General features: G+C 72.6%; 18 protein-coding genes (1 of these 18 running past the window's edge). 14 read left to right on the forward strand and 4 right to left on the reverse strand.

All coding sequences use genetic code 11. The features are described 5' to 3' along the window. Positions 1–390: DNA-directed RNA polymerase subunit alpha C-terminal domain-containing protein (locus tag ACZ4S3_RS35610; protein ID WP_467942123.1), on the forward strand; the 390-nt coding region annotated here is incomplete at its 5' end. A gap of 358 nt (positions 391–748) precedes the next feature. On the opposite strand, the gene ACZ4S3_RS35615 is transcribed toward ACZ4S3_RS35610, so the two are convergent. Beyond that, positions 749–1,234, reverse strand: coding sequence for a MarR family transcriptional regulator (locus ACZ4S3_RS35615; protein ID WP_467942127.1), 486 nt, complete (start codon positions 1,232–1,234; stop codon positions 749–751). Positions 1,235–1,314: 80 nt separating this feature from the next. On the opposite strand from ACZ4S3_RS35615, the gene ACZ4S3_RS35620 reads away from it, so the two are divergent. From ACZ4S3_RS35620 to ACZ4S3_RS35630, 3 genes are read left to right on the forward strand one after another with little or no spacing between them, the layout of a single operon-like run. Continuing rightward, the gene (locus ACZ4S3_RS35620; RefSeq protein WP_467942130.1) at positions 1,315–2,172 is read left to right on the forward strand and encodes an NAD(P)H-binding protein; all 858 of its coding nucleotides are present in this window, start codon (positions 1,315–1,317) and stop codon (positions 2,170–2,172) included. Positions 2,173–2,198: 26 nt separating this feature from the next. Then, positions 2,199–2,756 (forward strand): anthrone oxygenase family protein, encoded by a 558-nt coding sequence (locus ACZ4S3_RS35625; protein ID WP_467942134.1) that lies wholly within the window; start codon positions 2,199–2,201, stop codon positions 2,754–2,756. Positions 2,757–2,767: 11 nt separating this feature from the next. Next, on the forward strand, positions 2,768–3,616 hold the full coding sequence (locus tag ACZ4S3_RS35630) for an alpha/beta fold hydrolase (RefSeq protein WP_467942138.1): 849 nt from the start codon (positions 2,768–2,770) through the stop codon (positions 3,614–3,616). A gap of 82 nt (positions 3,617–3,698) precedes the next feature. On the opposite strand, the gene ACZ4S3_RS35635 is transcribed toward ACZ4S3_RS35630, so the two are convergent. Further along, positions 3,699–7,355: a BTAD domain-containing putative transcriptional regulator gene (locus tag ACZ4S3_RS35635; protein WP_467942143.1), complete on the reverse strand. Its 3,657-nt coding sequence runs from the start codon at positions 7,353–7,355 to the stop codon at positions 3,699–3,701. A gap of 338 nt (positions 7,356–7,693) precedes the next feature. Here ACZ4S3_RS35635 and fabD (ACZ4S3_RS35640) point away from each other — a divergent pair, with 338 nt between their 5' ends. The 10 genes from fabD (ACZ4S3_RS35640) (at position 7,694) to ACZ4S3_RS35685 (ending at position 57,089) form a co-directional block, all read left to right on the forward strand. Continuing rightward, positions 7,694–9,271, forward strand: coding sequence for an ACP S-malonyltransferase (gene fabD, locus ACZ4S3_RS35640; protein WP_467942148.1), 1,578 nt, complete (start codon positions 7,694–7,696; stop codon positions 9,269–9,271). A 94-nt stretch (positions 9,272–9,365) separates the two neighbouring features. Next, positions 9,366–9,617, forward strand: coding sequence for an acyl carrier protein (locus ACZ4S3_RS35645; protein WP_467942153.1), 252 nt, complete (start codon positions 9,366–9,368; stop codon positions 9,615–9,617). Between the two features lie 4 nt (positions 9,618–9,621). Continuing rightward, entirely contained in the window at positions 9,622–11,592 is a 1,971-nt protein-coding gene (gene asnB / locus ACZ4S3_RS35650) for an asparagine synthase (glutamine-hydrolyzing) (protein ID WP_467942157.1), read from the forward strand. A gap of 15 nt (positions 11,593–11,607) precedes the next feature. Then, positions 11,608–21,156, forward strand: coding sequence for an SDR family NAD(P)-dependent oxidoreductase (locus tag ACZ4S3_RS35655; RefSeq protein ID WP_467942161.1), 9,549 nt, complete (start codon positions 11,608–11,610; stop codon positions 21,154–21,156). Positions 21,157–21,222: 66 nt separating this feature from the next. Further along, positions 21,223–45,321 (forward strand): SDR family NAD(P)-dependent oxidoreductase, encoded by a 24,099-nt coding sequence (locus tag ACZ4S3_RS35660; RefSeq protein ID WP_467942164.1) that lies wholly within the window; start codon positions 21,223–21,225, stop codon positions 45,319–45,321. Beyond that, entirely contained in the window at positions 45,318–51,299 is a 5,982-nt protein-coding gene (locus ACZ4S3_RS35665; RefSeq protein WP_467942168.1) for an SDR family NAD(P)-dependent oxidoreductase, read from the forward strand. The genes ACZ4S3_RS35660 and ACZ4S3_RS35665 overlap by 4 nt, the downstream gene beginning before the upstream one ends. A 1-nt stretch (position 51,300) precedes the next feature. Continuing rightward, a complete protein-coding gene (fabD, locus tag ACZ4S3_RS35670) occupies positions 51,301–53,577 on the forward strand; it encodes an ACP S-malonyltransferase (RefSeq protein WP_467942170.1) in 2,277 nt (758 codons plus the stop codon). A 31-nt stretch (positions 53,578–53,608) separates the two neighbouring features. After that, positions 53,609–54,625: an NADP-dependent oxidoreductase gene (locus ACZ4S3_RS35675; RefSeq protein WP_467942174.1), complete on the forward strand. Its 1,017-nt coding sequence runs from the start codon at positions 53,609–53,611 to the stop codon at positions 54,623–54,625. 287 nt (positions 54,626–54,912) lie between these two features. Beyond that, on the forward strand, positions 54,913–55,752 hold the full coding sequence (locus ACZ4S3_RS35680) for an SAM-dependent methyltransferase (protein WP_467942177.1): 840 nt from the start codon (positions 54,913–54,915) through the stop codon (positions 55,750–55,752). A 116-nt stretch (positions 55,753–55,868) separates the two neighbouring features. Further along, entirely contained in the window at positions 55,869–57,089 is a 1,221-nt protein-coding gene (locus tag ACZ4S3_RS35685; RefSeq protein WP_467942181.1) for a cytochrome P450, read from the forward strand. Between the two features lie 96 nt (positions 57,090–57,185). On the opposite strand, the gene ACZ4S3_RS35690 is transcribed toward ACZ4S3_RS35685, so the two are convergent. After that, positions 57,186–57,395 carry a hypothetical protein gene (locus ACZ4S3_RS35690; RefSeq protein ID WP_467942185.1) on the reverse strand — a complete coding sequence of 70 codons (210 nt, stop codon included), beginning with the start codon at positions 57,393–57,395 and terminating at the stop codon, positions 57,186–57,188. Between the two features lie 195 nt (positions 57,396–57,590). After that, positions 57,591–57,671: the final stretch of a hypothetical protein gene (locus ACZ4S3_RS35695; protein WP_467942188.1), read on the reverse strand. It continues 111 nt past the right edge of the window; the window shows 81 of its 192 coding nt (coding positions 112–192); its start codon lies beyond the right edge, outside the window — the gene reads right to left on this strand; the stop codon is at positions 57,591–57,593.

Genomic DNA, 57,671 nt, shown 5'->3' on the forward strand with positions numbered 1-57,671 from the left:
GGTAAGACCCTGGTCGAGCTGTTCGGTCTGGCGCGTGAGCTCAACATCGACGCCGAGGGCATCGACATGGGCCCGTCCCCGACGGACGCCGCCCTCGCGGCCGACCTGGTACTGCCGATCGAGGAGCTGGAGCTCACGGTCCGCTCGTACAACTGCCTCAAGCGTGAGGGCGTCCACTCCGTGGGTGAGCTCGTGGCGCGCTCCGAGGCCGACCTCCTGGACATTCGCAACTTCGGTGCGAAGTCGATCGACGAGGTCAAGGCGAAGCTGGCCGGCATGGGCCTGGCGCTCAAGGACAGCCCGCCCGGATTCGACCCCACCGCCGCCGCCGACGCCTTCGGCGCGGACAGTGACGCGGACGCCGGGTTCGTGGAGACCGAGCAGTACTGAACGCTGCGCCGAGCCGGGTCGCGGGGAGCCGGGAAGGCAGAGGAGCCGGCGATGAGGAGGCGGCGCACCGGACGACCACGCCCCCTTTCCTCGAGAGGGGGCGTTTCGTCGGGTCAAGTACCTTGTCCGGGCCCAACCGACCTTCCCGGCGACCCGGGTCTGCAGGGCGAGTGGTGCGGCGGTCTCCGTGGGCCCGGCACGTTGGGACATCGCGCGCTGCGCGATCGGTTGGGCATCCGGGTGATCTCGGCCTCGACCTTCTGAGCTCGGCCACCTCGCATTGCCGACACTCGGACGTCGGCTTCCCCCTCTCCCCGTCGAACAGCGCAGTGAGGCGACCCGGCCTCTGTGGATGCCGTCAGTTGCCGGCCAGCCCCTCGGCCGCGTTTCGCCCGGCGTCGGCGGTACGGCGGAGGAAGTCGGCGAGCCGTTCGAGCTCGGCGTCGTCGTAATCGGCGCAGATCCGCTCCACCGAGGAGTTCATCCCGGCGAAGAGCTCCAGCAGTTCGGCGTTGCGGTCGCGCAGGGCTCGGACCAGGAAGGCTCGGCGGTCCGCCGGGTCGCGGTCGCGGGTCACCCAGCCGGCGCGTTCGAGCCGGTCGAGAACCCCGGTCGTCGTGGCGGCGTGCAGCCCGGCTCGTCGTGCCAGGGCGGTTGGGCTCAGCGGGCCGTGGGTGTTGATGAGGTCGAGGCAGTCCAGGTCGATGTCTTTGAGTCCGAGGCGGGTGCCGACCTGGCGGTTGAGCAGAGTCAGCTCGGCGCCCAGCTCGCGCAGTCCCTGCTTGACCTCGACCGTGGCCCGCCGTCGACGGCGGGCCGCATCCCCAGATGTTACGGAATCCATAATGTACGCCTCTCAAATCAATATGCTACGGTTCTCGTATATTACGGCATCCGAACAACCGGGTGCCGCGGCAAGGGGGCATGGACATGTTCGTAGTGATCGGAGCGACCGGGAGCGTCGGACGCGAAGCGGTGAACCTGTTGCTGAAGACGGGCGAGAAGGTGGCGGCGGTCACCCGGGATCCAGCCGCCGCCCTGCCCGGTGGTGCGCAGGTAGTGAACGGGGATCCGTCCAGGCCGGACAGCCTCACAGCATTGCCGGACGGCGTCGAGGCGGTCCTGCTCAGCCCGCGCGCTGTTAGTGGAGCCGCCGCTGAGCTGCTGTCGCTGGCCGCGGCTCGGGGCGCGCGGCGGGTGGTGGTGCTGTCGGCCGCGACCGTGGAACACCCGGCCGGCCACCGGCGGTTCGCCGACGAGTTCAGGGCGGTCGAGGAAGCCGTCAGGGGCTCCGGCCTGCAGTGGACGTTCCTGCGGTGCGCCGACTTCGCCTCCAATGCGCTGGCCTGGGCTCCGCAGATCCGCACGACCGGCGTTGTGCGTGGCGCCTACGGCGGCGCGGCGACCTCGCCGATCCACCAGCGCGACATCGCAGAGGTGGCCGTACGGGCACTGGTGGACCCCGAGCACGCTGGGCGCGCCTACCTGCTCACCGGCCCACGGTCACTCGACCAGCGGGACAAGGTCCGCCTCATCGGCGAAGCCATAGGCCGGGACCTGTCCTTCCAGGAGCTCGCCCCCGAACAGGTCCGCCAGGCCATGCTCGCCCAGGACCTGGCCGAGGACGTCCCCGACCGGCTCCTCGGCTCCCTGGCCGACTACGCGAACACGCCGGGCCCGTCCACAGACACAGTGGAGCAGCTCCTGGGCCGCCCCGCACTCACCTTCGCCGCGTGGGCAGCCGACAACGCCTCCGCCTTCGTGGCCCCGGCCGGCTCATGAGCCGGCCACAGCAGGGAGGAACGAACGTGCCGAACAGTCCGGTTGCCAAGGTCGTGCGGTGGGCGAGCCTGTTTTTCTCGGGCGCCTTCGCGGGTTTCCTCGTCGCCGTGCTCGTCCTCGAACTGTCCCTGCGGGGCTTCGACCGTCACGTGTACACCCAGGTCCGCCAGGTCGAACTCGATTCGCTGGACAAGCTCGCGGTTGTCACGCTCCTGCCGGCACTGATCACCACGGCATTGCTCGTCGCCTTCACGTTCAAGGCGGGAAGACCCACCCCCTGGTTGATGCTGATGGCCCTTACCCTCCTGGTCGGGATCCTCGCCCTGACGCTCGTGATCAACATGCCCATCAACGCCGACCAGCTCGACTGGAATGTGCAGGCGCCGCCCGCGGACTGGGCGACCGTACGTGATCGCTGGCAGATCGCCCACGGCGTGCGGACGGGAGCGGCCGTGCTCGCGTTCGGAGCCTTGATCGCCAATGCGACGGGAACGTCGCACGGCACCCACCAGGCGACACCGACGTCGCCGCGCCACGGACTCCCCACCGCACCAGAAGATTCCCCGCTGCACCAACGGACATGAGGGAGACCGACATGAGGGAGATCGAACTGTCCGCCGGGACAATCGAATACGAGGACACCGGCGGCGACGGCCCTACGGTTGTGCTCCTGCACGGGCTGATGATGGACGCCTCGCTGTGGGACGGACCGATCGCCGATCTGTCCGCCGACCACCGGTGCGTGGCACCGACGCTGCCGTTCGGCGCGCACCGTCGCGCGATGTCCGCCGACGCCGACCTCGCGCTGCCTGGGGTGGCACGGCTGGTCACGGAGTTTCTCGACCGCCTCGATCTCCACGACGTCACCCTCGTCGGCAACGACACCGGCGGAGCACTCGTCCAACTGCTCATGTGCGACGGCGCCGCACGTGTGGGACGGGCTGTGCTCGTCTCATGCGATGCCTTCGACAACTTCCCGCCAGGACTGACAGGCAAGACGCTCGTGCTCACCGGCAAGCTCCCGCCCCGGATGTTCGGGCTGTTCATGCAGCAGATGAGGCTGCGGCCGCTCCGGCGCCTCCCGATCGCGTTCGGGTGGCTGACCCTGCGCGGAGACGCCGCCACCGCCCGGTGGACGAAGCCGGTCATGAAGCAGCCCGACATCCGCCGCGACGCCGTACGAACACTGCGAGCCGCAGCGGCAGACACCAACCTCCTGCTTGCCGCGGCCGAACGCCTGCCGGGCTTCAAGCACCCCGCCCTCGTGGTCTGGGCAAGCGGAGACCGCGTGATGCCACCCGAGCACGGCCGACGCCTCGCCGAACTCCTCCCCCACGGACGGCTGGTCGAGATAGCAGACAGCTACACCCTCGTCCCCCTGGACCAGCCGACAAAACTCGCACAACTCATCCGGGAGTTCACCCAGGCATCCGACGCAACCTAGGACGAAAACAGCTTGGTATGGCCCGTCGTCCTCCCGGCTCAGTCCTGCTCCCCGGCACGCGCACCGGAACGGTCGCCGCCCCTCACCCAGCCGCTACCGCCTCCGCCGCCCCCCGGCCCAGGAGGTCGTGGAGGAGGCGGGTGGCGGGGAGATCCGGGTGGAGGTAGACGTGTTCGCCGCGCTGGCCGACGGCTGCGAGGAGGGCGTGGAAGGTGGTCTTCGCGTCCTCCGTCCGTCCGGCCCGGTGCTGGGCCTGGCCGAGGAGGCCCAGGTGGAGGGGGCGGCGCAGGTGCGTTCTGGAATTGCGGAGTTCGGCGAGGGAGGAGTGCATCAGGGTGAGGCCGTCCTCCCGTCCGGAGTGGGCGAGGCCCCAGCCCTCCAGCGTGCCCAGCATCGCCTTCCAGTAAAGGAGCCCGTGTTCGTCCGCCAGGCGGGCTCCCTCGGCGCCGGAGGAGTGGGCCGTGCGGGCGTCGCCTTCCCAGGCCGCCACGACCGCGTCCACGTAGAGGGCGAAGGAGCGGTCGGAGGGCCTGCTGTCGTACTCGGTGAGGCGCAGCAGTTCGCGGCGGCGTGCCGTGGCGGTCTTCCGGTCGCCCATGAGCCAGTGGGTGAAGGTGTCGTAGGAGCGGCAGGAGACGCGCGGGTCGTGTTGGAAGGTGCGGGCCAAGGAGTGGTCCTCGCGGGCGTAGCCGTCCGCCATGGCGACGCCGTGCTCCAGCTCGGCGAGCGCCTGCCGCAACTGGCCGCGGATGTGGAGGACGATGCCCTCGCCGTAGGCCGCGCCGAGCACCGCCACGGGCCGGCCGTCCTGGTCGGCGAGGTCCCGGAGCAGGCCGGAGAAGCGGCGCGAGGCGTCGTAGCGGCCGGTCACGAGGTACGACGCGCACAGGGCCCAGAGCACCGACGGGTCTTCGGAGGAGTGGGTGGCCGTGTTGAGGGCCCGTCCGCGGGCGAGTGCCGTCTCGGCCTCGGCGTGGCCGTAGCCCCGGGTGGTGGCCAGCACCTGGCCGAGCTGGACGTGCAGCCGCTGGTCCAGGGAGGCGGCCGAGGGGTCGCCGGGCGACAGCAGGCCGACCAGGTGCACCGCGCGGCGCAGCCAGGTCTCCACCTGTTCGTAGGCGAGTTGCTGCTCGGCCTGCTCGGCGGCGCGTAGCAGCAGGGGAAGCGTTTCGGCAGCCGGCAGGGCGCTCTTGGCGTGCCAGGCGTGGTGGGCGACCTGCTCGATCTCCTCGTCCTCCACCTGCCCGAGCCTGCGGGCGGATATCCCCTCGGCGACCCTCGCGTGCAGCCGCTGCCGGTCCTCGCGGGTGAGCTCGTCGATGAGCGTCTCCTGGACCAGGGCATGGGTGAAGTGGAGCCGTTCCGGGTGGTGGGGGTCCTCGCCGAGCAGCCCGGCGCGGATCGCCGACTCCAGTGCCGCGGCGACCGGTTCGTCCTCGGTGGCGGTGCGATCCAGGAGATCGGTGTCGACCTCGGTGCCGATGACGGCGCACAGCCGCAACACGCGCAGCACCGTCTCGGGCAGCGCCGCGAACCGCTGGTGCAGCGCCTCGCGGACGCCCGTCGGGACACGGGTCAGGAGCACGTCCACCGCGTCGGGCCGGCGCAGGCTACGCGCGTCACCCAGGAGGGAGAGGAGCTGCATGACGAAGTACGGGTTGCCCTCGCTGCGCCGGTGCAGCACCTCGACGACCTCCGCGTCGACGCCGGGTCCGGCCTGGGCGACGACGAGGGCGGCGACGGCGTGCCGGGACAGGCCGCCGAGCCGCAGGGTCTCGGTCCTGGGGCCGCGCAGGACCTCGGAGAGCATGCGGCGCAGCGTCGCGTCGGACTCGACTTCGTACTCGCGGGCGGTCAGGACGATGCCGAGCGGGTGGCCCTGGCTGCGGGTGCTCAGCAGCCTGAGGAGGTCCAGGGAGGCGCTGTCGGCCCAGTGCAGGTCCTCCATGAGCAGGACGAGCGGGCGCTGGGCGGCGAGGGCGAGCAGGACTTCGCAGACCGCGTCGTGGGTGAGGAACCGGGCCTGGCCCCAGTCGGATTCGGGGACCGGTCCACCGGGTCGGACCGCGCGCTCGGGCATCAGCGGGGCGAGCAGGGCGCCGAACGGTTTCGCCGCCTCACGGAAGGCGTCCGGGCGGGTCGTGGACAGCCGCCTGAGGATCTGGGTCCACAGCCAGTAGGGCGGTACGCCCTCGCCCAGGAAGCAGTGGCTCCAGATCACCTCCAGGCCGGCACCGTCCTGGCCGGCGTCACCCTGGCCGGCGCACGCGGCTTCCAGCCGGGGGACGAGTTCGAGGAGCAGACGGGTCTTGCCGACGCCGGCGGGTCCGAGGACGCCCGCCACGTGCCCGTGGCCGGCCAGCGCACTCGCCGCCGCGGCCGTCAGGCGCTGCAACTCCTGGCTGCGGCCGGTGAACGGCGACTGGGCGCCCGGCCCGCCGGGCATCGGCCGTACGGCCTCCAGGCTCGTGCCGTTCTCCGGGGCCTTGTCGTCCGGCGCGGGACGCGCGCTCGGGCATGAATCCGCGGTGGCCGACCGTGAGTCCGTGCCGGTCGGCGCCGGTCGGCACGTGTGCCCCGGCCCGGTGGTGACGCGCGGCGCTCCCGCCCCGCCTGCGGCAGCGCTCCCCGCCCCTCCCCGTCCCACGGGCATGGCGTCGTCCTGGAGACCGTCGTTACAGCCGGCTGCGGCGAAAGGCCCGCCCGGAGCCGCTCCTGCCCTGCCGACCCCATCGGACGGCTCGGCCGCTGCGGGCCGCCCAGGCTCCCGCGCCGCGCGGACGGGCGGGCGCGCCTCGGCCGTTCGCGCCCCTTCGCCGTCGTGGGCCTTCGCGCTCCCGATCACCGGAGCCTCCACCGCGGGCCCGGCAGGTTCGGGGCGACCGGGGCGCGGTCCCGCGGCGGGCCCGCCCGTCCCCGGCTCCTGGCGCAGGATCGCGGTCCTGACCCGCCGGAGTTCGGCGGCCGTGCCCACGCCGAACTCCTCGTTCAGGTGGACGCGGGTCCGTTCGTACACTTCGAGCGCCTCGGCTTGCCGCCCGAGCCGGGACAGGGCCGTCATCAGATGGCCGACCAGGCGTTCCCGCGCCGGGTGGCGACGTGCCTCGCGGTCGAGGCCCGCGGCGACTTCCTGGGCCTCTCCGAGGGCGAGCCGGGCTTCCGCGCAGGACTCCACGGCGGTGAGCCGGACGTGTTCGAGCCGCGAACTCTCGTCGCTGAGCGGGGCGTGGCCGTCGAACTCCGCGTAGGGCGCGCCCCGCCACAGTGACAGGGCCGCCGCGAACCGGTCCCGCGCGGCGAGCGGGTCGCGTCGTTCCAGCAACTGTCGCCCTTCGGCGACCAGGTGCTCGAAGCGGCAGCTGTCGATCAGTTCGGGGGCGAGTTCCAGGACGTAGCCGGGCGCGCGGTGGCGCAGCACGGTGGGGCGGTCCGGCCCGGACGCCGGCTGCAGTGCGCGGCGCAGGTGGGATACGTGGCTCTGGAGCGTGGCGACGGCCTGACGCGGGGGCTCCTCGCCCCACAGCTCCTCGACGAGCAGTTCCGTGGGCACCACGCGTCCCAGGCGTATGAGGAGCAGGGCGAGCAGGGCTCTGCGGCGTGGTGGGCCGAGGGGGAGGTCGTGGCCGTCGTGGCGCGCCGACATGGAGCCCAGAACGTTCAGCAGGAAGGGGGTCTCGTGCGATCCGGCCGCGGGGGCCGGGGTGGTCGGGGCCGGGTTCGGTGTGGGGGATGAAGGCATATCGGTCCCAATCGTTCTCGCACGCGCGATCGTGCTACGGGCGGGTGGCGCGGTGCGGCCGGTGCTCTTCCAAACCGGAGCTTTGCATAGACAACGGGGCGTTCCAAGATCATCTTGGCCGTCCGTAAGCGAACGGCAAGGTCTCTACAGGGGTTTCGGCCAGGTTGGCGGAAACCTCTGCAGAGGATGGCAAGAATCCGCCAGCGTCCCGACCAGGTTGCGGCAAGGAGGGTGCCGCAGGATGCCCGTCATCGGAAACCACCGCTGAACGGGGAGGCCATGAACGCGCCGGACGACTGCCTTGCCATCACCCGAGAACACTGCGCTGCGGGCTCGACGTGAGGGCTTCCGCAGCGGGAACGCCCGCCGTGCTCTTCCCCGGCCAGGGGTCCCAGACCCGCGGCATGGGGGCCGGCCTCTTCGACCGGTTCCCCGAACTGACCGCGCTGGCCGGCGACATCCTCGGCTACGACCTCCCACGGCTGTGCCTGGAGGACCCGGACGGGCGGCTCGACGACACGCGCTGTACCCAGCCCGCGCTCTACGTCGTCAACGCCCTCTCCTACCAAGACTCGTTGGAGCGCGGTGAACCCGAAGGCGCATACCTGCTGGGCCACAGCCTCGGGGAGTACAACGCCCTGCATGCTGCCGGGGCCTTCGACTTCGAGACCGGCCTGAAACTCGTCGTCAAGCGGGGCGAGCTCATGGCCCGCGCCTCGGACGGGGCCATGCTCGCCGTCGTGGGGCCGGACGCGGGTGAGGTGCGGGCGTTCCTCGCCGAGGAGGGTCTGTCGCAGCTCGACGTCGCCAACATCAACACCCCCGTCCAGACCGTGCTGTCCGGGGCCCGTGACGAGATCGAGCGCGCGCACAAGACGTTCGACGCGCGCGGGACCCGGGTCGCCCGGCTGAAGGTCTCGGCCGCCTTCCACTCGCGGTTCATGGCCTCCGCCCGCGACGAGTTCGCCGCGTTTCTCAAGGGCTTCCGGTTCGCACCCTTGCGGGCCACGGTGATCGCCAACCTCACCGCGCGGCCGTACGCGGACCAGGACGTCGCCGCGACGCTGAGCGAGCAGATCTGCGGATCGGTGCAGTGGCTGGACAGCGTCCGCTACCTGCTGGAGCGCACGACCGCTGACCACTGCCGTGAGGTGGGCGGGGGAGGAGTCCTGACCCGTATGGTCCGGCAGATCGACGCGTCCTCCGCCCGCCGGACGCCGCAGCCGCGGCCACGCCTGTTCTGCATCGCCTACGCCGGAGGCGACGAGCGCGCCTACGCAGGACTCGCCGAACACTGCCCGGACGTCGACGTCGTGACGCTGGAACGCCCCGGACGCGGCCGGCGCGCCTCCGAGCCGCTGCTGCGGGAACCCGCCGCGATCGTCGACGACCTGCTCCGTCAGCTGCAAGGCCGGCTCGACGCCCCGTACGCGCTCTACGGCCACAGCCTCGGAGCCCGGCTGGCGTTCCTGCTCTGCCGCCGGCTGCGCGCCGAGCGGCTGCCCGCACCGGCCCATCTGTTCGTCTCCGGGGAGAGCGGACCGGCGATCCCGAGCCGGGAGCGTCACACCTGGGAGCTGCCGACCGACGCGTTCTGGGACCACCTCAAAGAGCTCGGCGGAATCCCGGCGGAGCTATGGGAGCACCCCGACCTGATGGCGTTTTACGAGCCCATCCTGCGGGCTGACTTCGCCGCGCTGGGCGCCTACCGGCACGAGGATGCCCCGCTGCTGGACGTGCCGGTCACCGCCATGGCCGGTGAGGACGAGTGGTTCACCCGGGCCGACCTGGAGGCCTGGCAACGGGAGAGCACCCGGCCCCTGACCACACACCGGTTCCCCGGTGACCACTTCTTCATCCGGGCCCAGTGGCCCGCGCTGGGCCGGATCGTCACTGCCGGGCTCGCGGCCCCCTGACGCCCCGCCGGAACAGCGAAGAGTTCACGCGCGCCGGGCACCGGCACGCGTCCCGAATCGACCGAATCGATCGTCCCGAGGGTGACTGACAGCTATGAAGCAGGAACTCAAGAAGCACATGGAAGAGCGGTTCATGTTCGAGTTCGACTCGGAAATCACCGAGGACACCGACCTGTTCAAGGCGGGCATCCTCGACTCGTTCGGCTACATCTCGCTGATGGCGCACATCGAGGAGGAGTACGGTGTGCCGCTCGGCGACGAGATCCTCGGCAACGTCATGGTCTCGCTGTCCGGCATCGTCGGGTTCGTCGACACCGCCCGCTCGCGGGCCGCCGGGAGCCGGTGACCCGATGTGCGGCATCGCCGGCTTCTACGGAAGCTCCCTGCCCCCGCAGGAATACGAGACCCTGATCCACGGCATGCTCGCCCAGATCGAGCACCGCGGCCCGGACGAGGCGGGCTGCTTCCTCGACGACCGGCTGGCCATGGGCACGGTACGGCTGAGCATCATCGACCTGTCCACCGGCTCGCAGCCGGTCGGCAGCGCCGACGGCCGCTACTGGCTCTGCTACAACGGCGAGCTGTACAACTACCGGGAGCTGCGCGAGCAGCTGACCGCCCGCGGCTTAGCCTTCCGCACCGAGTCCGACACCGAGGTCGTGCTCAACGCCTGGGTCGCCTGGGGCCTCGACTGCCTGCCCCGCTTCAACGGCGCCTTCGCGTTCGCCCTTTACGACACCGTCACCGGCGAACTGCACCTGGTGCGCGACCGGTTCGGCAAGCGGCCCCTGTTCGTGGCGCGCCACCGCGGCGCCTGGCTGTTCGCCTCCGAGATGAAAGCGTTCCTGGCCTACCCGGACTTCAGGTTCGCCTTTGACGAGGCGCAGCTGGCATCGGTCTTCGCCACCTGGACCCCGCTGCCCGGCCAGAGCGGATACCGCGGGATCGAGCAGATCCCCATGGGCGAGTACCTGTCCGTGCGCGGCGACGAGGTCCGGCGCGGCCGCTGGGCCACGCTCGACCTGGCCGCAGGCCCTGCCCCGGAGAGCGAGCAGGAGGCCGTCGAGCTTGTCCGCGCGGACCTCGAAGCCGCGGTCGACGTGCGCCTGCGCAGCGATGTCGAGGTCGGCGTCTACGCATCCGGCGGCCTGGACTCCTCGATCATCGCGCACCTTGCCGCGCAGCGGACGAGCCGCCCGCTGCGGACGTTCTCGATCGAGTTCGAGGACGCGGAGTTCGACGAATCGGCCGAACAGGCCGAGCTGGCCGCACACCTGGGCACGCGCCACTCCACCGTGCGCGTGACCGACGAGGACGTCGTCGACGCCTTCCCCGACGCCGTCCGGCACGCCGAGGTGCCCGTCTTCCGCACCGCCTTCGTCCCCATGTACCTGCTGGCAGGCCACGTCCGGAGCGAAGGGATCAAGGTGGTGCTCAGCGGCGAGGGCGCCGACGAGGCTTTCCTCGGCTACGGCATCTTCAAGGACACGCTGCTGCTCTCGACCTGGCACGAGCTGGACGACGACACCCGCCTGCGCCGTATGAGCAAGCTCTACCCGTACCTGCGCCACTTCAGCGGCGAGGACGGCCACCGCCGGATGCTCGGCCTCTACCGGCAGTTCACCGAGGAGACCCTGCCCGGCCTCTTCTCCCACCAGATGCGCTTCCAGAACGGCCGCTTCGCCGCACGCCTGCTCAAGAACGCGGGCGACCCCTTCGCGGCCCTCGGGGAACTCGTGGCCGGCGAGCCCGGCTACGCACAGCTCACCCCCGTGCAGAAGGCCCAGTGGCTGGAGTTCCGCACGCTCCTGAGCGGCTACCTGCTCTCGACCCAGGGCGAGCGCATGGCGCTGGCCCACGGCGTGGAGAACCGCTGTCCCTTCCTCGACCCCGCCGTGGTCCGCCGCGCCGCATCGGTCAACCTGCGGTTCGGCGACCCCTACGACGAGAAGTACCTGCTCAAGCGCGCCTATGCCGACGTGCTGCCGGAACGGATCGTCAAGAAGGGGAAGTTCCCCTACCGCGCCCCGGACAGCGCCGCGTTCGTCCGCTCCCGCCCGGACTACCGCGAGCTGCTGACCGACCCCGGCACCCTCGACGAGATCGGCGTCCTCGACGCTCGCTTCGTGCAGCGGTTCACCGACCGCGTCTTCGACAGCCCGCCCGAGGAGATCGGCACGAAGGAGAACCAGGCCTTTGTCTCCTTGGCGTCGACGGTCTGGCTGCACCACTGGTACGTGCGCGGCAACGCCCGCCGCCGGGCCCCGCTCGGGGTCCCCCTGTACGTCGTCGACCGGCGCAGCGGCGCCCTGTCGGCCTAGGACGGAGAACGCGCCATGAAGAAGGAGAACGGCGTCCTCGCCGACGACCGGGACATCGCCGTCATCGGCCTGTCCCTGCGGTTGCCCGGCTCGCGCACGCCCGAGGAGTTCTGGAGCCACCTGGCCGAGGGCCGCTCGCTCATCAGCGAGGTCCCGGAGCGCCGCTGGCGCAAGGAGGACCACCTCGGCCACCCGCGCCGCGAATTCAACAAGACCAACAGCGTCTGGGGCGGCTTCGTCGACGACGCCGACTGCTTCGACGCCGATTTCTTCCAGATCTCCCCGCGCGAGGCGCAGTCCATGGACCCGCAGCAGCGGATGGCCCTGGAGCTGAGCTGGCACGCCCTGGAGGACGCCGGTTACCGGGCCGACCGCGTCGCGGGCTCCCGCACCGGTGTCTTCATGGGCGTCTGCCACTGGGACTACGCCGAGCTGATCGAGCAGGAAGTCGAGGAGATCGACGCCTACTACCCGACCGGCGCCGCGTACGCGATCATCGCCAACCGGGTCTCCCACCACTTCGACTTCCGCGGCCCGAGCGTCGTCAACGACACGGCCTGCGCCGGCTCGCTCGTGGCCGTGCAGCAGGCGGTACAGGCGCTCCAGGCCGGCGACTGCGACCTCGCGCTCGCCGGCGGCGTCAACCTGACCTGGTCGCCACGGCACTTCATCGCCTTCGCCAAGGCGGGCATGCTCTCGCCCGACGGCCTGTGCAGGGCGTTCGACGCGAACGCCAACGGCTACGTGCGCGGCGAGGGCGGCGGCATCGTGCTGCTGAAGCGGGCCGCGGACGCCCGCCGCGACGGCGACGCCGTCCACGCCGTGATCAAGGGCATCGGCAGCAACCACGGCGGGCGCACCAGCTCGCTGACCGTCACCAACCCGGCCGCACAGGCCGAACTGATCGCCGGCGTCTACCGCAAGGCCGGCATCGCACCCGAGACCGTCACCTACGTGGAGACCCACGGCCCCGGCACACCGGTCGGGGACCCCATCGAGATCCGCGGCCTCAAGCAGGCCTTCGCCGATCTGGGCGCGGACCGGCCCGGGGAGGCTCCGGCCCACCGGTGCGGCATCGGCTCCGTGAAGACCAACATCGGCCACCTGGAAGGGGCCGCCGGCATCGCGGGCATGCTCAAGGTCATCCTCGCCATGCGCCACCGCAAGCTGCCCGCGACGGTCAACTTCCGCAAGCTCAACCCCCTCATCAACCTGGACGGCAGCCCGCTGTACGTCCTCGACCGCCTCACCGACTGGAACGCCGAAGGGTCCGCACCGCTGCGCGCGGGCGTCAGCTCCTTCGGATTCGGCGGGACCAACGCCCACGTCCTGCTGGAAGCCGCGGACCTGGTGGCCGCCACCGAGGACGCCGGCGAGCAGTGGCTTCCGGTGTCCGCCAAAGACGAGGACCGGCTCCGCGAGACGTGCGCCCGGCTCGCCCGCTGGGTCCGGACCCGGATCGAGCAGAACGACACCCCGTCCCTGACCGATGTCGCCCGCACGCTGCGCGAAGGCCGGGTGCCCCTGCGCGAGCGCGTGGTGTTCCGCGCAAGCGGCATCGCGGAGTGGGCGGCACAGCTGGAGAGCGTCGCCGCGGGGGACGAGTCGCCCGCGGACTGCCCGCATGGCCGGGCCGGAACCCAAACCCCCGACGGCCTGGACGCGGACGACCTGACGGCCCTGGCCGAGCGCTGGCTGGAGAAAGGCCGGTGGGACAAGTTCGCGGCCGCCTGGGCCCAGGGCCTGCCCGTGGACTGGGCACAGTGGCCCGAGCGCGGCCACCGCGTGCACGTGCCCGGCTACGCGTTCGCCCGCACGCCGCACTGGTTCCAGACGGCCCGGACCAAGACGACCGGAGAGCCGGAGCGCAGCGCGACGACCATCGCTCCCGCCGCGCTCGGCGAAGGCGAGCACGAAGGCGGCAGCTGGACCTTCCCCCTGCACTTCGACGCCACACAGGGATTCGTCCGCGACCACCTCGTCAACGGTGCACGGATCGTGCCGGGCGTGGTGGCCCTGGAACTCGTCACCGTGGCAGCCGGAATGGCCGCCGTCGCAGGCGCCCAAGCCGGGCTGACGCCCCGTATCCGCAACGCAGTGTGGATCCGCCCGCTGCTCGTCGGCGATACCGGGCTCACCCCGCAGCTCCGCCTGACCCCCGCCGCCGGCGGCTACGACTACGCGATCACCGACGACCACGGCACGCAGTACACCAGCGGCCGGGTCGAGTACGGAGAGGCCGCCGCGGCCGAGCAGTCGGACCCGGGCGCGCTGCGCGAGCGGTTCCCCCATCGCGTCGACGTCGCAGAGGGGTACGCCGCGCTGCGGTCCAGCGGCATCGAGCACGGCCCCGCCCTGCGTGGACTCCACGCCCTGCACCGCGGTCCGGACGGCCTGCTGGCTGAGCTGCGGCTCCCCGCAGATGCCCCGGACGGCATGGCGCTGCAGCCCGCGATCCTCGACAGCGCCCTCCTCGCGGCCCTGGCCCTCGGCCCGGCCGACGGCGGCTGGCGCAGGCCCGCCGCCCCCGCGGTGCCGTTCGCACTGGACCGCCTCACCGTGCACGCCGCGACGACCTCGACGATGTGGGCGTGGCTGCGGCCGGCCGGCAGCGGCACGGCAGGCGGTATGGCCGCAGCCGACATCGAGCTGTTCGACGAGAACGGCCGGCTGTGCGTGACCTTCACCGGCTACACGTCGAGGGAACTGCCCAGCGCAGAACCGGCAACAGCCCAGGCCCCGGAAGGGGAGCTCCTGGAGGTCACCGGCGTCTGGGACGAGGCCCCTGCCCCGGCCCCCGCAGTCGGGCAGGCCACCCCGGTCGGCCCGGTGACGGTGCTCAACGCCGCACTGGACGACGGCCTCGCAGCGGCGAGCGCCGCGCGGCTGGGCATGGACATCCGGCAGCTGGCGGTATCCACCGATGCCGCCGAAGCCACCGATGCCGTCGCCATGAAGGCGGCGTTCGACGCCTGCTACCCGCAGGTCCAGCAACTGCTCGGTCAGGGACGGCAGGTGCTCGTCGTCGCACCGGGCGCCCCGGACTCGCCGGTGTACGCCCCGCTGGCGGCGCTGCTGAAGACCGCACAGCAGGAGAACCCTTCCTTCAGCGGCAGGCTGGTGCTCCTCGACGCCTACGACCCCCGCGACGCCGACCGCTTCGAGCGCGTCGTCCGCGCGGAGGCAGGCGCCGGAGACCACACCGAAGTCGCCTACGACGCCCAGGACCGCCGAGCGGGGCACGGCTTCGTGGAACTTCCCCCGGGCGAGGCGGGGGAGAGCCTGCTGCGCGACGGCGGCGTCTACTGGATCACCGGGGGCGCCGGCGGACTCGGCCTGCTGCTCGCCGAGCGGCTCTGCGACCGCCACCGCGCCTCGGTCGTCGTCAGCGGCCGCTCGGCGAACAGCCGGGCCGTCGAGGCACTGCGGGCCCGCCTGTCCCACGGCGAGGTGACGTACCGCCGCACGGACGTCACGGACGCGGACGACGTGCGGGACGCGGTCGCGGACATCCGCGCGCGGTACGGACGGCTCGACGGTGTGTTCCACGCGGCCGGCGTCCTCGACGACGGCTACCTCGCGAGCAAGCCCCTCGCGGGCACCGCCGCCGTACTCGCGCCCAAGGTGGACGGCGCCACGTACATCGACGACGCGACGCGCGCCCAGGGCCTGGACTTCCTCCTGCTGTTCGGCTCCGTGGCGGGCGCCTTCGGCAACGCCGCGCAGGCCGACTACGCCGCCGCCAACGCCTTCCTCGACGCGTTCGCCGCACGACGGCAGGCCGCCGGCAGCGTGACCCGCTCCGTCGACTGGCCGCTGTGGGCCGACGGCGGCATGCGCGTGGACGGCGCCAGCCTTGCCTACCTGCGCAAGCGCACCGGGACCGTGCCACTGCCGAGCGAGACCGGCCTGGACGCACTGGAGCGCGCACTGCACTCCGACGCGCCGGTCCGCCGCGTGGTGCTCTTCGGGGAGCGGTCCAAGCTGCGCGGGTACGCGGGCCTGGACCGCGTCGCGAAGCCGGAGCCGCGCCCGTCCGGGGTGCAGCGGAACACGGCCGCGCCGGCCGTCCTGGACGAGAGCGAACTCGTTGCCCGTACGCAGGACCTGCTGCGGAACCTGTTCGCCGAGGTGACCCTGCAGGACGCGGAGCACATCCTGGCCGACGAGAAGCTGGAGACCTACGGTATCGAGTCGATCTCGATCGTCGACCTGACCAGCAGGCTGGAGGACACCTTCGGGTCGCTGCCCAAGACGCTCTTCTTCGAGTACGTCGATCTGCAGGGCGCGGCCGGCTACTTCGTCGCCGAGCACCGCGAGCGGCTCCTCGAACTCTTCGCCCCCGAAGTACGCGCGCTCGAGGAGCCCGCGCCGGAGGAGCCTGCCCCGCAGGGGCCTGCCGTCGAGGAGCCGCCTGCGGCCGAACCCGCCCCAGCCGTCCGGCCGTCCGTGGCCGCCGCCCCGCGCGCCCTCGCGGCCCGGGCCAACCCGGACCGCCACGACATCGCGGTGATCGGTATGGCAGGCCGGTACCCGGGTGCCGACACCTTGGAGGAGTTCTGGGAGCTGCTCAGCGAGGGCCGGCACAGTTTCGAGCCCGTCCCGGAATCGCGGTGGCGGCACAGCGACATCTACTTCGACGAGCGTGACGTCGACGGCAAGACCGTCGTCAAGACCGGCACGTTCCTGCGGGACGTCGAGGCGTTCGATCCGCGCTACTTCAACATCTCCCAGCGCGACGCCGAGCTGCTGTCCCCGGAGGTCCGGCTGTTCCTGCAGGCGGGCGTGACCGCCCTGGAGGATGCGGGCTACTCACGCGAGACGCTGCGGCGCCGCTACGACGGCGACGTAGGCGTGCTCGTCGGCTCGATGAACAACAGCTACTCGCTCTACGGCTTCCAGAACATGCTGATGCGCGGCACCGCGACCAGCGGCAGCGAGCTCGGCGTGATGGCGAACATGCTGTCGTACCACTACGGCTTCACCGGGCCGTCCGTGTTCCTCGACACCATGTGCTCCTCGGCGTCGGCGTGCGTGCACCAGGCGGTGCGTATGCTGCGCGGCGGCGACTGCCGCATGGCCGTCGTCGGCGGCATCAACCTGATGCTGCACCCGTACGACCTCATCTCGACCTCGCAGGCGCACTTCACCACCAAGTCGGCCGAGGTCGTGCGCAGTTACGGCCTCGGCGCCGACGGCACGATCCTGGGCGAGGGCGTGGGCACGCTCGTGCTCAAGCCGCTGGCCGAAGCCGTCGCCGACGGCGACCACGTCTACGGCGTGATCAAGGGCAGCGGCATGACCAACGCCGGGGTCCGCAACGGCTTCACGGTGCCGAGCCCGCAGCAGCAGGCCCGTGCCATCGAGAAGGCGCTCGACGACGCCGCCGTGGACGCGCGCACGATCAGCTACCTGGAGGGCCACGGCTCGGCGACCTCCCTCGGTGACCCCATCGAGATCAAGGGCGCCGCCCTCGCGTTCGGCCGCGACACCCAGGACCTGGGGTTCTGTGCGCTGGGCTCGGTCAAGTCCAATGTGGCGCACCTGCTGTCCGGATCCGGCATGGCCGGCCTGACCAAGGTGCTGCTGCAGCTCAAGCACCGCACGCTGGCGCCCTCGCTGCATGCCGGGACGCTCAGCTCGGCGATCGACTTCGAGAAGACGCCGTTCGTGGTGCAGCGCCACCGCGACACCTGGCGGCGCCCCGTGGTCGGCGGAGCGGAGGTACCGCGCCGGGCGGGCGTCACGTCCATCGGCGCGGGCGGCATCAACGTGCACATCGTCGTCGAGGAGTACGACGGGCAGGTCGTCGCCGCACCGGACAGCGGGCGCCCGCGGCTGCTGGCGTTCTCCGCCATGACGCCCCGGGCCCTGCAGACGGTGCTGCGCGACATGCACGAGCACGTACGCACGACCGCACCGGGCCTGGACGCCCTCGCGTACACCCTGCAGACCGGCAAGAACGAACTGCCGTGCCGACTGGCCTTCGTCGCGGACGACATCGCGGGCGCGCAGACTCGCCTGGCCCAGCTGTCCGCCGTGGACTTGGCGGCGGAGTCGCCCGCCGTCCCCGCAGGCGTGCACTTCACGGCGAGCACGCTGCGGCGCCGGCGCACCGCCGACGCGGCGACCGTCGAACGGGCCCTGCGCGACGGGAAGCAGGCGGAGCTGGCGCAGCACTGGGCGGACGGCGCGAGCGTCGACTGGGACCGGCTGTGGCCGGCGGGAAGCCGCCCGGCCAAGCTGTCGCTGCCCGCCTACCCCTTCGACAAGGTGCGCTGCTGGTACCCCGAGGACGACGACGCGCCCAGCGTGCTGCGGCCGCTCGCCTTCGCCCGGCGCGCGCACCCCTGGGTCGGCGTCAACGCCTCAAACCTCAACGGCGTGTGCTATACCCTCCGGCTGCGCGGGGACGAACTCCTCGACTACGTCTACACCGTAGGACGCAAGCGCCGTTACGCCACTGTGGCGCTGCTGGACGCGGCACTGGCGTTCGCGCGGCTCGCCGGGCTGGAAGGGCCGCTGCGGCTGCGGAACGCGCAGTGGGCCGCACTGCCGTCGCCCGCGGACGCCCCCGAGACGTTCACCTGGCGGCTGGGCACGTCCGGCGACGGCGTGCATCGTGTCGAGCTGTGGCACGCCGACGACGCCACGCTCCGGTTCGCCGCCGACGTCGTACCGTCCGCGCCTGCCGAGGACGCGTCGATGCCGCAGGTGCGCAGCGCGCCCGCGACCCTCGGCCGGGACGACTTCTACGCCGCGCTCGGCACCGCGGGCCTCGACGCCCGGCCGTACGTGCGCAGCGTCGAAGGGGTCACGGAACTGGACGCCCACCGGCTGCTCGTACGGGTCGCCGAACCGGCCATGTGCCAGGACCCGCACAAGCAGCACGTGCACCTCCCGGCCTGGTTGCTCGCCGGGCTGGCCCAGGGTGTTCAGCACGCCTTGGGCCGGGCAGACACCGCCGTGGTACGGGTCGGATCCGTGCAGGGCGAGCAGTGGGAGCGCACTCGGGCGATCGTGCTGGCGCAGACGTCCGATGCCGTCTTCCATGCGGCATTCCTCGACGAGGACGGCCGGGTGCTGGGCCGGGTCGAGGACGCCGAGTTCACCGCCGGCGACCTCCGGCCGGCACTTCCCGGCAAGGCCGGACGGGCACCGGCGGCATTGCCGCAGGCGTCGCGTCCGATGCTGCAGACGCCGGCTGGTACGGGGGAGCGGCAGCAGCCGCCGGCCGTGCAGCCGCCGGCCGAGCCGTCCGTGACCGTTCCGGCGGTCTCGGACGGGCAGGCGGCGCTCGTCGCGTCGCTGCGCGAGACCGTCGCCGACCTGCTCAAGTTCGACCTGGCCGACATCGACCTCGACACGCACTTCCACGCGTACGGTTTCGAGTCCATCGCGCTGGCCAAACTGGCCTCGGAACTCAACGGCATCCTCGGCACGGACCTCACCCCCGCCGTCTTCTTCGAGTGCCCCGACATCCGCAGCCTCGCCGAGCACCTGCAGGGCCGCTACGGCCCCGAGCTGACCCTCCCCACGGTCGCCGACGCACCCGCGCCGGTCGCCGCCACCCGGCCGTCCCCGGTGCCGATGCCGGCACCCGGGCCGGACGACGATGCGGTGGCCATCGTCGGCGCTGCGGGACGGTTCCCCGGCGCGGACGACCTGGACACCTTCTGGCAGCGGCTCCGCGCGGGCGAGGACCTGATCACCGACTACCCCGGCGACCGCTTCGACGGCCCCTACGCGGACGTCGTGGCGCGGGCGGACTTCCCGAAGTTCGCCGGCCGGATCGAGGGCGTGGACCGCTTCGACGCGGACTTCTTCCACCTGTCGCGGCTCGAAGCGGAGCTGATGGACCCGCAGCACCGCCTGGCACTGGAGACCGTGTGGGCCGCGCTGGAGAACGGCGGCTACGCCCCGGCGCGCCTCCCCGGGAACACCGGCGTCTACTTCGGCGTCTCCGGCAGCGACTACCACCACCTGCTCAACGCCAGCGGCGTGGCACCCGACGGCTTCACCGCCACCGGCAACGCCCATTCGATGCTGGCCAACCGGATCTCCTACGTCCTGGACGTGAACGGGCCGAGCGAACCCGTCGACACGGCCTGCTCCAGCTCGCTCGTCGCGCTGCACCGCGCCGTCGAGAGCATCCGGTCGGGCCGGTGCGACATGGCCATCGCGGGCGGTGTCAACCTGCTGCTGAGCGTGGACACCTTCGCCGCGACGCACATGGCGGGCATGCTCAGCCCCGACGGCCGCTGCAAGACCTTCTCCGCCGGCGCGGACGGCTACGTCCGTGCCGAGGGCGTCGCCGCGGTGCTGCTCAAGCCGCTCGCCCGCGCGCGGCGGGACGGCGACGCCATCTGGGGCGTCGTCCGTGGCAGCGCCGAGAACCACGGCGGCCGCGCCGGTTCCCTGACAGCCCCCAACGGCACGGCGCAGGCCGTGCTGATCCAGGACGCGATGCGCGGCATCGACCCGGACAGCATCGGCTACGTCGAGGCGCACGGCACGGGCACCGGCCTGGGCGACCCGGTCGAGGTCAACGCCCTCGCCAGCGCCTACCGCGCGTTGCGCACCGCCGAAGGCAGGCCGCCGCACGCGGCCCGGCCGTGCGCCCTCGGCTCGGTGAAGACCAACATCGGCCACGGGGAGTCGGCCGCAGGCCTGGCCGGAGTGCTGAAGGTGCTGCTCGCCATGCGTCACCGCGAGCTGCCGCCGAACCTGCACTGCGACCAGCTCAACCCGCACCTGCCGCTCGACGGCGGATTCGAGGTCGTACGCGAACTGCGCCGCTGGGAGCCGCACGCCGACGCCACCGGACGGCCGTGGCCCCTGCGGGCCGGAGTGAGCAGCTTCGGCTTCGGCGGCGCCAACGCCCACGTCGTCCTCGAAGCACCGGCCGCAGCGTCCGCAACGCCCGCACCGGCGGAGCCGGCCCGCACGACCGCCCAGGCCATCGTGCTGTCCGCCCGCGACGGCGAGCGGCTGCACGCCACGGCCGGACGACTGCGGGACTTCCTCGACCGGGCGCGCCGCGACGGACACGCCCCGGACCTGGCTGATCTGGCGTTCACCCTCCAGGTCGGCAGGGAGGCCATGGAAGCCCGCCTGGGCTTCGTCGCCGGAAGCATCGGCGACGTGCTCGGCACGCTGGACCGGTTCCTCGCGGGCGACGAGCCCTCCGGCTGGCACACCGGCGGCATCAGGCGGTCGCGTGGCGCCGGCGTGCGGCGCGAGCCGGAGCAGGCTCCGGAGGTCACCCGGGCCCTCCACGGCGGACGGCTCGACCGAGTGACGGCCCTGTGGTGCGACGGAGCCCCGGTCGACTGGCAGGCGAGGCATCCCGCGGGCGAGCGCCGCACCGTGCGGCTGCCCGGGTACCCCTTCGCCCGGGACCGCTACTGGGTGCCCGCGGGCGGCGGAGCCCCCCTCCCGCCGCCCACGGCACCCGTCCCGCCCCCCGCGGCCGAGCCCGCGTTCGAGACCGATGCCCGTGCGGCGCTGCTCGACGCGGTCCTCGACGGCCGTGCCGGCCCGGACGCCCTGAGCAGGATCTGACGCCTCCCCCTGCCTCCTCCCTGGACCGGGCGGCCCGGCCGCCCAGTGACCTGGAACGGAATGAACGTGAGCAAAAACATCCTTCGAGTGCCGGAATGGCGCGACGAACCGGTGCCAGGGCGCACCGCGGCCCCCGGAACCCGGCGGCTGGTCGTGCTGTGCGACACCCCCGACGCCGACGTGACCGTCCTGCGCCGGCACCTGCCCGGCGTGTCCGTCGCCCGCGTGGAAAGCCGGGACGACGGGCCCGCCGCCGCCTACGAGCACGCGGCGACCCTGCTGCTCGGCGAGCTCCAACGACTGCTGAACCAGCCGGCCGGCGGCCCCCGTTCCGTGCAGGTCGTGTGCCAAGAGGGGACTCCGTATGGCTACGCCGGTCTGCTCGGCATGCTGCGCACCGCCGCGCAGGAGGACCCGGCGCTGCACGGCCAGCTGATCGAGTTCACTCAGTGGCCGCCGGGTGACGAACTCGCCGACGTACTGCGGGCGGAGTCAGGGCAGGCGGCGGACCACGTGCGCCACACCGGCGGCCGCCGCCAGGTCCGCGCCTGGGGAGCGGCCCCGCACGCGGCGGCCCCGCCGATGTGGAAGGCCGACGGCGTCTACCTGATCAGCGGGGGAGCGGGCGGCGTCGGCCGGCTGGTCGCCGCCGACATCGCACGGCACGCCCCCGGTGCCCGGGTCGTCCTGTGCGGACGCTCGGCGGCGGGCCTCGTGCCGGGGCAGCCGGGCCCGGGGACCGAGTACCACCGGGTGGACGTCACCGACGTCGCCGCCGTGACGGAGCTCGTCAACTCCCTTGTGCGCACGTACGGAAGGATCGACGGGGTCGTGCACGCGGCGGGCCTGATCAGCGACGACTACGTGATCCGCACGTCCCACCAGGATGCCCAGAGGGTCCTGGCGCCGAAAGCCGCCGGGCTGGTGAACCTCGACGAGGCCACGCGCCGCCTGCCGCTGGACTTCCTCGCGGCGTTCTCCTCCGGCGCCGGGACGCTCGGCAACCCCGGGCAGGCCGGCTACGCCGCCGCGAACGGGTTCCTCGACGCCTACCTGGCCTACCGCGCCGGCCTGGCCGCCGTGGGCGAGCGCCACGGCATGAGCGTCTCGATCGGCTGGCCGCTGTGGCAGGACGGCGGGATGAGCGTCCCGGCCGAGGACGTGCCCGCGCTCACCGCACGCTTCGGGCGCCCCCTGGGAACGGACACGGCACTGCGAGCCCTGCACGGCGCACTGGCGCTCGGCACACCACACCTACTGGTCATGGACGAGGAGAGCGGCGTGGACGAGGAAGGTCCGCAGGAGACGGAAACGCAGCGGACGGGGCCGGCGGAACTGCGGGCACGCGTGCTGCCCCTGCTGAAGGAGCTGATCGCCGAGACGGTGCGGCTCGACGCCGCCCGGCTGGACGCCGCCGCACCGCTCGACGGCTTCGGCATCGACTCGCTGGCCGTGACCCGGCTCAACCGCCGGTTCGCGCAGTGGTTCGGCGCCCTGCCCAAGACGGTGCTCTACCAGTATCCGACGCTGAACGACCTGGCCGGCCACCTGGCGCAGCAGCACGCGGACGGCTGCCGCCGCTGGCTGGACGACGCGGCGGGGACCGGAGCAGCTGCCACGGCGCAGGCCGCCAAGGCCGCCGCGCCGGTGCGCCACCGAGCCCGGGGGGCAAAGAACCCGCGTCCAGCCGGCGCGGACGAGCCGATCGCCATCATCGGCCTGAGCGGGCGCTACCCGGACGCCCCGACCCTGGAGGCGTTCTGGGAAAACCTGCGCGCGGGCCGCGAGAGCGTCCGTGAGATCCCCGCAGAGCGCTGGTCGCTGGACGGCTTCTACGAACCGGACCCGCAGCGGGCCGTGCAGCAGGGCGCCAGCTACAGCAAGTGGGGTGCGTTCCTCGACGACTTCGCTCGCTTCGACGCCGCGTTCTTCGGGATCGCGCCGCGCGACGCCGCCGACATGGACCCGCAGGAACGGCTGTTCGTCGAGAGCGCGTGGTCGGTGCTGGAGGACGCGGGCTACACACGGCAGCGCCTCACCGAGCAGCACGGTTCCTCCGTCGGCGTCTTCGCCGGGATCACCAAGACCGGCTTCGACCGCCACCGCCCGCCGACGACCGACGGACTGCCGCCCGCGCCGCGCACGTCCTTCGCCTCGCTGGCCAACCGGGTGTCGTACCTGCTGGACCTGCGCGGCCCGAGCATGCCGATCGACACCATGTGCTCGTCGTCGCTGACCGCGGTCCACGAGGCATGCGAGCACCTGCGCCACGGCGCGTGCGAGCTGGCCATCGCCGGCGGTGTCAACCTCTACCTGCACCCCTCCTCGTACGTCGAGCTGTGCCGCTCCCGGATGCTCGCCGGCGACGGGCACTGCCGCAGCTTCGGCGCGGGCGGCGACGGGTTCCTGCCCGGCGAGGGCGTCGGCGCGGTGCTGCTGAAGCCGCTGTCCGCGGCCGAGGCCGACGGAGACCCCATCCACGCGGTGATCGTCGGCTCCGCCATCAACCATGGCGGGCGCACGAACGGCTACACCGTGCCCAACCCGCGCGCACAGGCCGCGCTGATCCGCGACGCGCTGGACCGCGCCGGTGTGTCCGCGGCCGGCATCGGCTACCTCGAGGCGCACGGCACCGGCACCCGGCTCGGCGACCCCGTCGAGATCGACGGTCTGACCCAGGCCTTCGCTCCCGACGCCGCCGGCAGCGGTGCCTGCGCCCTCGGCTCGGTCAAGTCGAACATCGGCCACCTGGAGGCCGCCGCGGGCATCGCGGGCCTGACCAAGGCCGTACTGCAGCTGCAGCACGGCGAGTTCGCGCCCACCCTGCACGCCGAGCAGACCAACCCCGACATCGACTTGGCGGCCACCCCGTTCACCCTGCAGACCGGCGGGGCCCCGTGGCCGCGGCCCGCGGACGGCGGTCCGCGCATGGCGGGCATCTCCTCGTACGGCGCGGGCGGCGCCAACGCCCACGTCATCGTCGCCGAGTACCGGGGCACGAAGGCCGCACCCGCCACGCCCGCCCCGTCCGCACGGCCGGTGCTGCTGCCGCTGTCCGCCCGGACCACCGAGGACCTGCACGCACGGGCCGGCCAACTGTCCGACCTGCTCCGCTCCGGCGCCCCCGTGGACCTGCCCGCCGTCGCGGCCACCCTGCAGACCGGCCGCGAGGAGATGGACGAGCGGGTGTGCTTCGTCGCGAACACACCCGGGGAATGGCTCGACCAGCTCGGCGCCTTCCTCGCCGATCCCGACCCCGAGGCCGAGGGCCCGTGGTCCCGCGGCCGCGTCAGGGTCACCGGCGAGACCCTGGCCGTTCTGGCGGAGAAGGACGAACTACGCGAACTCGTCGCCCGCTGGATCAGCCGCGGCGACTGGCACGACCTGGCCGCCTTCTGGGCCAAGGGCATGCCCCTCGACTGGACCTGCCTGCACGGTGGCGCGGACACGCCCTCACGGGTCCACCTGCCCGCCTACCCCTTCGCCGGACGGCAGTTCTGGTTCGGCCCGGTCGGCAGCGAGCGCCCGGCGACGACGCCGGTGGCCGCCCTGTCCCGCACGACGGCAGCCGGTGCCGCCGACGTCGAGCGCACCTTGCTCGACGCACTGGGCGAGGCCCTGCAAATGCCGGTCGCCGAGATCGATCGCCGCCGCCCCTTCGCCGACTACGGCCTGGACTCCATCCTCGGCGTAAACCTGGTCCACACGCTCAACACGACTCTTGGCACCGCGTTGGAGACCACCGACCTGTTCGACCACGGCACCATCGAGCGCCTGCACGCGTTCCTCGTCGGTGCCTATGGTGACGCGCTGCACGCGCAGATCTCCCCGGTAGCCGCCGCCGCGGCGCCCGACGATGACGCCGTCGCCGTCGTCGGGATGGCCGCCCGCTACGCCGACGCCGAGGACCCGCGCGCCCTCTGGGACCACCTGATGGCCGGCCATGACCTCGTCGAACCGGTGACCCGCTGGCCGCTCGGGCAGGACGTGACCTGCCGCTCCGGCAGTTTCGTCCGCGGCATCGACCAGTTCGACCCGGTGTTCTTCGCGATCTCCGGCGTCGAGGCCACCACCATGGACCCCCAGCAGCGCCTCTTCCTCGAACAGTGCTGGAACGCCCTGGAGGACGCCGGCTACACCGGCGAACGCCTGACCCACCGCAACTGCGGCGTCTACGTCGGCTGCTACGCCGGCGACTACCGCGACCAGCTGGACGCCCGGCCGCCGGCGCAGGCCCTGTGGGGCACCATGGGCTCGGTCGTCGCCTCCCGGATCGCCTACCACCTCGACCTCAAGGGCCCTGCCCTCACCACCGACACCTCCTGCTCCAGCTCACTCGTCGCCCTGCACCTGGCCTGCCGCGACCTGCTCTGCGGCGACGCCGACATGGCGATTGCGGGCGGGGTGTTCCTCCAGACCACGCCGCGTCTGTACGAGTCGGCGACGCGCGCGGGCATGCTCTCGCCCAGCGGCCGCTGCCACAGTTTCGATGCCCGCGCCGACGGCTTCGTCCCCGGCGAGGGCGCGGGCGCGGTCGTCCTCAAACGGCTCGCCGACGCCCGGCGCGACGGCGACCACATCTACGGCGTCGTCCGCGGCTCGGGCATCAACCAGGACGGCACCACCAACGGCATCACCGCCCCCAGCGCGGCCTCGCAGGAACAGCTCCTGCGCGACGTCCACGCCCGCAGCGGCATCGAGCCGGGCGGCATCCAGCTCGTCGAGGCGCACGGCACGGGTACCCAGCTCGGCGACCCGATCGAATTCCGCGCGCTCACCCGCGCGTTCGAGGGCGCCCCGGCCGGGAGCGCCGTCCTGGGATCGATCAAGACCAACATCGGGCACACGCAGTTCGCCGCCGGCATCGCGGGCGTCATCAAGGCGCTCCTGGCCCTGGAGCACCGGCAGATCCCGCCGTCGCTCCACTTCCACGAGGCCAACCGGGCCGTCGTGCTGGACGACAGCCCGTTCACCGTCACCACCGCCCCGCAGCCCTGGACGGCGCCCGCCCGTGGCCCGCGCCGGGCGGCCGTCAGCTCCTTCGGCGCCAGCGGCACCAACGCGCACGTCGTCCTGGAGGAGCACCCGGCCCCCCAGGCCACCAACGCAGGCGGGGAACACGCCTTCCTGCTGTCGGCCCGCACCCCGGCCGCCCTCCGCGCCGTCGCCGAACGGCTGCTGGCCCACCTCGACCGCGCACCCGGTCTGCCCGCCGACGCCGTCGCCTACAGCCTGGCCGCCGGACGCAGCCACTTCGCGCACCGGCTGGCCGTCGTCGCCGCCGGCCTGCCTGACCTGGCGGCACGCCTGCGCTCCTGGCTGTCCGGCACCGCCGGAGACACGGTGCTACAGGGAGAGACCGCCGCGGACCCCCGCCCCGTCGGCGGTGCGGGCGCCCTGGCCCCGGCCGCGCTGGCCGCAGCGTACGTACGGGGCGAGGCCGACCGGTTCGCCGACAGCTTCGCGCCCGCCTCGCGCCGCCAGGTGCCCCTGCCGACCTACCCGTTCGAGCGGCAGCGCTACTGGACCGGCACGACCGACACCGAGGAAAGCCAGGGGCTCAAGGACACGGACGAGGCCGCGTACCGCCTCCGGCTCGGCGGCGAGGAGTTCTTCCTGGCCGACCACCACGTGGGCGGCCGGGCCGTGCTGCCCGGCGTGCTCTCGCTGGAGGTCGCACGCCGTGCCGTGACCGGCAGTTCCTTCGCGCCGGTCGGCCTGCGCGACGTCGTATGGCCGGAGCCGTTCCCCGTCGGGGACGGCGGCGCCGAACTGCGCGTCGATCTGGACGGCGATGCCTTCCGCGTCCTGCGCGACGGCTCCGCCGTGCACGCCCAGGGCCGGATCGCCACGCCCGGCTCGCCCGCACCCGCGCCGCTGGAGGCCCTGCGGGCCCGCTGCGGCCGCCGCACCCTGTCGCGGAGCCAGTGCCGTGCGGCCCTCGACGCCGTCGGCATCCGCCACGGAGACCGCCTGCGCGCCATCGACACCCTGGCCGTCGGTGACGGCGAGGTGCTGGCCCGGCTCGTCCTGCCCGACGGCGCCCGCGACGGCGCGTTCGCGCTGCACCCCGCGATGCTCGACAGCGCCGTCCAGGCCGTCGTCGGCCTCTACGGCGACGCCACCGGCACGCTCGACGAACAACGCGCCGCGCCCGCGCTGCCCTTCGCCCTGGACGCCGCCGACCTCTTCGCCCCCACCACCGAGCGCATGTGGGCCCACCTGCGCCACACCGAGGGCTACGCCCCCTCGGCCGACCGGGACGTGACGAAAGCGGATATCGATGTGTACGACGACGACGGACGGCTCTGCGCGAGCCTGCGCGGCTACGCGTTCCGTCGGATGACCGCCCCGCCCGGCGAGGCGCCGCGCGCGACGCTGCTGGCACCGGTGTGGGACGCCCTGCCCGCCGCGCCCGCCGCGCCATGGCCCCACCCGCACACCCGCGTCGTGCTGCTGGGCGGCACCGCCGAGGAACAGGACGGGCTCCGCCGCCGCTACCCGGACGCCACCGTCCTGGACGCCCGCGCCGACGAGCCGGCCGACCGGCTGGCCGCGCGGCTGCCCGCCGGCGCCGAGCACGTCTTCTGGCTCGCCCCGGCCGGCCCCACCGGCGACCCGGCCGCCGCGCGGTACGACGCCACCATCGCCGTCTTCCGCCTGGTCAAGGCGCTCCTGGCCGGCGGTGCGGACGCTCGTGAACTGGGCCTGACCCTGGTCACCCGGCAGGCGCGCCTGCTGCCGGGCGACACCGGCGCCGACCCCGCCCACGCCGGAGTGCACGGCCTCGGCGGCACCCTGGCCAAGGAGTACCCGCACTGGCGGATCCGCGTCGCTGACGTCGAGGCGGACGCCCCCGTGCCCTGGCCGGCTCTGTGGGACCTGCCCGCCGCCCCCCGCGGCGAGACCCTGGCCCACCGGCACGGCGAGTGGTACCAGCTGCGCCTGCTGGAAACACACGGGCCCGGCGTCGCGGCCGTCCCGCGCGCGCCCGGCGGCGTGATCGTGGCCATCGGCGGCGCCGGCGGCATCGGCACCGTGTGGACCGAGCACATGATGCGCCGTCACGGCTCCCGGGTCGTCTGGATCGGCCGCCGCCCGCTGGACGCCGCCATCGCCGCCCAGCAGGAAGCCCTCGCGGCGCACGGCCCCAAGCCGGACTACGTACAGGCCGATGCGACCGACCGCGACGCCCTGCGCCGCGCCTGCGACGAGATCGTGCGGCGGCACGGTCCCGTGCGCGGCGTCCTGCACACCGCGATCGTCCTCGGCGACCAGACCCTCGCCCGGATGGACGAGGACCGGTTCCGCACGACCTACGCCGCCAAGGCCGACATCGCCGTGAACCTGGCCGACGCCTTCGCCGGCCAGCCGCTGGCCTTCGTCGCGTTCTTCTCCTCCATGCAAGCCTTCTTCAAGGCCCCCGGCCAGGCCAACTACGCGGCGGGCTGCACCTTCGCCGACGCCTTCGCCGAGCACCTGTCCACCCGGCTCGACTGCCCGGTCAAGGTCATGAACTGGGGTTACTGGGCCGGCGTCGGCGTCGTCACCGCCGACGGCTACCGGCAGCGCATGGCACAGCTGGGCCTGGGCTCGATCGAACCGGACGAGGGCATGGCCGCCTTCGACGCGCTGCTGGCCTCCCCGTACCCGCAGCTCGCACTCCTCAAGGCCACCGACACCCGCAGCATCGACGGCCTCCACGACGACGACGCCCTCACGCACCCGGCCGTCACCACCCCGTCCCTGATCGGCGCGCTGGGCGAGGACCGCCCCGACCGCCGCGCCGAGATCGCGCGGCTGCGCGAGAAAGCGGGCGGGCACGCCGGAGCCATGCAGGACGCGCTCGTCCGCATCACCTGGGCGCTGCTGCAGTCCCTGGGCCTGTTCCGCGACGGCCGCGCGGCCACCGCCGCCGAATGGCGCGCCGTCGGCGGCATCGAGGACCGCTACGCGCGCTGGACCGAGCACACCCTCGCCGCACTCGCCGACGCAGGCCACCTGCGCCCCGAAGGCGAGGACACGTACGCGGCCCTCGACACCCGTACCGGAACCCTCGACGACGCCTGGGCCGACTGGGACCGGGCACGCCGGCAGTGGCTGGCCGACGACGCCAAACGACCCCAGGCGATCCTCGTCGATACGACGCTGCGCGCCCTGACCGGCATCCTCACCGGCCGCCGTCCGGCCACCGACGTGATGTTCCCGAACGCCTCGCTCGAACTCGTCGAGGGCGTGTACAAGAACAACCCCGTCGCCGACTACTTCAACGACGTGCTCGCCGACACCCTCGTCGCCTACCTCGAACGGAGGCTGGCGGACGACCCGTCAGCGCGCTTGCGCATCCTGGAGATCGGCGCCGGCACCGGCGGCACCAGTGCCACGGTCTTCCGCAGGCTGCGGCCGTGGGCCGGGCACATCGAGAGGTACAGCTACACCGACATCTCCAAGGCGTTCCTGCTGCACGCGCAGCGGGAGTACGGCGAGATCGCCCCGTACCTGGACGCACGGCTCTTCAACGCCGAGAAGCCGCTGGCAGGCCAGGAGGTGGCCCCCGGCGAGTACGACGTCGTGATTGCCACCAACGTGCTGCACGCGACCCGCAACATCCGCAGGACGCTGCGCAACGCCAAGGCCGCCGCGCGCCCCAACGCCCTGCTGCTGCTCAACGAGCTCAGCGACAACATCCTCTTCAGCCACCTCACGTTCGGCCTCCTGGACGGCTGGTGGCTCTACGACGACCCGGCGCCGCGTATCCCCGGTTCCCCCGGCCTGGCGCCGGAGAGCTGGCAGCGGGTCCTCGGCGAGGTCGGCTTCCGCGCGGCGTTCGTCGCCGCCCCGGGCGCCGACGACCTCGGCCAGCAGGTGATCGTCGCCGAGAGCGACGGCGCGATCCGCCAGCCGCGCCCGGACGGGGAGTCCGCCTTCCGCGGCACCCTCCCCGAGGCCCGGCCGGTGCGGGCCGCGGAGCCGGAAGAGCCCGCCGCGCCGCAGCCGGACGCGGCCCCGGCCGCCGCCGACGGCGGCGACCGTGAGGAGCTCCTGGCGCACCTGGCCCGCGACTACTTCCGCGGTCTCGTCGCGGAAACGCTGCGGCTGCCGCTCGCCGACATCCGCGCCGACGTGTCCTTCGACCGCTACGGCATCGACTCGATCCTGGTCGTCCAGCTGACGGAAGCGGTCCGCAAGGGGCTCGACAACGTCGGCAGCACGCTGTTCTTCGAGGTACGGACGGTCGACGGCCTCGTCCGGCACTTCCTCCGCACCCAGCCCGACGCGCTCGCCGCGCTGGTCGGTCTGAGTGGCGGGACGGCAGCGTCCACCGACGGGCGGCTCGCGCCGGCCGACGGGCCGGAGTCCACGGATCAGCCGCGGACGGCCCGTGAGCCGGAGCCCGCCGCCGTGCCGGAGCCGGCCGGCACCCCGGCCCCCGTCCTCGCCACCACGCCGGCGGCCGAGGCGCCCCGCGCCGAGCAGGGCATGGCCATCGCGATCGTCGGCATGGCCGGCCGCTACCCCGGCGCACCCGACCTGGACACCTTCTGGGAGAACCTGCTCGCCGGCCGGGACAGCATCACCGAGATCCCGGCCGGGCGCTGGGACCACAGCCGCTACTACGACCCGCGTCGCGGCGTGCCCGGCAGGACGTACAGCAAGTGGGGCGGCTTCCTCGACGGGATCGACGAGTTCGACCCGCTGTTCTTCGGCATCTCGCCCAAGGCGGCGTCCATGATGGACCCGCAGGAGCGGCTGTTCCTGCAGTGCGCCCACGCCACGCTGGAGGACGCCGGCTACTCGCGCGGCGCCCTGCGCGCCGCCGCCCGCACCCGGGTGGCCGAGGACGCCGGCGACATCGGGGTGTTCGTCGGCGCGATGTACTCCGAGTACCAGCTCTACGGCGCCGAGTACGGCGTGCGCGGCGAGCCGGTCGTCGTGCCGGGGAGCCTGGCGTCGATCGCCAACCGCGTCTCGTACTTCCTCGACGCGAGCGGCCCCAGCGCCACCGTCGACACCATGTGCGCCTCGGCGCTGTCCGCGATCCACCTCGCCTGCGCCGCCCTCCAGCGCGGGGAGTGCGGTGTCGCCCTGGCCGGTGGGGTCAACCTGTCGGTGCACCCGGGCAAGTACCTGATGATCGGCGAGGGCCAGTTCGCCTCCAGCGACGGCCGCTGCCGCAGCTTCGGCGAGGGCGGCGACGGCTACGTGCCCGGCGAGGGCGTCGGCGCGGTGCTGCTGCGCCCGCTCGCCGACGCCGTCGCCGACGGCGACCGCATCCTCGGCGTGATCCGCGGCACCGCCGTGAACCACGGCGGCCACACGCACGGATTCACCGTGCCGAACCCGCTCGCGCAGGCGTCGGTCATCCGCAGCGCCTGGCGCCGGGCCGGAGTGGACCCCCGGGACATCGGCTGCATCGAGGCGCACGGCACCGGCACCTCGCTGGGCGACCCGATCGAGATCGCCGGGCTCAATGCGGCCTTCGCCGAGTTCACCGACGCACGGAACTTCTGCGCCATCGGCTCGGCGAAGTCGAACATCGGCCACCTGGAGTCCGCGGCGGGCATCGCGGGCCTCGCCAAGCTGCTGCTGCAGATGCGGCACGGCACGCTCGTGCCGTCCCTGCACGCCGAACGCGTCAACCCCGAAATCGACTTCGCCGACAGCCCCTTCGTGCTGCAGCGCGAGGCCGCGCCGTGGCCGCGGACCGGCGGACGCCCGCGCCTCGGCGGTCTCTCCTCGTTCGGCGCGGGCGGCTCCAACGCCCACCTCGTGGTCGAGGAGTACGTCGACGAATACGTCGAGGAGCACGCCGGGAAGGACCTCGCGCCCGACGCGTCCGCGCACCGTGGCGAACCCGTCGTCGTGGTGCTGTCCGCCTTCGACGAAGAGCGCCTGCGCGAGTCGGCCGGCCGGCTGCGCGACGCCCTGCGGACGGAGCGCTGGAGCAGCGCGGACCTGCCCGACATCGCCTACACGCTGCAGGTCGGCCGCGACGCGATGACCGCACGGTTCGCCGTGGTCGTCAGCGCGCTGCCCGCCCTGGTCGAGGCGCTGGACGCCTGCGCACTCGGCAGCCGGCTGCCCGCGGGCGCGTACCTCAGCCCCGGCGGCGACCGGGGCGGCGCGGTCAAGGACTTCCTCACCGACGCGGACTTCCAGGAGACGGTCGTGCGCTGGGCACGGCGCGGGAAGTCGGCGCCGCTGGCCGAGGCCTGGACCAACGGCCTGGCAGTCCACTGGGCCCGCCTCCACACCGGGGGACCGAGGCCGCGCAAGGTCGCTCTGCCCGGCTACCCGTTCGCCCGGGAGCGCTACTGGTACACCGACGGACTGCCGGAACTCGCGGAAACCCCAGGCGCGTTCGGGGACGCCGTTCCGCGCCCCGCCGTGGAGGCAGGGCCTGCGACGACGCCCGCCGTGCCGGCCCCGCCCGCGCATCCGGCCCACTCCTACGAGCTCCCCGCAGGCGACCTCACCCTGCACCCTGTCTGGGAGCCCGCCCGGCTGCTGCGCGGCAGCCCCTACCCGTCCGCGGCCTCCCGTGTGGTGGCGATCGGCCTCGAACCGGACGTCCTCACGGAGCTGACCGCCCGCCGCCCGGGGACCGTGGTGCTGGACACCGGCGCGTCATCCGCCGAAGAGGTCCGTGACGAACTCGCCCTCCTGGGCGACTTCGACCACGTCGTCCTGCAGTTCCCGACCGCGGCCGCCGCCCACGGCGCCGAGGCGCAGATCAGCGCCCAACGCGCGGCGATCCGGCGCATGTTCCGCGTCCTGAAGGCACTGGCCCTCACCCGGGACGAGCAGCGGCTCGGACTCACCCTCGTGACCAGCGGCGCGTTCTACGCAGACAGCTCCCGGGCCGCCGACCCGGCGCAGGCGAGCCTGCACGGTCTGATCGGCGGCCTGGCCAAGGAACAGCCGCACTGGCGCATCCGCGCCATCGACCTGGCCGACGGTGAACCGTTCGTCGCCGACGAGGTCTTCGCCCTGCCCGCCGACCGCCGCGCGCACCCGCTCGCCCGCCGCGGCGGCCAGTGGCTGCGCCGCCAGCTCCTGCCGGTGGACGCCACCGAGCCGCCCGCCGAGCCCGTGCTGCGCCGCAACGGCGTCTACGTGCTCATCGGCGGCGCGGGCGACCTCGGTGTGCTGCTCAGCGAGTACCTCGTACGGCAACACGACGCCCACGTCGTATGGGTCGGCCGCCGCGCCGAGGACGAGGACATCCGGGCCAAGGCGACCCAGGCCGCAGCGGGCGGGCGGTCCCCCGTCTACCTGTCCGCCGACGCCGCCGACCCCGCCGCGCTCGCCCGCATGCGGGACGAGGTCCACCGCCGCTACGGCCGCATCGACGGCGTGGTGCACCTGGCGATGGTGTTCAGCCACACGCCGCTCGCCCGGATGACCGAGCGCGAGCTGGAAGCCACCCTCGCAGCCAAGGTCGACCCGTGCGTGCACTTCGCCGACGTCTTCGCCGGCCGAGGCCTGGACTTCATCCTGCTGATCTCCTCGCTGGTGAGCTTCATCCGCAACTCCCACCAGGCGCACTACTCGGCGGCCTGCGCCTTCGAGGACGCGCGCGCCGACGCCCTGCGCGAGGCGCTGGACTGCCGGGTCAAGGTCGTCAACTGGGGCTACTGGGGCAACGTCCCCGACGAGCTCCTGCGCGACGTGACGTCCATGGGACTGGCCCCGATCGACCCAGTCACGGCGATGGGCGCACTGGAGCGCCTCCTGGCCGGCCCGCTCCACCAGATCGGCTTCATGCGCCTCGGCCGCCCGCTGCCCGTCGAGGGGGTGCTCACCGCAGAGACGCTGACCCCGCAGGCGCACGGTGCGGCGGCCCGCGACGGCGCCGCGCCTCTCGCCCTGCCCACCGGCCTGGCCGCGTACCACGCGGGCCCGGTCCCGGGCGAGATCGACGCGTTGCTGCTCCGCCGCCTCGCCGCCGAGCTGCGCCGGGCGGGTCTGGAGGAGCCGCGCCACGGCCTGGCCGAGTGGAAGGAGCGGCAGGGCGTCGACGCACGTTTCGACGGCTGGCTCTCGGCCACCCTGCGCGCACTCGCCGAGCACGGAATGATCGACGACCAGGGCCGCTGGAACACCGGCAGCCCCGCCGCCCAGGACGCCGACGCCTGCCGCGCCGACTGGGCCGCGCAGACGCCCCGATGGGCCGCCGCCAACCCCGATCTGCGGGCACCGCTGAACCTGCTGGACCAGACCCTGCCCGCGCTCACCGACGTCCTGTGCGGCCGGGTGCGCGCCACCGACGTGCTGTTCCCCCGGGGAGCGTTCTCCCTCGTCGAAGGCGTCTACCGCGACAACCGCGTGGCCGCGCACTTCAACGCCGTCCTCGCCGAACACGTGGCGGCCTTCCTGCGCGCTCGCCGGGACGCCGATCCGGGCGCCCGCCTGCGCGTGCTGGAGATCGGCGCAGGCACCGGCGGAACCACCGGCCCCGTACTCGACCTGCTCGCCCGCGAAGGGCTCGACCTGGCCGAGTACTGCTTCACCGACCTGTCCCAGGCCTTCCTGCACAGCGCCCAGGACACCTTCGGGCCGGGCCGCGACCACCTCACGTACCGCCTCTTCGACGCGGCCCGGCCCCCGCACGCCCAGGGGCTCGACACCGGTGCCTTCGACGTCGTCATCGCGGCCAACGTGCTGCACGCCACCGACGCCGTCCGCCCCGCTCTGCGGCACGCCAAGGCACTGCTGAGAGGCAACGGCCTGCTGGCCCTCAACGAGATCAGCGGCTTCTACCTCGTCAACCACCTCACCTTCGGCCTGCTCGACGGCTGGTGGCTCTACGACGACGCCGAACTGCGGGTGCCCGGCAGCCCCGCGCTGTCGCCGGCGGCCTGGCAACTCGTCCTGGAGCAGGAGGGCTTCACCGGCGTCCGCCATCCGGCGCGTGACGCCCTGGCGCTCGGGCAGCAGGTCGTGGTGGCCCACAGCGACGGTCTCGCCCGCAGCCCGCGCCTGCTCCCCGCAGGGCCCGGGGCGAGCGGCCCGCCGCCCCAGTCGCCGGCGGAGCCCGCCGTTCCGGCCTCCGCCTCCGCTGCGGCCCGGACCGTGAGGGACGTGGTCCTGGCCGAGCTCGCGGACGCGCTGCGGATGCCCGCCGACCGGATCCAACCGGACCAGGCGTTCGCCGACTACGGCCTCGACTCCATCGTCGGCGTCCGGTTCGTCCAGCGCCTCAATGAGGAGCTGGGGACCGACCTGTTGACCACGGCCATCTTCGACTACCGCAGCGTGGAGCAGCTCGCCGCCCACATCGCCGAGAGTCACCGGCCGCACTTGGTGGCCCCCGCCGCGCCGGCACGCCCTGGAGCGGCACCGGCACCGGCTCCGCTCCCCGCAGCGGACACGGCCGGAGCACCGCACCACCCCGCAGGGCGCGAGCCCATCGCCATCGTCGGGATCAGCGGCCGCTTCGCGCAGTCGGACGACACCGACGCCCTCTGGCAGCACCTCGCCGCCGGCCGCGACCTCGTCGGCCCGGTCGAACGGTGGGATCTCTCCGGCTACAGCCAGGACGAACTGTCCTGCCGTGCGGGCAGTTTCCTCGACGGCATCGACCGGTTCGACGCACGCTTCTTCAACCTGACCGGCCTCGAAGCCACCTACACCGACCCCCAGCAGCGGCTGTTCCTCGAACAGGCGTGGACGGCCATCGAGGATGCCGGCTACGCGGGCGCCTCGCTGGACGGCCGCCGGTGCGGCGTCTACGCCGGCTGCACCGGCGGCGACTACCCCCAGTGGTTCGAGGACGCGCCGCCCGCCCAGGCGGCATGGGGCAACGCTCCCTCGGTCGTACCGGCGCGCATCGCCTACCACCTGAACCTCCAGGGCCCCGCCATCGCGGTCGACACCGCCTGCTCCAGCTCACTGGTCGCCATCCACCTCGCCTGCCAGGGCCTGTGGAGCGGCGAAACCGAAATGGCCATCGCCGGCGGCGTCAGTGTCCAGACCACCCCGGACACCTACCTGGCGGCCGGCCGCGGCGGGATGCTCTCGCCCACCGGCAAATGCCACACCTTCGACGCGGCCGCCGACGGATTCGTACCCGGCGAGGGCGTGGGCGTCGTGGTGCTCCGCCGCCTGTCCGACGCACTGGCCGACGGCGACCACATCCACGCCGTGATCCGCGGCTCCGCCGTCAACCAGGACGGTGCGACCAACGGCATCACCGCCCCCAGCGCCCTGTCGCAGGAGCGCCTCATCCGCCAGGTGCACGCCGAATTCGGCATCGACCCGGCCGAGATCGGCATGGTCGAGGCGCACGGCACCGGCACCCAGCTCGGCGACCCCATCGAATGCCAGGCCCTGGTCGGCGCGTTCGGCACGGCCGGCGGCCGCGACACCTGCGCACTCGGCTCGATCAAGACGAACCTCGGTCACACCACCTCCGCCGCGGGCGTGGCGAGCCTGCTCAAGGTCGTGCTCTCCCTGCGCCACGGTCAGATCCCGCCGTCCCTCCACCACCACGAGACCAACCCCGCGATCCGACTCACCGAAAGCCCCTTCCACGTGAACACCACGCTGCGGCCGTGGCAGCCCAACGGCCAGGGCAAGCGCGTCGCCGCCCTGAGCGCGTTCGGCTTCAGCGGCACCAATGGCCACATGGTCGTGGAGAACGCGCCGGCCCGGGACGGGCGCCGGCAGGCGGCGGGCGAGCTCCTGTTCGTCCTGTCCGCCCAGCAGCCCGAGGCGCTGCGCCGCCGCGCCGAGGACCTCCTGGCGTACCTGCGCCGCACCCCCGACGCCCCACTGGGCGACGTCAGTTACACGCTGGCGACCGGCCGGGACCACTTCACCCACCGTGCGGCCTTCGTCGCCGCCGACCGCGACACGCTCGGGCACCGGCTGGAGGCCTGGCTGGCCGACGGGCGGAGCGACACCGCCGGCCGGCGCAGCGACAACGCGCCGCAGCGGGCCCGGACCCGGTACCTGAACGGCGAGGCGGTCGACTTCGCGCCGCTGTTCTCCGGCCTCGACGTACGCCGCACGCCGCTGCCCACCTACCCGTTCCAGCGCAAGAGCTACTGGCCGGCGGCCGCCGCTCCGAGCCGGCGCCACCGGGCAGCGGAGACCGCGCACGGCCCTGCCGCCACCCCGACACCCGAGACCGCGCCCGCCCAACCGACCCCCGCGCAGCGGATACCGGACACCGACCAGGCGACCGTGCGGTACCTGGCAGGTGAACTCCTGCTGGCCGAGCTCTCCCGCGTGCTCATGATGGCGCCCGACGAGATCGACCCGCAGGCGTCCTTCTCCGACTACGGCGTGGACTCGATCCTCAGCGTCAAGCTCGTCGCCGCGGTCAACCACGCCTTCGCCGTCGATCTGCCGAGCACCGCACTGTTCGAACACAGCTCGCTCGACCGGCTGACGGACCACCTGGTCGCCCGGTACGGGCCGCAGTTGCGGGCCGCCGGCGCCCTGCGCGAGCCGGCGGCCGAGGCCGCAGGGGCCGCGGCGCAGGACGACCACGGGCCCGCCGCCGAGGCTCCGTCCGCCGCCCCTGTTGCTCCCGTCGCCTCCGCCGTCCCCGCTCACGCCCCCGCGGCCCCTGCGGACGATTCCGCCGACGACGGCATCGCCGTGGTGGGGATCGCCGCCCGGTTCGCGCAGTCACCCGACGCCGCCGCCCTGTGGGCACACCTCGCCGCGGGCGACGACCTGGTCGGCGAGGTCACCCGCTGGGACATGGCCAAGGAGCTGGGCGCGGGCGCCCCGCGCCAGTACGGAAGCTTCGTCGACGACATCGAGCGCTTCGACGCCTGGTTCTTCCGCATGTCCGGCAAGGAAGCCACCTACACCGACCCGCAGCAGCGCATCTTCCTGGAGGAGTGCTGGCACGCCCTGGAGGATGCGGGCTACGCCGGTGAACGGCTCGACGGCCGCGGCTGCGGCGTCTACGTCGGCGGCTCGCCCAGCGACTACCAGCAGCTGACCGGCGACGACGCGCCACCGCAGACACTGTGGGGCAACATCTCCTCGGTCATCGCCTCGCGGATCTCCTACTTCCTCGACCTGCAGGGCGCCGCGCTGTCGGTCGACACGGCCTGCTCCAGTTCGCTGGTGGCCATTCACCAGGCCTGCCAGGACCTCCGCCTGGGCAACACGTCCATGGCGCTGGCCGGCGGGGTCTTCGTCCAGTCCACGCCGATCTTCTACCGGTCCGCTGTGCGGGCGAACATGCTGTCCGCCCGCGGGCGCTGCCACACCTTCGACGAGCGCGCCGACGGCTTCGTGCCGGGGGAGGGCGCCGGTGTGGTCGTGCTCAAGAGGCTCGCCGACGCGCTGCGCGACGGCGACCAGGTCTACGGCGTGATCCGCGGCTCCGGCATGAACCAGGACGGCACCACCAACGGGCTCACCGCGCCCAGCGCCGGATCGCAGGAACGCCTCCTGCGCAGCGTCCACGACCGCGCCGGCGTCGACCCCGCCGGCATCCAGCTGATCGAGGCGCACGGGACCGGCACACCACTGGGCGACCCCATCGAATTCGAGGCACTGCGCGCCGCGTTCGGCGACGCGCCCGAGAGCGGCTGCGCCCTGGGCTCCGTCAAGACCAACCTGGGGCACACCCAGTTCGCCGCGGGCGTGGCCGGCGTCATCAAGGTGCTGCTGGCGCTCAGGAACGAGCAGCTACCCCCGTCGCTGCACTTCCGCCGGGCCAACCCGGCGATCACGCTGGAGGGCAGCCCCTTCTACGTCAACACGCAACTGTGCCCGTGGCCCGCACCCGCCGACGGTCCGCGCCGCGCCGGCGTCAGCTCGTTCGGCGCCGCGGGCACCAACGCGCACGCGCTGATCGAACAGGCCCCTGCCGTGCGGACCGCTGGGCACGGCCCCAGGCAGGCCTGGCTGATCGTCCTGTCGGCACAGGACGACGCCGGCCGCCGCGCCCAGGCCGAGCGCCTGTTGGACCACGTCCTCGCCCACGAGGACCTGGACCTGGGCGACGTGGCCTACACCCTGGCCACCGGACGCCGCCACTGCAGCCACCGCTGGGCGGGCGTGGCAATGGACCGCGAGCAGCTCGTCGCCGCCCTGCGGACCTGGCTGCGCGACGGCCGGGCCGACGGCGTGGTCACCGGTGAGGCGCCCGACGGGCACCGCCGCCAGGACCCCGCCGAGGCCGCGCGCGCCGGCCGTCTGATGGCCGAGCCCGACCGTCACGACGGCCTCACCGAGCTGGCCGGGCTCTTCGCCCAGGGGCAGGATCTGCGTTTCGCCCCGCTCTTCGGCGACGGCGGCTTCCGTATCGTGTCCCTGCCGGCCTACCCGTTCGCGGGCGAGCGCTACTGGGCCGGATCACGTCCGGCGGCCTCCGCCGCGACCCCGGCGCCCGCTCCGGCCAGTGCCCCGGTGCCCGTTGCGGCCCCGTCGCCGCTGGCAGGCCGCCGGCTGCACCGGGATCCCGGCTCGCCGTCCTTCGCCGTCGAGCTGACCGGCCGTGAGTTCTTCCTCGACGACCACCGGGTGCGCAACGTGCCGGTGCTTCCCGGCGTGGCCTACCTGGAGCTGGCGTACGCGGCGGCCCGGGCCGAGGGCGTCGAACCCGCCAACGCCCGCCTGCGCAACGTCGTCTGGTCGCGCCCCGCACGGATCACTGGGCCGAGCCCGGTCGAGATCGCGCTGCGGCCGTGCGAGGACGGTGCCTTCGCCTACGAAATCACCACGGCGGCCGAAGGCCAACAGCCCGTGGTCCACGGGCAAGGACGCATCGAACGGTGCGCGACGCCGTCACCCGAGCGTCTGGACATCGCCGCGCTGCGTGCCCAGTGCGACGTGCGGACTCTCGAACATGACGACTGCTACCGGCTCTTCGAGCGCATGGGCATCGGCTACGGCCCGGCCATGCGAGGCATCCGGCGGATCCACGTCGGCGCCGGGCTCGCCGTCGCACACCTGAGCCTGCCGCAGGCCGCCCGGGACGGCGCCGGCTGGGATCTGCACCCGTCGATGCTCGACGCCGCCGTACAGGCCACCTTGGGCCTGTCACTGGCCGAGGACACCGACAACGTGGCGGCGGCACTGCCCTTCGTCCTGGAGGAGGTGCGGCTGCTCGCGCCCAGCCCGGCCGCTGGGTGGGTCGTGGTACGGCCCGCGGCGGACGACCGCGGCGGAGCCGTACGCCGTATCGACATCGAACTGTGCGATGACGACGGCGAGGTGTGCGTCCGTCTGCTCGGGTTCACCACACGCATCCTGTCCGCCGATGACGACCTCGCCGGCGGGGAGCACAGCGGGGGCGCGACACTCACCCTGATGCGCGCCGGCTGGCGCCCGGCCGAGCCCGCCCGGGCATCGCGTCCGCCGGCGCGGCACGAGGTGCTGCTCGGCGGACTCGCAGGGACCGACCCCGCGGCGGTCCGGGACGGGCTCGGTGTGCCCTGCACCGCACTGCCCGCCGACGGCGACCTGGCCCAGCGCTTCACCGGCCAGGCCGAGGCGGTGCTGGCCCGCCTCCAGCAGCTCGTCCCGGCCACCCGCGACAACCAGGTCCTGCTGCAGGTGGTCGTGCCCGCCGACGACGAGAACCGGGTCCTCGCGGGCCTGGGCGGCCTGCTGCGCACGGCCCGCATGGAGCACCCCAGGCTGCTGACCCAGCTCGTCGAGGTGGAGACGCCCGTCGACGCCGCGACGCTGTGCGAGCGCCTGCGCCGGGACGCGGCGAGCCCCGACGACGTGGCCGTGCGGTACTCCGGCGGGCAGCGCCGGGTGCCGCAGTGGACCGCCGTCGAGGACGCCCGGCCGGCCCGCCCGTGGAAGGCCGGCGGCGTCTACCTCCTCACCGGGGGAGCCGGCGGACTCGGCGCACTGTTCGCCCGCGAGATCGCCCGGCAGGCCCCCGGAGCAGCCCTGGTGCTCTGCGGGCGCTCGCCGGAAGGCCCCGCCCAGCGTGAACTCCTGCGCGAACTGGGCGCCTTGGGAGCGTCCGCCGGTTACCGGGTGCTGGACGTCGCCCGGCGCGACGCCGTGACCGCCTGCGTGCACACCGTCGTCGCCGAGCACGGCCGCCTCGACGGCGTCGTCCACACCGCCGGTGTGGTGCGTGACGGCTACCTGGCCCGCAAGAGCGCCGAAGAGCTGCGGGAGGTCCTCGCCGCCAAGGTCGCCGGCTTCGTCCACCTCGACGAAGCCACCGCCGCCCTCGACCTGGACTGCTTCATCGGGTTCTCCTCGCTGTCGGCATACGGCAATCAGGGCCAGGGCGACTACGCGGCGGCCAACGCCTTCATGGACGCCTACGCCGGCCTCCGCCACGAGCGGGTGGCCAGTGGCGAGCGTCGCGGCCGCACATTGGTCGTCGGCTGGCCTCTGTGGGCCGACGGCGGCATGAAGGTCGACGCCGCCACCGCAAGCCGTCTGCACGACAGCGTCGGCATGGTGCCGATGCGCGCTCCGCAGGGCGTGGAGGCGCTGGTACGGGCCTACGGCACCGGTGACCCGCACGTCCTGGCCGTTTTCGGCGACCGCGCCCGCATCGACGCCACCCTCCTGGCCGCCCCCACGGCCACAGACGCCGCACCAGTGGTGACCGCACCCGACCGCGCCGCCCTGCACGCAAAGGTCCTCGGCCGCGCCCTCGGCCACGCCTCGGCCGAGCTGGGCGTGCCGGCACAGGAGCTCGACGGCGCGGTGGAGCTGAGCGAGTACGGGTTCGACCCGGTCTCGCTCACCGGCTTCGCCGCCCGCCTCACCACGGAGTTCGGGCTACCGCCCGTTCCCAAGCCGTTCCCCGAACACCTGACCCTGGGAGATGTCGTGGACCATCTGCTCGACAACCACCCCGATCGCTTCGGGACGGTCCCGCCGGCTCCCGCGTCCGAGCGCGCGGTCGGGCCCGAAAGCGCCGCCGCGCCCGTTGCGACGGCCGGCCGGGAGCAGCAGCACAAGGTGCTGTTGAAGAAGCTGATCGCCCGCGTGTCCGACCTGCTGGATGTACCCGCCGAGCGGATCACCGGCACGGCCGAGATGACCCGCTACGGCTTCGACTCCCTCTCGTTCATCGGCTTCGCCAACGCGCTCAACGCCGAGTTCGGGCTCTCGCTGGTACCGACCCTGTTCTTCGAGAACCCCACGCTGGACGGGGTCGTCGACCACCTCATCGACCACCACGCCGACCGCGTCGCCGCCACCGCGGCGGAGCAGCAGGAACCACGCGCGGCGGTCCCCGCCGCGCTGGAGCCCGCCATAGCCGTGACCACCACGTCCGGTACGGATGTGCCCGCGAACGAGCCGATCGCCGTCATCGGCATCAGCGGTCGCTTCCCGATGGCCGACGACCTCGACGCGTTTTGGGAGAACCTCAGCGAAGGCCGCGACTGTACCCGTGAGGTCCCCGCGGACCGCTGGGACTGGCGCGCCCACTACGGCGACCCCGTCAAGGAGCCCAACACCTCAAACGTGACGTCCGGCGGCTTCATGGACGGCGTCGGCGACTTCGACCCGCTGTTCTTCGACATCTCCCCCAAGGAAGCGGAGCTGATGGATCCGCAGCAGCGGCTCCTGCTGATGTACGTATGGAAGGCGCTGGAGGACGCCGGGTACTCGGCGGGTGCCCTCGCGGGCACGAACACGGCCCTCATCGCCGGCACCACCAGCACCGGCTACAGCACCCTCGTCACCCGGTACTCGCCGGTGATTGAGGGATACGACATCACCGGCGCGGCCCCCTCGATGGGCCCGAACCGGATGAGCTACTTCCTTGACCTGCACGGTCCGAGCGAGCCCGTCGACACGGCCTGTTCGAGCGCGCTCGTCGCCCTGCACCGGGCCGTCCAGGCCATCCGCGACGGCCAGTCGGACCTGGCCATCGCCGGCGGCGTCAACACCATGGTCAGCGTCGACGGGCACATCAGCATCTCCAAGGCAGGCATGCTGAGTCCCGAAGGCCGCTGCAAGACCTTCTCCGATCGTGCGGACGGCTATGCCCGTGGTGAGGGCGTGGGCATGCTGGTGCTCAAGAGCCTGTCGGCGGCCGAGCGCGACGGTGACCACATCTACGGCCTCATCCGCTCGACGGCTGAGAACCACGGCGGCCGGGGCAGTTCCCTGACCGCGCCCAACCCCAAGGCCCAGGCCGCCCTCCTGCGGGAGGCCTACGGGAAGGCCGGGATCGACCCGCGCACGGTCGGCTACATCGAGGCCCACGGCACCGGCACCAAGCTCGGCGACCCGGTCGAGATCAACGGCCTCAAGGCCGCCTTCCGGGAAATGTATGAGGAGCACGGCGCGGTGGTCGAGGAGGCCCACTGCGGTATCGGCTCGGTGAAGACCAACATCGGCCACCTCGAACTCGCGGCGGGCGTCGCCGGCGTGATCAAGGTGCTGCTCCAGATGCGGCACCGCACCCTGGTCAAGAGCCTGCACTGTGACACCGTCAATCCGTACATCGACCTCGACGGCAGCCCGTTCCACCTCGTACGCGAACAGCAGCCCTGGTCCGCCCTGCGCGACGCCGAGGGCCGTGAGCTCCCGCGCCGGGCCGGAGTGAGCTCCTTCGGCTTCGGCGGCGTCAACGCCCACGTCGTCCTTGAGGAGTACGTGCCGCGCCCCGCCCCCGAGCCGGACCGGGTGCCCACCGCACCGGTCCCCGTGGTCCTGTCGGCGAGCCACCCCGAGGTGCTGTGCGAACTCGCCGAGCGCTGGGTGCACGTCCTGCGCCGCGGCGACTACGACGACACCGACCTGGCGTCGATCGCCTACACCACGCAGACCGGACGCACACACATGACCGAGCGGCTCGCGTGCCTGGCCCGCACGACCGGCGAGTTGAGGGAAGCACTGGATTCCTGGCTGCGCGGCGAGCCCGCGGCCGACGTCTTCCGCGGCACGGTGCCGCGCGGCGTCGACCTGCCGGACGTGCCGGCCGGGTTCGGCCCGCACGACGACCACGCCACCGCGGGCCGGCACGACTGGGCCCGCCTGCTCCAGGCATGGGTGAACGGCGCCCCCTTCGACTGGGACCGCCTGCACACCGGGCGCCGCCCGCGCCGGATCGCCCTGCCGACCTACCCGTTCCGGCTCCGGCGCTACTGGGTCGACACCACGCGCCCCGCGAGCGGCACGCAGCCGGCGGCACTGCACCCGCTGGTGCACACGAACACGTCGGACCTGAACGAGCACCGCTACACCTCGCACTTCACCGGCCGCGAATTCTTCCTCACCGACCACCGCGTACGAGCCCGGGCGATGGAGACGGTCTCCGGCTGGCGGCCCGGCCGCCGGCCCACCGCCTCCGACGGCCGCCCGGACGCCGTGCCGGTACTGCCGGCGGTGGCCTACCTGGAGATGGCGCGCGCCGCCGCGGTCCAGGCGGCCGGCGGCGACGAACGCGCCTGGTCGCTGAAGCTGGCGTCCTGGCTGCGCCCGCTCACCGTCGAGCAGCCGGCCGACGTGCACACCGCGCTGACCACCCGGCCCGGCGGCGGCCTCAGCTACGAGGTGTACGTGGTGGACGAGGACGGCGAACGCGTCGCCTTCGGCCGCGGCCAGCTGCGGCGGGTAACCCCCGCCCCCGCCGAGCGGCTCGACCTCGCGGCCCTGCGCGCGCAGTGCGACGGCCCCGTGTTCGACGCCGAGACCTGCTACACACGCTTCACCGGCATCGGCATGGCCTACGGCCCGGCACTGCGCGGCATCGAGCGCCTGCACACCGGCTCGCGGCAGTCGGTGGCGCGGCTGAGGCTGCCCGCCGCCGCGTCCCGCGAGAGCGGCTACGCACTCAACCCGGGCATGCTCGACGCCGCCCTGCAAGCCACGGTCGGCCTCTTCGCCGACGCCCCCGGCACGCCGCGTACGGCACTGCCGTTCGCCCTGGCCGAGCTGGAGGTGCTGCGGGCGGTCCGGGACACCGGCTGGGTGGTCGTCCGCTTCGCCGAGGACGACCACGTCGGCGCGGTGCGCCGCCTCGACCTCGACCTCTGCGACGACGACGGCGAGGTGTGCGTACGCCTCCGCGGCTTCAGCGTCCGCACGCTCGGCGGCAGCGAGCCCACCGGTGCCGGCGATCCCACCCGGCCCGCCGCACACGCACCCGAACCGCCGTCCGGGTCCGACGACGCCCACCTGCTGGACCTGATCGAAGCCATTGGCCGGCGCGAGATGAGCGCGGACGAATTCAAGAGGAGCCTGGCATGAGCACCACCCGCATCGCATCCCTGGACGACCTGCACCGGCTCATACGCGAGGGACAGGTGGGACAGGACGAAGCGCTCCGCCTCATCCGCGACTGGAAGCAGGCGCAGGCGCAGGCACAAGTACAGGCGCAGGCCGCAGGGCCGGCTGACGTCGCCGAGACCGAGGCCCTGACGGAGCGGGTCTGCGCCGTTGTGGTGGAGAAGGTCTGCGAGCTGCTGAAGGTCACCACGGACGACCTGGACGTGAACGTCGACCTCAGCGAGTACGGGCTCGACTCCCTCGTCATCACCCAGCTGGTGAACATGGTGAACGACGCGCTGGGCCTGGAGCTTGCGCCCACCGTGCTGTTCGAGCACGCGACGATCCAGGCCTTCGGCGCCCACCTGACCGACGAGTACGGCCCTGCGCTGGCCGCCCGCCTGGGGCTGCCGTCGCCCGGCGCCGCCGCGGAGCCCCTGGCAGTGGAACCCGCTGCCGTGGAGCCCGTCGGCACGCCCGTGGCGGCTGCGGCCGTCCCCGCACGGGCCGTACCCGTCCCCGCGCCCGCCGACCGGCGGGACGACCCCATCGCAGTGGTCGGCATGAGCGGCCGGTTCCCCCAGGCCGAGGACCTCGACGTCTTCTGGCGGAACCTGCGCGACGGCCGCGACTGCATCGCGGAAGTCCCCGCCGACCGGTGGGACTGGCGCGCCCTGTTCGGCGACCCCTTGCAGGAACCGGGCCGCACCAACGTGAAGTGGGGCGGCTTCATGGACGGTGTCGCCGACTTCGATCCGCTGTTCTTCGGCATCGCCCCGAGGGACGCCGTCCACATGGACCCGCAGCAGCGCCTGCTGATGCTGTACGTGTGGAAGGCGCTGGAGGACGCCGGCTACGCCGCCGACGCCCTGGCCGGGAGCAGCCTCGGCCTGTTCGTCGGCACCAGTGACACGGGCTACGGCCTGCTCTCCGACCGCAGCAGCGGCGGGGGCGAAAGCGTCACGCCCACGGGGAGCGTTCCCTCCGTCGGCCCGAACCGGATGAGCTACTTCCTGGACGTGCACGGGCCGAGCGAGCCGATCGAGACCGCCTGTTCGAGTTCCCTGGTCGCCATGCACCGTGGCGTCGTCTCGATCGAACGCGGCGAGTGCGACATGGCCGTTGTCGGCGGCATCAACACCATGGTGATCCCCGACGGCCATATCAGCTTCAGCAAGTCCGGGATGCTCAGCGTCGAGGGCCGCTGCAAGACCTTCTCCGATCGTGCGGACGGCTATGCCCGTGGTGAGGGCGTGGGCATGCTGGTGCTCAAGAGCCTGTCGGCGGCCGAGCGCGACGGTGACCACATCTACGGCCTGATCCGTTCGACGGCCGAGAACCACGGCGGCCGCTCCAACTCCCTGACCGCGCCCAACCCCAAGGCCCAGGCCGCCCTGATCCACCGCGCCTACCGCGCCGCGGGCATCGACCCCCGGACCGTGGGCTACATCGAGGCCCATGGCACCGGTACCAAGCTCGGTGACCCGGTGGAGATCAATGGGCTCAAGGCCGCCTTCCGTGAGCTGTACGAGGAGCAGGGTGCGGAGGTCGAGGAGGCGCACTGTGGTATCGGCTCGGTGAAGGCCAACATCGGCCACCTCGAACTCGCGGCGGGCGTCGCCGGCGTGATCAAGGTGCTGCTCCAGATGCGGCACCGCACGCTCGCCAAGAGCCTGCACTGTGACACCGTCAACCCGTACATCGACCTCGACGGCAGCCCGTTCCACCTCGTACGCGAACAGCAGCCCTGGTCCGCCCTGCGCGACGCCGAGGGCCGTGAGCTGCCGCGCCGGGCCGGGGTCAGCTCCTTCGGCTTCGGCGGCGTCAACGCCCACGTCGTCCTTGAGGAGTACGTGCCGCGCACCGTACCGCCGGTGAGCACGCCGTACCCCGTGGCCGTCGTCCTGTCCGCCCCGGAGCCCGAGATGCTGCGCGCCCGCGCCCGGCAGCTGGCCGACTGGATCGACTCGGGTCGGCTCGGCGAAGCCGACCTGCCGGACCTCGCCTACACGCTGCAGGTGGGCCGCGTCGCGATGGACGAGCGCCTCGCCGTCCTGACCCCCTCGCTCGCCGACCTGCGCGAGCGGCTGGACGCCTTCCTCGGCGGAGGCACCGCTCAGGGCCTCCACACCGGGCGGGCACAGCGCCAGGGGCCGTGGAACGAGCTCGCCGGCGACGACGACATCGCCCTCGCCATCGACAGCTGGATAGCCAAGGGCAAGCTCGGACGCCTGCTCAAGCTCTGGGTCACCGGCTTCGACGTGAACTGGCGGCGCCTGTACGCCGACCGGCCGATGCGGCGCATCCCGCTGCCCGTCTACCCGTTCCGGTTGCAGCGCTACTGGATCGCCGACGCGAAGAGCACCGCCGACGCGAAGAGCACCGTCGAAGCGAAGAGCACCGTCGAAGCGAAGGGCACCGCCGACGCGAAGAGAACACCACAGCCCCCGGCACCGGTGGCCGCGGTGCCGAGCGCACCACCCTCGCCCTACCGCCACGACCTGAGCGGGCACGAGTTCTACGTGCGCGACCACCGTGTGGGGGACCGGCCCGTTCTGCCCGGCGCCGCCTACCTCGAGTTCGTGCGCGACGCGCTCGTCCGGGCCACGCCAAAAGCCACCGCCACGGGCGTGCGCCTGCGCGACGTGACCTGGCTGCGTCCCCTGGAGGTGACGGCGCCGTGCACCCTCGCCGTCGAAGTGGACGCGACCGGCGGGGCGTTCGAGGTGTACGCCCACGGCGACGGCGACCGCGTCCTGCACGCGCAGGGCACCGCACACACCGACCCCGCACTCCTCGCCTCCGACGACACCCACGACATCGACGCACTGCGCGCGAACCTCCCGTTCCGGCGTGACGGCGCCGAGTGCTACGCGCTGTTCGCCCGCATGGGCATGGGATACGGCCCCGCGTTCCGGGCCGTGCAGGAGCTGTACCACGGTGCGGACAGCGCCCTTGCGCGCCTGCTCCTCCCCGAGGCGGCGGCATCCTCGCTGCCGCTCAACCCGGGCATGCTCGACGCCGCACTGCAGGCGAGCCTGGGACTGGCGCTCGGCGAGCACGGCGACGCCCCGGAGGGGACGGCGCTCCCGTTCACCGTGCGCGAGGTACAGGTCCTGGCCCCCACCCCGGCCGAGGGCTGGGCGCTGGTGAGCCGTGCCGCGGACGACCGCCCCGACACCGGCGTACGCCGCCTGGACATCGACTTGTGTGACACGCAGGGCAACGTCTGCGTGCGCCTGCTGGGCTTCAGCACACGCACGAAGCCGAGCCCGGCGCCCCGCGCCGCCGAGCCGGCCACCACGCCCGCACTGCTCATCCGGGCGGACTGGCGCGAGAGCGCGGCACCGGAGCACCACGGCGACGACGTCAAGCGGCACGTCGTCCTGTGCGAACTCCCAGAGGTGGACGCCACCGCGCTCGGCGAAGCGCTGGGCGGCGCCACTTGTGAAACCTGGCAGGCCCGCGGCGAGACCGGCACCCGCTACACCGAGTACGCCGAGCGGTTGCTGCAGCTGCTGCGCGACTCGGCGCAGGAGGCCGCCCGGCCGCCGCGCCTGATCCAGGTCGTCACCCCCGCGCACGCGCCCTGGCTGGGCGGGCTGAGCGGGATGCTCCGCACGGCGCGCATGGAGCACCCCAAGCTGCTGACGCAGTGGATCGTGCTGGACGGTGAGGGCGCCCTGGCCCCGGCCGAGCTGGCCGGACGGCTGCGGCGCGACGGCGGCGACACGGCCGAAGAGGCCGTGCGCTACCGCGGAGGACGCCGGCAGGTGTCCCAGTGGCACGAAGTCGCCCCGGCCGCCCCCGTACTGCCCTGGCGCGACGGCGGCGTCTACCTGCTGACCGGCGGCGCCGGAGGACTCGGCGCCCTGTTCGCGGAGGACGTCGCCCGGCGCGTCGAGAGGCCCGCCCTGGTCCTGTGCGGCCGCAGCCCGGTAGGCCCGGCACAGCAGGAACTGCTCACCACCCTGCGCGCCCTGGGCGCCCGTGCCGACTACCGCGTGCTCGACGTCGCCGACCGCGCCGACGTGACCCGGGCCGTACGTGACGTCCAGGCCGAGTACGGCGCGCTGCACGGCATCGTCCACGCCGCCGGAGTGCTGCGCGACGGCTTCGTGGCCAGGAAGTCCGCGGACGACCTGCGCGAGGTGTTCGCGGCCAAGGTGGCCGGGCTGTGCCACCTCGACGAGGCGACCGCCTCCGTCCCGCTCGACTGCTTCATCGGTTTCTCCTCCATGGCCGCCTTCGGCAACGTCGGGCAGGCCGACTACGCCGCCGCCAATGCCTTCATGGACGGATACGCCGCCCACCGCGCTTCCCTGGTGGACCAGGGCAGCCGGTCGGGCCGCACCCTGATGGTGAACTGGCCGCTGTGGGAGAAGGGCGGTATGGGCGCCGACCCGTCGACCGTCCACCTCCTGGAGTCCGTGGGCATGCGGCCGATGCGCGCATCTGTGGGCGTCGATGCCCTGGACCGCATCTGGGCGACCGGCCTGACCGGCGCCATCGCCCTCGACGGCGACCACGCCCGGATGCGGGAGCGCTTCCTGCCGGCGCACCCCGAGCCGGAGGCCCCTGCCGAACCTGCGCCGGTCGCCGCGACGACGCCGGTCACCGCACCGGTCGCCGAGCCGGCCGAGCCACAGGTCGTGGGAAGTGCCGTCGCGGACCTCATGGCGACGCTGCTGGAGGTCGAGGTGGAGACCCTGCGATGGGACAAGTCCTTGGGCGACTACGGCTTCGACTCCATCTTCATGATGCAGTTCCTCGCCCAGGCGCAGACGCACATCGACGCATCCCTCACCCTCGACGTCATCGCCGGCTGCGAAACCCTGCAGGAGGTCGTCGACGCGATCACCGGCACGGCCTCCGGGGACACCGGCACGGCCGCACCGGAACGCGCTCCGGTGGCTCCGCCAAAGGAGGCCCCGGCAGCCGCCGCACCGGCAAAGGCCCCGGCACGGCGCGCCGGGCCCGCATCGCCGAACGACTTCCCCGAACTGGTCCGCATGAACGGCGTCACCTCCGGCCGGCCCGTGTTCTGGGTCCACCACGGCAACGGCGGCGTGGAGTCCTACGCCTCGCTGGCCGCGCGCTGCCCGCGCCCCTTCTACGGCATCCAGCCGAAGGGCTGGATCGACTCCACCGACATCCTCACCGGTCAGTACGCCATGGCCGAGCACTACGCGTCCCTCATCCTCGCCGTACAGCCGGAAGGCCCGTACGACATCGGCGGGTTCTCCCTGGGCGGCCTGTTCGCGTACGAGACCGTGCGGCAGCTCCAGTTGCAGGGCGCCGACGTGCGCACGCTGGTCATGCTGGACACGCTGGACGCCGAATCCACCAACAAGGCCAACGCCCTCATCGTCGGCGGGAACTTCGACGCCGACGTGGTCACCAAGGTGAGCGACTTCCGCGCCGTCAACCTGATCCTCGGCAACAACCGCTTCGACTCGCACGGCGGCGCCAGCCCGATCCTGCGCCGCGACGAGGTCGACACCACCCTGGACTCCACGGCGTTCCTCGACTCCCTGATCGACGCCGCCCTCGCCCGCGGCGTCAGCAAGACCGGGACGCAGCTGCGCTCCCGCGTCCGGCAGCTGTCCCGCTACTTCGAAGCCACGCAGGGCGAGACGTACACGGTGGACCCGCTACCGCGGCGCGACGGACTGCGGTGCTACTACCTGCGCAACCGGGGCGGCAAGTTCTTCGGCGCCTTCGAGGAGCACATGGTGCTCTTCCCGAACCCCGACCTGCCCACCGTGGACGGCATCGCGTACTGGCAGGAGTGGGCCGACCAGATCGACGACTTCTTCACCATCGACGTCGACACCTCGATGCATGCCGAGGTCATGACGGCCCCGCAGTCGCTCGACAAGCTGATGCGCCTGTGCGACCGGCTCTACGCCGCCGAGGACGCCGCCGCCCCGGCCACCTCCGCGCAGGGAGGCCGCTGACATGAAGGCAGTGGTCTTTCCCGGCCAGGGCGCTCAGCGACGCGGCATGGGAGGCGAGTTGTTCGACGCGTATCCCGAACTCGCCGACGAAGCCTCCGAGGTCCTCGGCTACTCCCTGCGCACGCTGTGCCTGGACGATCCGCACCGGCAACTGGGCCGCACCGAGTACACCCAGCCCGCGCTGTTCGTGGTCGGAGCCCTCGGCCACCGGCAGTGGCGCGAGAGCACCGGCGACGAGCCGGCCTTCCTCGCCGGGCACAGCCTGGGGGAGTACTGCGCCCTGCACGCCGCCGGCGCCTTCGACTTCGCGACCGGTCTGCGCCTCGTCCAGCGGCGCGGCGCACTGATGGCGCAGGCACGGGGCGGCGGCATGGCGGCCGTGGTCGGGCTCGACGCGGCACGGCTGCGCGAACTCCTCGACGAAGGCGGCTTCTCGGACCTGACCGTCGCCAACGACAACGCACCGCAGCAGAAGGTCGTGTCCGGCGACACCGCGACCGTCGACGCGCTGGTGGCATACCTCGATGCGCGCGGCGTCCGCTGCGTGAGACTGAACGTGTCCGGCGCCTTCCACTCGCCCCTGATGCGGCAGGCTCAGCAGGACTTTGCCCTCTTCGCAGACGGGTTCGCCCTCGGGGATCCGGCCACGCCCGTGATTGCCAACGCCACGGCGCGCCCGTACGTCCCCGGCCGGACCGCGCGCACGCTCGTCGACCAGATCGCGCGGCCCGTGCGCTGGACCGAGAGCGTGCACCACCTCCTCGACCAGGGCGTCACCGACTTCGTCGAACTCGGAGGCCGCGTGCTGGGCAGGCTGATCGACCAGATCCGCTCGGCCCCGCGGCCGGTCGCCCGGCCCGATGTACCGGCTGCCCGGCTCGACACTCCGGCCGCGTTGCCCGGCACACCGGCCGCCGCGCTCGGCAGCCCCTTGTTCCGCCGGCGCATGGGCGTGCGTCACGCCTACGCCGTGGGCGGCATGTACCGGGGCATCGCCTCGGCCGAGATGGTCGTCAGGCTCGGCCAAAACCGCATGCTCGGCTTCCTGGGAACCGGCGGCCTGCCGCTCCCGGAGATCGAGCAGGAGGTGAAGGAGGTCCAGCACGGCCTGGCCGACGGGCAGCCCTACGGCGTCAACGTACTGGCCGACCATGACGACCCCGCGGCCGAGCGCGCGCTGGTCGACCTGCTGATGCGCCACAGCGTCCCCGTCATCGAGGCGTCAGCCTTCATGCAGATGACCCCCGCGCTCGTCCTCTACCGGGCACGGGGACTTGGCCGCGGCGCCGACGGCCGGACCGTGTGTGACCACCGCATCGTGGCCAAGGTCTCCCGGCCGGAGGTCGCCGAGCAGTTCATGGCACCCGCCCCCGGGCCGGTCCTGGACCGGCTCCGCCGGGAGAACGCCCTCACCGACGAACAGGCGGAGCTCGCCCGGACGGTGCCGATGAGCCACGACATCACGGTCGAGGCGGACTCCGGCGGGCACACGGACGGCGGCGTCGCCACGGTCATGATGCCCGCCATGCTCCAGCTCCGGCAGCAGGCGCAGGACCGGTACGGCTACGACGAACCGATCTGCATGGGCCTCGCCGGCGGCCTCGGCACTCCCGCGGCGGTCGCGGCGGCCTTCATGCTGGGCGCCGACTACGTACTCACCGGATCCATCAACCAGTGCACGGTGGAATCCGGCATGAGCACCGAGGTCAAGGACATGCTGCAGGACATCGGCATCGCCGACACCGCCTACGCCCCCGCAGGCGACATGTTCGAGTTCGGTGCCAAGGTGCAGGTGCTCCGCAAAGGCGTCTTCTTCCCCACGCGGGCCAACAAACTGTTCTCCCTGTACTCCCACTACGACGGCCTCGACGGCATACCGGAGAAAACGCGCTCCTTCCTGGAAAGAACCTACTTCGGAAAGAGCATCGAAGAGGTCTGGGACGAAGTACGCGCCTATTTCCGGTCGCAGGGGCGCGACGCCGACATCGAGCGGGCCGACGCCGAGCCCAAACAGAAGATGGCGCTGGTCTTCCGCTGGTACTTCTTCCACACCACGCGCCTCGCCATGAACGGCGACGGCTCCGGAAAAGTGAACTACCAGGTCCAGACCGGTCCGGCGCTGGGTGCCTTCAACCAGTGGGTCGAAGGCACCGAACTCGCCTCATGGCGGCACCGCCACGTCGAGCGGATCGGCCTCATGCTGCTCGACGGCGCCGCCGAACACATCGCCACCGCATGCCGTCACTGGCGCGACACCCTCGGTGTGCCCAGTGCCTGACCGACATCCCACCGCAGTCGAGGAGAACGTGATGACCGTTCCGTCCACGGGCACCGAAGTCCGGCTCGCGGCCCGCCCCGAGGGGTGGCCGACCGCCGGGAACTTCTCGGTCGTGCGGGCGGAACTGCCCGCCGTCAGGACCGGCCAGGTGCTGATCCGCAACCTGGTGATGAGCGTCGACCCGTACATGCGCGGGCGGATGAACAACACCAGGTCCTACGTTCCGCCGTTCGCCCTCGGCAAGGCGCTCGACGGGGGCGCGGTCGGCGAGGTCGTCGTCTCGAAGTCACCGCGCCTCGCCGTCGGTGACCTGGTCCTGCACGGCCTCGGCTGGCGGGAGTACGCCGTCGTGGGCGCCGCCGGCGTGGTCAAGGTCGACCCGGCGCTCGCGCCGCCCGGCGCGTATCTCGGAGTGCTCGGCATGCCGGGGCACGCCGCCTACACGGGGTTGCTCAAGGCAGCCGAATTCCAGCCGGGCGACGTCGTGTTCGTCTCCGGGGCCGCGGGCGCGGTGGGCTCCCTCGTCGGCCAGATCGCCCGGATCTGCGGCGCGCAACGCGTGATCGGGTCGGCGGGGAGCGCCGAGAAGGCCGCCTATCTGACCGAAGAGCTGGGCTTCGACGCGGCATTCGACTACAAGGCCGGGCCGGTCCTCGAACAGCTGGCGAAGGCCGCGCCGTCGGGCATCGACGTCTACTTCGACAACGTGGGCGGCGACCACCTGGACGCCGCCCTGGTCCTGGCCAGGCTGGGCGCGCGGTTCGCCCTCTGCGGCAGCATCTCGCAGGCCAACGCGAAGGACGACCCGGTCGGCCCACGGAACCTGACGCAGGCCATCGCCAAGGGCATCACCCTGCGAGGCTTCCTCGTCGGGGGCCACGCCGACCTCGACGACGAGTTCACCGCCCGCATGGGCGGCTGGCTGGCAGACGGGAGCGTCTCCTACCGGGAGACCGTCGTCAGAGGACTGGAGAACGCGCCCGCCGCGTTCATCGACATGATGCGCGGCGCCAACACCGGCAAAATGCTCGTGAGAATCACCGAATGAAAACGCCACGCCCAGCGGAAGGAAACGGTGAACTCCAAGGATTTTCCGGTTTCCATGGAATTTCCTGAGGACTTGTTCCCCATGTGCTTCCCGGTCGGTATGGTGATCTCCAAGCGCAGGCGCCGCACAGATGGCGCGCTTCACGCCTTGCGTATTGATTCCCCCACCTGCCCCATTTTCCTGGGCATTCAGCCTGTGGCGAGTCGGCGTTTCCGGCCGAGCCCATGCACCCACCGTGCAAGCGCCGCCCCTTTTCGAATTCACCAGAAAGAGAACGGAGGACTTTCATGTCCAGCACGTCCACGTCCACGTCCACGTCCACGCCCGTCCCCGTCCCCGAAGAGGTCGGGCGCCTTTACGACCGACTCACCGCACTGGACACCGAAGCGGCAGGCGGCAGCCTCCACCTCGGCTACTGGGACGTCGACGACCACGACACCCCGCTCGTGGAAGCGGCCGACCGGCTCACCGACGAGATGACCGACCGCCTGCGGATCGACCAGGGCCAGCGGGTCCTCGACGTCGGCTGCGGAGTCGGCCAGCCGGCCATGCGGATCGCCCGGCGCACCGGCGCCCACGTCACGGGCATCGCGATCAGCAAGGACCAGATCGCCCGCGCCACCGCCCTCGCCGAGGGCGCCGGCCTGAGCGACCGCGTGGAGTTCCGGCGCGCCGACGCCATGGAACTGCCTTTCCCCGACGATTCCTTCGACGCCGCCATCGCCATCGAGTCGATCTTCCACATGCCCGACCGCGGACGGGTCCTCGGTGAGATACGCCGCGTCCTGCGCCCCGGCGGCCGCCTGGTCCTCACCGACTTCTTCGAGCGCGGCCCCATCCCCGCCGAGAAGCAGCCGGCCGTGGACCGGCTCCTTCGCGACTTCATCATGACGCTGGCCCGGCCCGAGGACTACGTGCCCATGCTGCGCGACGCGAGCCTCCGCTTCGTCGAGCTCCTCGACATCACCGAGCAGAGCGTGCGCCAGACCTTCGAGCAGATGAGCCAGGGCTCCCAGGAGATGCAGACCGTCTTCGACGACGAAACGGAGGAGAAGTTCAGCCCCGCCTCCATGATCGACGTCGACGCATTCGGCTCCGTGCTGCTGACCGCCCAGAAGCCCCTCTGACCGGGGACGTTCGAACGACGTGGTGGCGCCGGAGGAGCGCCGGCCGGCCGCCGGGCGACGGCGCGGCGCACTTCCGGCGCCACCGCGCACCCACCACCGACGAGGAGTGACATCCAGTGACCGAACCGACCGAACCGACCGACGGCGGCACCCCGCCCGCCTTCCCCTTCCCTCGCACCTGCCCCTACCGGCTGCCCGCCGCGTACAACGGCCTCCGCGAGAGCAGGCCCGTGTCGAAGGTGATCCTGCCGGCCGGTAAGCCGGCGTGGATCCTGACCCGCCACGACGACGTCCGCACGGCGCTGCTCGACCCGCGCCTGAGCTCCGACCGGGCCGATCCGAACTTCCCGATGCTGGTCGAGATCGCCCGGAGCGACAAGGACTCCACACTGTCCCTGGCGGGCATGGACGCGCCCGAACACACCCGGGCGCGGCGCGCCGTGGTCGGCGAGTTCACCTTCCGCCGGATGGAAGCCCTGCGCCCGCGCGTCCAGGAGATCGTCGACGAGTGCGTCGACGCGATGCTCGCCGGCCCCAACCCGGCCGACCTGGTGAAGGCGATGTCCTTCCCGGTGCCGTCCTTGGTCATCTGCGAGCTGCTCGGCGTGTCCGTCGCCGACCGCGACTTCTTCGAGGACCGCACCTCGCGCATGCTCAGCATGACGCTCCCGCCGCTGACCCGGCAGCAGGCGTTCTTCGACCTGCAGACCTACTTGGACGAGCTCGTGACGACCAAGGAGAAGGTCCCGGGGGACGACCTGCTCAGCCGCCAGATCGCCAAGGGCCGCAAGGACAGCGTGTACGACCACGACGCGCTCGTCGACCTGGCGTTCCTGCTGCTGACCGCCGGGCACGACACGACCGGAAACATGATCTCGCTGGGCATGCTCGCCCTGATGGAGAAGCCCGAGCTGCGGGCGCGCATCACCGGCGACCCCGGCAGCATGCCGCAGGTCGTCGAGGAACTGCTGCGCTACTTCACCATCACCGACATCATCACCACGCGCGTGGCCAAGGAAGACGTCGAGATCGGCGGTCAGACCATCCGCGCCGGCGAAGGCGTCTTCGCGCTGGGCGGCTCGGCCAACCACGACCCGGACGTCTTCGAGAACCCCGGGAAGTTGGATGTCGACCGCGGCGCACGCCAGCACCTCGCCTTCGGACACGGACCGCACCAGTGCCTCGGACAGAGCCTCGCTCGCATGGAACTGGAAATCGTCTACGACACCCTGCTCCGCCGCGTACCCGGACTCCGGCCGGCCGGCCCCGTCGAAAATCTGCCGCTGAAGAACGACGCGGCCATCTTCGGCCTGCACGAGCTCCCGGTCACGTGGTAAGAGGCCCCTGGGGTGCAAGAGACATCGTGGTCATCGCTCCGACCGTAGCGCGGCTATGCCGTTGATGTACGAGGGAAAGGCCAACAGGCCACCGAGCTATTCGACTTCGTCATGGAACGGCGTCTCCTCCCTGGCCTGCCGCATCCGGTCGACCGCGGCCAGGGCCAACTCGTGATCACCGCATCGGGCCGCCGCGCGGGCTTCGATCGCGGCGATACGGATACGCGCCTCGCCGGCCGGAGCGAGCTGGGCCGCGTGTTCCGTCAGCTTCAGCTTTCGCAGGGTGGTGCCTTCCGGGGGGCCCAACGACCGTACGGGACACCGGATGCGCACTGCCGCCGGGAACCGGCCACGTCGACGTGGTTCCCCGTCTCAGCCCGCGACCGCAGAGCGTCGCCGAGGCGGTGCCGTCCACGCTGTGCGGCTCGCCGTACTCCCGCTGCGGGCTTCCGGAAGACACCTGCGGACTGTGACTTCCGCACAGCGCCGTCTCCTCATACTTCACGTTCGTACGAGTTCCTGTTCACGGCAGCTGATTTCCAGACACTGCCTTATCTCGCCGGGCCAGAACCGCAGTTCTTG

The organism is Streptomyces sp. NPDC028368, assembly GCF_055565615.1.

What these genes read in the sequence shown, in the direction of transcription:
- ACZ4S3_RS35680 (WP_467942177.1), top strand. Translation starts at nt 54,913, where the DNA reads ATGTCCAGCACGTCCACGTCCACGTCCACGTCCACGCCCGTCCCCGTC.
- ACZ4S3_RS35620 (WP_467942130.1), top strand. Translation starts at nt 1,315, where the DNA reads ATGGACATGTTCGTAGTGATCGGAGCGACCGGGAGCGTCGGACGCGAA.
- ACZ4S3_RS35630 (WP_467942138.1), top strand. Translation starts at nt 2,768, where the DNA reads ATGAGGGAGATCGAACTGTCCGCCGGGACAATCGAATACGAGGACACC.
- asnB (WP_467942157.1), top strand. Translation starts at nt 9,622, where the DNA reads ATGTGCGGCATCGCCGGCTTCTACGGAAGCTCCCTGCCCCCGCAGGAA.
- ACZ4S3_RS35635 (WP_467942143.1), bottom strand. Translation starts at nt 7,355, where the DNA reads ATGCCTTCATCCCCCACACCGAACCCGGCCCCGACCACCCCGGCCCCC.
- fabD (WP_467942170.1), top strand. Translation starts at nt 51,301, where the DNA reads ATGAAGGCAGTGGTCTTTCCCGGCCAGGGCGCTCAGCGACGCGGCATG.
- ACZ4S3_RS35645 (WP_467942153.1), top strand. Translation starts at nt 9,366, where the DNA reads ATGAAGCAGGAACTCAAGAAGCACATGGAAGAGCGGTTCATGTTCGAG.
- ACZ4S3_RS35665 (WP_467942168.1), top strand. Translation starts at nt 45,318, where the DNA reads ATGAGCACCACCCGCATCGCATCCCTGGACGACCTGCACCGGCTCATA.
- ACZ4S3_RS35675 (WP_467942174.1), top strand. Translation starts at nt 53,609, where the DNA reads ATGACCGTTCCGTCCACGGGCACCGAAGTCCGGCTCGCGGCCCGCCCC.
- ACZ4S3_RS35615 (WP_467942127.1), bottom strand. Translation starts at nt 1,234, where the DNA reads ATGGATTCCGTAACATCTGGGGATGCGGCCCGCCGTCGACGGCGGGCC.
- ACZ4S3_RS35655 (WP_467942161.1), top strand. Translation starts at nt 11,608, where the DNA reads ATGAAGAAGGAGAACGGCGTCCTCGCCGACGACCGGGACATCGCCGTC.